46 protein-coding genes, 1 tRNA gene and 1 pseudogene (1 of these 48 running past the window's edge) are annotated in these 57671 nt (G+C 67.2%); 19 read left to right on the top strand and 29 right to left on the bottom strand.

All coding sequences use genetic code 11. From position 1 onward, the window contains the following. Window positions 1-796 carry the 5' portion of a LysR family transcriptional regulator gene (locus tag ACE3QW_RS01860; RefSeq protein ID WP_374250217.1) on the bottom strand. Its footprint begins 182 nt before the window's first position, so 796 of the gene's 978 nt are visible here — the first part of the coding sequence; the start codon lies at window positions 794-796; its stop codon lies off the left edge, out of view. A gap of 454 nt (window positions 797-1250) precedes the next feature. Here ACE3QW_RS01860 and glsA point away from each other — a divergent pair, with 454 nt between their 5' ends. The 13 genes from glsA (at window position 1251) to ACE3QW_RS01795 (ending at window position 16554) form a co-directional block, all read left to right on the top strand. Continuing rightward, the gene (gene glsA, locus ACE3QW_RS01855; RefSeq protein WP_374250215.1) at window positions 1251-2246 is read left to right on the top strand and encodes a glutaminase A; all 996 of its coding nucleotides are present in this window, start codon (window positions 1251-1253) and stop codon (window positions 2244-2246) included. A gap of 41 nt (window positions 2247-2287) precedes the next feature. Continuing rightward, window positions 2288-3943, top strand: coding sequence for an MFS transporter (locus ACE3QW_RS01850; protein WP_374250214.1), 1656 nt, complete (start codon window positions 2288-2290; stop codon window positions 3941-3943). Window positions 3944-4456: 513 nt separating this feature from the next. Then, the gene (locus ACE3QW_RS01845) at window positions 4457-5377 is read left to right on the top strand and encodes a LysR family transcriptional regulator (RefSeq protein ID WP_024279796.1); all 921 of its coding nucleotides are present in this window, start codon (window positions 4457-4459) and stop codon (window positions 5375-5377) included. Window positions 5378-5494: 117 nt separating this feature from the next. Beyond that, the gene (locus ACE3QW_RS01840; RefSeq protein ID WP_374250213.1) at window positions 5495-6301 is read left to right on the top strand and encodes a carbon-nitrogen hydrolase family protein; all 807 of its coding nucleotides are present in this window, start codon (window positions 5495-5497) and stop codon (window positions 6299-6301) included. A gap of 14 nt (window positions 6302-6315) precedes the next feature. Continuing rightward, window positions 6316-6984 carry an RraA family protein gene (locus ACE3QW_RS01835; protein WP_374250212.1) on the top strand — a complete coding sequence of 223 codons (669 nt, stop codon included), beginning with the start codon at window positions 6316-6318 and terminating at the stop codon, window positions 6982-6984. 77 nt (window positions 6985-7061) lie between these two features. Further along, window positions 7062-8108, top strand: coding sequence for an ABC transporter substrate-binding protein (locus tag ACE3QW_RS01830; protein WP_024279799.1), 1047 nt, complete (start codon window positions 7062-7064; stop codon window positions 8106-8108). Window positions 8109-8116: 8 nt separating this feature from the next. Beyond that, on the top strand, window positions 8117-9211 hold the full coding sequence (locus ACE3QW_RS01825; protein ID WP_374250211.1) for an ABC transporter ATP-binding protein: 1095 nt from the start codon (window positions 8117-8119) through the stop codon (window positions 9209-9211). Further along, entirely contained in the window at window positions 9208-10083 is an 876-nt protein-coding gene (locus ACE3QW_RS01820; protein WP_374250210.1) for an ABC transporter permease, read from the top strand. The genes ACE3QW_RS01825 and ACE3QW_RS01820 overlap by 4 nt, the downstream gene beginning before the upstream one ends. A gap of 11 nt (window positions 10084-10094) precedes the next feature. Then, window positions 10095-10889 carry an ABC transporter permease gene (locus ACE3QW_RS01815; protein WP_024279802.1) on the top strand — a complete coding sequence of 265 codons (795 nt, stop codon included), beginning with the start codon at window positions 10095-10097 and terminating at the stop codon, window positions 10887-10889. A gap of 99 nt (window positions 10890-10988) precedes the next feature. After that, on the top strand, window positions 10989-11732 hold the full coding sequence (locus tag ACE3QW_RS01810; RefSeq protein WP_374250209.1) for an aldolase/citrate lyase family protein: 744 nt from the start codon (window positions 10989-10991) through the stop codon (window positions 11730-11732). 32 nt (window positions 11733-11764) lie between these two features. Further along, the gene (locus ACE3QW_RS01805; protein ID WP_374250208.1) at window positions 11765-13810 is read left to right on the top strand and encodes a hydantoinase/oxoprolinase family protein; all 2046 of its coding nucleotides are present in this window, start codon (window positions 11765-11767) and stop codon (window positions 13808-13810) included. Window positions 13811-13831: 21 nt separating this feature from the next. Continuing rightward, a complete protein-coding gene (locus ACE3QW_RS01800; RefSeq protein ID WP_374250207.1) occupies window positions 13832-15526 on the top strand; it encodes a hydantoinase B/oxoprolinase family protein in 1695 nt (564 codons plus the stop codon). Continuing rightward, a complete protein-coding gene (locus tag ACE3QW_RS01795; RefSeq protein WP_374250206.1) occupies window positions 15523-16554 on the top strand; it encodes an Ldh family oxidoreductase in 1032 nt (343 codons plus the stop codon). The genes ACE3QW_RS01800 and ACE3QW_RS01795 overlap by 4 nt, the downstream gene beginning before the upstream one ends. 59 nt (window positions 16555-16613) lie before the next feature. On the opposite strand, the gene bktB is transcribed toward ACE3QW_RS01795, so the two are convergent. The 5 genes from bktB to ACE3QW_RS01770 form a co-directional block, all read right to left on the bottom strand. Next, window positions 16614-17798: a beta-ketothiolase BktB gene (gene bktB, locus ACE3QW_RS01790; RefSeq protein ID WP_374250205.1), complete on the bottom strand. Its 1185-nt coding sequence runs from the start codon at window positions 17796-17798 to the stop codon at window positions 16614-16616. 136 nt (window positions 17799-17934) lie between these two features. After that, complete coding sequence (locus ACE3QW_RS01785; RefSeq protein ID WP_374250204.1) at window positions 17935-19647, bottom strand: thiamine pyrophosphate-binding protein; 1713 nt, start codon at window positions 19645-19647, stop codon at window positions 17935-17937. A gap of 64 nt (window positions 19648-19711) precedes the next feature. Next, complete coding sequence (locus ACE3QW_RS01780; protein WP_374250203.1) at window positions 19712-21274, bottom strand: AMP-binding protein; 1563 nt, start codon at window positions 21272-21274, stop codon at window positions 19712-19714. Window positions 21275-21311: 37 nt separating this feature from the next. After that, window positions 21312-23171 (bottom strand): TRAP transporter large permease subunit, encoded by a 1860-nt coding sequence (locus tag ACE3QW_RS01775; RefSeq protein ID WP_374250253.1) that lies wholly within the window; start codon window positions 23169-23171, stop codon window positions 21312-21314. 25 nt (window positions 23172-23196) lie between these two features. Beyond that, a complete protein-coding gene (locus ACE3QW_RS01770) occupies window positions 23197-24225 on the bottom strand; it encodes a TRAP transporter substrate-binding protein (protein WP_374250202.1) in 1029 nt (342 codons plus the stop codon). Window positions 24226-24365: 140 nt separating this feature from the next. Between ACE3QW_RS01770 and ACE3QW_RS01765 the strand changes: the two genes are divergently transcribed. Further along, a complete protein-coding gene (locus tag ACE3QW_RS01765) occupies window positions 24366-25094 on the top strand; it encodes a GntR family transcriptional regulator (RefSeq protein ID WP_029557809.1) in 729 nt (242 codons plus the stop codon). A gap of 66 nt (window positions 25095-25160) precedes the next feature. Here the strand turns inward: ACE3QW_RS01765 and ACE3QW_RS01760 are convergent, their stop codons facing one another. From ACE3QW_RS01760 to ACE3QW_RS01740, 5 genes are all read right to left on the bottom strand, one after another. Next, window positions 25161-25904: an enoyl-CoA hydratase/isomerase family protein gene (locus tag ACE3QW_RS01760; RefSeq protein WP_374250201.1), complete on the bottom strand. Its 744-nt coding sequence runs from the start codon at window positions 25902-25904 to the stop codon at window positions 25161-25163. Further along, the gene (locus ACE3QW_RS01755) at window positions 25871-27073 is read right to left on the bottom strand and encodes a CaiB/BaiF CoA transferase family protein (RefSeq protein WP_374250200.1); all 1203 of its coding nucleotides are present in this window, start codon (window positions 27071-27073) and stop codon (window positions 25871-25873) included. The genes ACE3QW_RS01760 and ACE3QW_RS01755 overlap by 34 nt, the downstream gene beginning before the upstream one ends. Continuing rightward, window positions 27070-27585, bottom strand: coding sequence for a flavin reductase family protein (locus tag ACE3QW_RS01750; RefSeq protein WP_229643154.1), 516 nt, complete (start codon window positions 27583-27585; stop codon window positions 27070-27072). The genes ACE3QW_RS01755 and ACE3QW_RS01750 overlap by 4 nt, the downstream gene beginning before the upstream one ends. A gap of 29 nt (window positions 27586-27614) precedes the next feature. Next, window positions 27615-28778, bottom strand: coding sequence for an LLM class flavin-dependent oxidoreductase (locus tag ACE3QW_RS01745; RefSeq protein ID WP_374250199.1), 1164 nt, complete (start codon window positions 28776-28778; stop codon window positions 27615-27617). A 199-nt stretch (window positions 28779-28977) separates the two neighbouring features. Then, the gene (locus ACE3QW_RS01740; protein ID WP_374250198.1) at window positions 28978-30357 is read right to left on the bottom strand and encodes an MFS transporter; all 1380 of its coding nucleotides are present in this window, start codon (window positions 30355-30357) and stop codon (window positions 28978-28980) included. Window positions 30358-30647: 290 nt separating this feature from the next. On the opposite strand from ACE3QW_RS01740, the gene ACE3QW_RS01735 reads away from it, so the two are divergent. Both ACE3QW_RS01735 and rnk read left to right on the top strand, forming a co-directional pair. Next, window positions 30648-31550, top strand: a complete 903-nt coding sequence (locus ACE3QW_RS01735; protein WP_374250197.1) for a LysR family transcriptional regulator — start codon at window positions 30648-30650, stop codon at window positions 31548-31550. 256 nt (window positions 31551-31806) lie between these two features. Continuing rightward, window positions 31807-32223: a nucleoside diphosphate kinase regulator gene (gene rnk, locus ACE3QW_RS01730; protein WP_374250196.1), complete on the top strand. Its 417-nt coding sequence runs from the start codon at window positions 31807-31809 to the stop codon at window positions 32221-32223. Between the two features lie 82 nt (window positions 32224-32305). Here the strand turns inward: rnk and ACE3QW_RS01725 are convergent, their stop codons facing one another. Then, window positions 32306-32719 carry a hypothetical protein gene (locus ACE3QW_RS01725; protein WP_038193309.1) on the bottom strand — a complete coding sequence of 138 codons (414 nt, stop codon included), beginning with the start codon at window positions 32717-32719 and terminating at the stop codon, window positions 32306-32308. 267 nt (window positions 32720-32986) lie between these two features. Here ACE3QW_RS01725 and ACE3QW_RS01720 point away from each other — a divergent pair, with 267 nt between their 5' ends. Together ACE3QW_RS01720 and ACE3QW_RS01715 are read left to right on the top strand one after the other, a co-directional pair. Beyond that, the gene (locus ACE3QW_RS01720; protein ID WP_374250194.1) at window positions 32987-34804 is read left to right on the top strand and encodes an amidohydrolase; all 1818 of its coding nucleotides are present in this window, start codon (window positions 32987-32989) and stop codon (window positions 34802-34804) included. Between the two features lie 84 nt (window positions 34805-34888). Beyond that, the gene (locus ACE3QW_RS01715; RefSeq protein ID WP_374250252.1) at window positions 34889-35191 is read left to right on the top strand and encodes a hypothetical protein; all 303 of its coding nucleotides are present in this window, start codon (window positions 34889-34891) and stop codon (window positions 35189-35191) included. Window positions 35192-35239: 48 nt separating this feature from the next. On the opposite strand, the gene ACE3QW_RS01710 is transcribed toward ACE3QW_RS01715, so the two are convergent. From ACE3QW_RS01710 to ACE3QW_RS01700, 3 genes are all read right to left on the bottom strand, one after another. Further along, a complete protein-coding gene (locus ACE3QW_RS01710) occupies window positions 35240-36394 on the bottom strand; it encodes an FUSC family protein (RefSeq protein WP_374250192.1) in 1155 nt (384 codons plus the stop codon). Continuing rightward, window positions 36391-36864, bottom strand: a complete 474-nt coding sequence (locus ACE3QW_RS01705) for a MarR family winged helix-turn-helix transcriptional regulator (protein WP_374250191.1) — start codon at window positions 36862-36864, stop codon at window positions 36391-36393. The genes ACE3QW_RS01710 and ACE3QW_RS01705 overlap by 4 nt, the downstream gene beginning before the upstream one ends. A gap of 153 nt (window positions 36865-37017) precedes the next feature. After that, window positions 37018-38040 (bottom strand): LLM class flavin-dependent oxidoreductase, encoded by a 1023-nt coding sequence (locus tag ACE3QW_RS01700; protein ID WP_374250190.1) that lies wholly within the window; start codon window positions 38038-38040, stop codon window positions 37018-37020. Between the two features lie 175 nt (window positions 38041-38215). Between ACE3QW_RS01700 and ACE3QW_RS01695 the strand changes: the two genes are divergently transcribed. Then, the gene (locus ACE3QW_RS01695; RefSeq protein ID WP_374250251.1) at window positions 38216-40249 is read left to right on the top strand and encodes a YgiQ family radical SAM protein; all 2034 of its coding nucleotides are present in this window, start codon (window positions 38216-38218) and stop codon (window positions 40247-40249) included. Window positions 40250-40255: 6 nt separating this feature from the next. On the opposite strand, the gene ACE3QW_RS01690 is transcribed toward ACE3QW_RS01695, so the two are convergent. The 14 genes and pseudogenes from ACE3QW_RS01690 to tuf all read right to left on the bottom strand — a co-directional run. Then, window positions 40256-41545 (bottom strand): RsmB/NOP family class I SAM-dependent RNA methyltransferase, encoded by a 1290-nt coding sequence (locus tag ACE3QW_RS01690; protein ID WP_374250188.1) that lies wholly within the window; start codon window positions 41543-41545, stop codon window positions 40256-40258. 109 nt (window positions 41546-41654) lie between these two features. Continuing rightward, window positions 41655-42140, bottom strand: coding sequence for a J domain-containing protein (locus tag ACE3QW_RS01685; RefSeq protein WP_374250187.1), 486 nt, complete (start codon window positions 42138-42140; stop codon window positions 41655-41657). A gap of 145 nt (window positions 42141-42285) precedes the next feature. Further along, a complete protein-coding gene (locus ACE3QW_RS01680) occupies window positions 42286-43632 on the bottom strand; it encodes an APC family permease (RefSeq protein WP_374250186.1) in 1347 nt (448 codons plus the stop codon). 173 nt (window positions 43633-43805) lie between these two features. After that, window positions 43806-47990, bottom strand: a complete 4185-nt coding sequence (gene rpoC / locus ACE3QW_RS01675; RefSeq protein ID WP_024279830.1) for a DNA-directed RNA polymerase subunit beta' — start codon at window positions 47988-47990, stop codon at window positions 43806-43808. Window positions 47991-48092: 102 nt separating this feature from the next. Next, complete coding sequence (gene rpoB / locus ACE3QW_RS01670) at window positions 48093-52169, bottom strand: DNA-directed RNA polymerase subunit beta (RefSeq protein ID WP_029557791.1); 4077 nt, start codon at window positions 52167-52169, stop codon at window positions 48093-48095. Between the two features lie 274 nt (window positions 52170-52443). Continuing rightward, window positions 52444-52818, bottom strand: a complete 375-nt coding sequence (rplL, locus tag ACE3QW_RS01665; RefSeq protein ID WP_029557790.1) for a 50S ribosomal protein L7/L12 — start codon at window positions 52816-52818, stop codon at window positions 52444-52446. A gap of 68 nt (window positions 52819-52886) precedes the next feature. Next, window positions 52887-53405, bottom strand: a complete 519-nt coding sequence (rplJ, locus tag ACE3QW_RS01660) for a 50S ribosomal protein L10 (protein WP_024279833.1) — start codon at window positions 53403-53405, stop codon at window positions 52887-52889. A 735-nt stretch (window positions 53406-54140) separates the two neighbouring features. Next, the gene (rplA, locus tag ACE3QW_RS01655; protein ID WP_024279834.1) at window positions 54141-54839 is read right to left on the bottom strand and encodes a 50S ribosomal protein L1; all 699 of its coding nucleotides are present in this window, start codon (window positions 54837-54839) and stop codon (window positions 54141-54143) included. Between the two features lie 5 nt (window positions 54840-54844). Beyond that, complete coding sequence (gene rplK, locus ACE3QW_RS01650; RefSeq protein ID WP_024279835.1) at window positions 54845-55294, bottom strand: 50S ribosomal protein L11; 450 nt, start codon at window positions 55292-55294, stop codon at window positions 54845-54847. Window positions 55295-55473: 179 nt separating this feature from the next. Beyond that, window positions 55474-56004, bottom strand: coding sequence for a transcription termination/antitermination protein NusG (gene nusG / locus ACE3QW_RS01645; protein WP_029557789.1), 531 nt, complete (start codon window positions 56002-56004; stop codon window positions 55474-55476). Between the two features lie 14 nt (window positions 56005-56018). Further along, entirely contained in the window at window positions 56019-56216 is a 198-nt protein-coding gene (gene secE / locus ACE3QW_RS01640) for a preprotein translocase subunit SecE (protein ID WP_029557788.1), read from the bottom strand. 277 nt (window positions 56217-56493) lie between these two features. Beyond that, window positions 56494-56570 (bottom strand) — tRNA-Trp (locus tag ACE3QW_RS01635). Window positions 56571-56746: 176 nt separating this feature from the next. Next, window positions 56747-57262, bottom strand: coding sequence for an AAA family ATPase (locus ACE3QW_RS01630; protein ID WP_374250250.1), 516 nt, complete (start codon window positions 57260-57262; stop codon window positions 56747-56749). A gap of 269 nt (window positions 57263-57531) precedes the next feature. Further along, window positions 57532-57671, bottom strand: a pseudogene (gene tuf / locus ACE3QW_RS01625) (elongation factor Tu); the annotation flags it as partial.

Genomic DNA, 57671 nt, shown 5'->3' with positions numbered 1-57671 from the left:
GCTCGGGCAACGTGGCCACCATGTCCGTACGCGACAAGATATCTGCTACGGAGGCATAGTGCGGCAGTGAGACCGCGATATGAGCTACGGCCGCGTCATCTTCGTCCGCCTCCATGAGCAGGCGATCGATCCACACCCTCCGCCAAACTCCGCGCTCATCGAGGAACCCGTCGGCGGACTGATCGCCTGAGCCGGTCAGTTCCACCACAACGAACGGGTAAGAGAACAACCGCTCCCGGGTCACTGCGCTTCCTTCCAGTGGATGACCGCGCCGGGCCACGAGCGCCTCCTTGTCTTTGAGCAGCGGCGACCGGTGGATGCGTTCAGGAAGCTCCGAAAACCAGCCTATTACCAAGTCGAGTCGCCCTTCGTCCAAATGCTGGACGACGTCCATGCGGCTGTAGGGAAAAATTCGGAGTTCAAGCTGGGGAGCCAGTTCCGCGATGCGCTGGACGAGGCCCGGAAGGATGATGCTGCTGCTATACTCGCTGGCGGCGACACGGAAGGTTCGCACGGCTTGGCACGGTGAAAACGGCGTCGCCGAAATCGCCTCATCGAGGCGCCCGAGACCGTCGCGAACCATGGGGGCGAGTTCGCGCGCCCGCGCCGTCGGAACCATGCCGTCATCGCCATAGATGAACAGATCGTCCCCAACCGCAAGGCGCAGGCGCGCCAGCGCATGACTGACGGCAGATGCCGTCACGCCCAGTTCCCTGCTGGCGCCGCTCACGCTGCCGGTGAGCATGATCGCATCGAAGACGCGGAACAGGTTGAGATCAACGCGCTTCAGAGACATTCGCCACCCTGTGATTGAAATTCATTGCTGCACTGAAGCAAATTCAGCGTTTACGGCCCCGCTTCACATTGGCATGGTTCGCTCGCGAGAAAAATGGCGGTAGCAGCGTGCGAGAATCGAGTGGCCGGCCCATAAATCGTGAGGCGGACGTCCTGAACATCGGCCCCGCATCAAGGTGATCCGCGATATCAGCAACGCCCCTCGCATGAAACCTCCGCTGCAACACAGTATAAATACGCCGCGATGCAATATATTCCTGAAATCATTATCATTCAAAAAAGAATGGCGGGTTGAGACTCTCTGCCTCCGGGCATAAGCTTCGGTTTGACGCTTGGCATCTGACCTGCCCGTCGTTCGCGTTTTTGCTTGTTTGAAGGAGAATGGCAGCACGCCGTCTCGGCGAGGCCCGATCAGGCTTCATCAAAACACGCCCAAGAAAAACGAGGAAACGCTCATGTTCAGAGACGACGATCTGCCTTCGCCCGCCTACATTTCCACAGGTCACCTACCTGAGGCAGACGAGGTCGAGCGCCTTGTGCGGCGGGCTCACGCGCGTTTCAAGGACAATGACGAGGGGGAGAACTCCAAGGTCTATCCGGCGCTGGAGCGGGTGCCGCGCGACCTGTTCGGCATCTGCGTCGCCGGCACCAGCGGGCGCATCTACGCCGCCGGGGACGTCGAGCACGAATTCACCATCATGAGTGTGTCGAAGCCGTTCATCTTCGCCCTCATCTGCGAACTCATCGGCCCGTCGCAGGCGCGTGCGAAGCTTGGCGCCAACGCCACCGGCCGCGCCTTCAACTCGCTCGCGGCGATCGAAGCCATGCCGGGCGGCATCACCAATCCCATGGTCAATCCGGGCGCCATCGCCGCCACAAGCCTGGTTCCCGGCGCGACCAGCGCGGAGAAGTGGGCATTCATCCACGGCGGGCTCTCGCGCTTTGCCGGCCGCGCGCTTCCTTTGAACGAAGAGGTATACGCCTCCGCGATCGCGACCAACTTCCGCAATCGCTCCATCGCCCGCATGCTTCAAAGCGTCGGCGCCATCTACAGCGATCCGGACGAGGCGACGGAGCTGTACACGCGCCAATGCTCCCTCAATGTGAGCGCGCGCGACCTCGCGGTGATGGGCGCAACGCTGGCCGACGGCGGCGTCAACCCCATTACCAAGGAGCGTGTGGTGGAGCCGGACGTCTGCCACTACGCCCTCGCCGTGATGGCGACCGCCGGCCTCTACGAGACCTCCGGCGACTGGCTCTACGAGATCGGACTTCCGGGAAAGAGCGGCATCGGAGGCGGAATTCTCACGGTCTCGCCGGGCAAGGGCGGCCTCGGCACCTTCGCGCCTCCGCTCGATGCCGCAGGCAACAGCGTGAAGGGGCAGTTGGCCGCGCGCTACCTCTCCCAGCACCTCGGCATGGATCTGTTCGTCTCGCGCCCCGAAGAGTGACGGCGCCGCGGACCAACACCAAATTTCGGAAGGAAAAGCCCATGACAGGTTCGACCCCGGCGCAATCGCTGGCGGGCCAGCCGGCCGGCCAGGACGCCAAGGAGAGCTGGGTGCCGATGATCGCCATCGCGCTCGGCCAGGTGATCATGTCTTTCAACGTCGCCTCGCTGCCTGTCGCGATGGGCGGCATGGTGAAGAGCTTCAACGTGCCGCCCACCACGATTGCCACGGGCATCGTGATGTATTCCATGCTGGTGGCCGGCTTCGTGATGCTCGGCGCCAAGCTCAATCAACGGTTCGGCGCGGTCAATGTCTTCCGTGCCACGGTGGTCCTGTTCGGCTGCGCCCAGGTGCTGATGACCTTCAGCCCCAACGCGACGGTCATGATCACCGCGCAGGGCCTGTCAGGCGCGGCGGCGGCGGCCATCGTGCCCTCGCTGGTGGCGCTGATCGCGGAAAACTATCGCGGCACCCAGCAGGCGACAGCGCTCGGCGCGCTGGGCTCGGCCCGCGCGGCGGCCGGTGTCGCCGCCTTCCTCATCGGCGGCGTTCTCGGCACGTTCATCGGCTGGCGCCCCGCGTTCGGCATCCTCATCGTTCTTTCAGCGGTGGTATTCGTCCTGAGCTTCCGTCTCAAGGCGGACCATGGCCGGCCGGAGGTGCAGATCGATCTGGTGGGCGTGGTGCTGGCGGCTGCCGCCATCGTGCTGATCTCGTTCGGCTTCAACAACCTGAACCGCTGGGGCCTCGCGGTGGCGACGCCGGCCGCGCCCTTCACCATCGCCGGTCTTTCGCCCGCGCCGGTCTTCATCGTGGTCGGCATCGTGCTCGGCCAGTTGTTCGTGCGCTGGACCCGGCGGCGGCAGGAAGCCGGGAAGACGCCGCTGCTCGCGCTGGAGGTCATCACCTCCGGCCAGGAACGCGCGGCGGTGATGGCCATGTTCGCGGTGGTGGCGCTGGAGGCGATGCTGAACTTCTCCGTGCCGCTCTACATTCAGATCGTGCAGGGGCGCTCTCCCCTCGCCACCGCCATCGCCATGATGCCGTTCAACCTCACGGTGTTCTTCTCGGCGATGCTGATCGTGCGCTTCTACGACAAGCTCACCCCGCGCCAGATCGGCCGCTACGGCTTCATGCTCTGCACGGTGGCCCTTGTCTGGCTCGCCTTCGTCGTGCGCAACGACTGGAGCGCGGTTCCGGTGCTGTTCGGCCTCGTCGTCTTCGGGATCGGCCAGGGATCGCTGGTGACGCTGGTGTTCAACGTTCTCGTCACGGCCTCGCCGAAGGAACTGGCCGGAGATGTCGGCTCGTTGCGCGGCACCACCAACAACCTTGCCGCCGCCGTCGGTACGGCCGTGGCGGGAGCGCTACTCGTCGGGCTGCTCTCCACCATCGTGCTGGGCCGCGTCGCGGCGACGCCGGAACTGACCCCCGAGGTTCAGGCCATGGTGAATCTCGACAGCATCAACTTCGTTTCAAATGATCGCCTGAGGACGACACTGGAAACCGCCGGCGCGACGCCTGAGCAGGTCACGGCCGCGGTCGTGGTGAACGCAGAATCCCGGCTGAGGGCCCTGAAGATCGGCTTGCTCCTGATGGCCGCTATAGCGCTCCTCAGCATCATTCCCGCCGGACGCCTGCCGGACTACAAGCCCGGGGAAATACCCGATCCAGACACGCCGCCGCCCGCCAAATAGGGCAGAGTCTGCCGAGGTGCGCCCTGCCTATTCAACAGCACCTCGGCAGGCCCCAGGAAAGGCGATGGCTCGTCATGGGTATCTTGGCCCAATGAGAAGAGGTGGCCTCGGTCGGCAAAGCCCCCCAGGCGCCTCCCTCGGCCTCTTGGATTTGATACCGAAACGGTCGTCGCAAAGCGCAAAGGGCAGAAGGCCCCAACCCTGTGGCAGGGTCGATGCAATCCTTTGGTCGCTTGGTTTTGGCTAGCGCGAAGGGAACTCCAATCCTCTCTCGCAGCACCGTCCTAAAGCATTGAAATTGCACGACGCAAAGGCTTGAAACGGCACAGCGCGTGCCTGTTTGTGAGCCTCCGCGTGGCCCGTGCGCGCGCACTCTCCGGCCCGCCACGACAGACATGCCAGCCGCCTTTCCGTACGGCACCCACGGTTCGCGCCCGGAAAGGCGGAGGTTGCAGTTCTGGCGGCAAGGGGCATGATCGCGCCCCTCGGTCGCGGCGGGAGCCTTCAGGGCGCATGAACATAAGGTTCCTTGAAACCTTCCTCTGGGTCGCCCGGCTGCGCAGCTTCTCCAGCGCGGCGGACCGGCTCTGCACCACGCAAGCGGCCGTCTCCAATCGCATCGCGACGCTGGAGAAAGACCTCGGCGTGCGGCTGTTCGACCGCGACCTGCGCAACGTCAGCCTCACGCCGGCCGGCGAGCGGGCGCTGGCCCAGGCGGAGACCATCGTGCGACTCGCGGCGGATCTCAGGCTCGGCGTGGGCGACCCCCAGCGGCTGCGCGGGCGGGTGGCCATCGGCACCATCGATACCGTCGTCTATGCGTGGCTGCCGCGTCTCGTGGAGCATGTGAAATCCATCTATCCCGAGGTGGACCTGGACCTCACCGTGGACAACAGCCTCACGGTGGCGCGCATGCTGCTCGAGGGCCAGGTGGACCTTGCGCTCATCGCGGGGCCGGTACTGGCACCGGGCTGCCGCAACATCGAACTGTGCAGCTACGGCTGCGTCTGGGTCGCCTCCCCGCGCCTCGCCCTGCACGGCCGCCGGCTGTTGCTGGAGGACATCGTGACCCAGCCCATCTTCGCCTTCTCGCGCGGGTCGCAACCGCACCAGAACGTGCAGAAGCTGGTGGAATCCTCCGGCCTCGACCCGCACCTCGTCCGCATCCTCAACTCCAACTCGCTGGCCACCATCACACGCCTCGTCCGCGACGGCATGGGCGTCGCGGTTCTGCCGGATGTGGTCGTCGCCGAGATGCTGGAGCGGGAGGAACTCGTTCTGCTGGAGGTGGATGCGCGCATTCCGCCGCTGAACCTGCACGCCATTTTCCGTGACGAACCCGGCAGCCCCCTGCCCGGCCTGATCGCCCACATGGCCGCCGCGATCGCCGCCGGCGACCCTCTCGATGGGCATGCTGCACTGCACACGGAATAAGCAGCCCCCGCCTATGCCGCTCTCATAAGCATTGCTTGTCACGGCGGACAATTATTTCGCGTTTGTCGGACCTTGGTGGCTCTGCTCTGCTTGCCTCACCAGCAAGGAGGCAGGTGCGTGAAGGTTTCGCTCATCCAGATGAACAGCCAGGGCGACAAGGCGGCGAACCTCAGCGCCGCCAAAGCCTTGATCGAGGACGCGGTCGCTCTCGAACGTCCCGACCTCGTGGTCCTGCCGGAATATTACGCCTGCCTCGGCGACACGCCCGAGGAGACTCAGGCCTCCGCCGAGACCTTCCCCGAGGGAGAGTCCTACCAGCTCATGTCCGGCCTTGCGCGGCGCCTGAAGGTGGCGATCCATGCCGGCAGCGTCGCCGAAAAAGACGGCAACGCCTTCTACAACACCACCCTGGTGTTCGGCCCGGACGGCAGCGAGATCGCGCGCTACCGCAAAATCCACCTGTTCGACGTGGAGATCACCGGCGGCACGGTCTACCGCGAATCCGACACGGTCAGCCGCGGTGACGAGGTCGTGACGTACAGGATCGGCGACACCACCGTCGGCTGCGCCATCTGCTACGACATCCGCTTCCCCGAACTGTTCCGCAAGCTGGCCGACAAGGGCGCCGACGTGATCGTGCTGCCCGCCGCCTTCACCCTCATGACCGGCAAGGATCATTGGGAAGTTCTGGCCCGCGCTCGCGCCATCGAGACCCAGACGTGGTTCCTCGCGGTGGGCCAGACCGGCTCCCACGCCGGCGGCAGGAAGTGGTGCTGGGGCCATTCCATGGTCATCGACCCCTGGGGCCACATCGCCGCCCAGTGCTCGGATGGGGTGGGCTTCACCTCCGCCCGCCTCGACTTTTCCTACACCGGCAAGGTGCGCGCCAACGTTCCCGTTGCCCGCCATCACGTCCTCGCCTGAGCGGAGCCTGCCCCATGTTCATCGTCAACCCCATGCCGGAGCAGATCGCGCCGGACCTCGTCGCCGAGCTTGAGAAGTGCGAGGTGGCGACCATCGGCCACGTGCTGCATTCCGGCTTCGTGGACCCCGACATCCGCGCCGTTCTGCCGGGCAAGCGGGTGGCCGGCACCGCGGTAACCCTGCGCATTCCCCATGCCGATTCCACCCTGCTGCACTATCTCACCGCCTATGTGCGCCCCGGCGACGTGGTGGTGATCGAGCGCTGCGGCGATGCGCGGCACGCCTGCTGGGGCGGCGTCATCACCAATGCCATGAAGATGGCCGGGGTGAAGGCGGGCGTCATCGACGGCCCGGCCACCGACTTCTCCGAAATCGTGCGCGTGGACATGCCCATGTGGTGCCGTGGCCCCTCGCCCATCACCACCAAGCTGCTCGGCCTCGAAGGCGCGCTGAACGTGCCGGTGAACGTGGGCGGCCAGACCGTTTCGCCCGGCGACGCCGTGCTCTGCGACGAGAGCGGCGTGGTGGTGCTGAAGCCGACCGAGGCGCCGGCGGTCGCGGCCCGCGCCATCGCCATGCAGGAGGCGGAGGTCGTCCTCCTGTCGCGCCTCGCGGCCGGCGAGAAGCTTCCCGACATCTCCGGCGCCCGCGCCATGGTGGAGGCGAAGCTCCTCTCCGCCTGAGCCCGTCCAACCGCTGATTCAACACTTCACGAGAGGCCGCCCGAGCGGCCCGGTCACCTTTCCAGAGGGACAACGAGATGAACGCAGCACACAAGTTCGGAACCCTGTGCCTCCTCGCCGCCGGCCTCATGGCGGGTCCGGCCGCGGCGGAAACCAACCTGACGGTGATGGCCTATTCCGGCCTGTTTCAGGAGCGCTACACGAAGGCGGTCATCGAGCCTTTCATGAAGGCGCATCCGGACATCAAGGTCACCTTCTTCCCCCTGCCCTCCTCCGCCGCCATGCTGGGCAATCTGCGCGCCCAGAAGGCCGCGCCGCAGGCGGACGTGGTGATCATGGACGTGTCCGTCTCCAAGGCCGGCACGGATGAAGGCCTCTTCACCAAGATCGACGAGACCAACATCCCCAACGTGAAGGATCTCTACCCCAACGCCCGCATCCCCAGCGTGGCCGGCGTGGGCGTGACCTTCGACAACCTCGTGCTGCTCTACAATGCCGAGCAGGTGAAGGAGGCCCCCAAGTCCTGGATGGAGATGGCCAAGGCGCCCTACAAGGGCAAGGTGGTGATCCCCGGCGTGCCTGATATCCAGGGCCTCGGCCTCGTGCTGATCCTCAACAAGGCCAATGGCGGCACCGACTATCTCGCCAACGTGGACAAGGGCCTCGCCGCCGTGGCCGAGATCGCGCCCAACGTGCAGACATGGGAGCCCAAGCCCGAGGTCTACGCCCCCATCATCACAGGGCAGGCGGCCCTCGGCGTCGGCTACAATGCCCGCGCCCAGGTGAACAGCGAGCAGTCCGGCGGGAAGATCAAGGCGACCATCCCGCAGGAAGGCACCATCTTCCAGATCAACACCATCAATCTGGTGGCAGGCGCCCCCGCGGCCGACGCGGCGAAGACCTTCGTGAACTACGCGCTCTCCCCCGAAGCGCAGAAGAGTTTCACCGAGACCATGTTCTACGCGCCCACCAATTCCAAGGCCGAGATCACCGGCGCCGCGCTCGACCGCACCGCCGTGAAGAACCTCGACAAGGTGATGTCAGTGGACTGGATCGCTCTCGCGCAGGTGCGCGACAAGATCGCGGAGCAGTGGCGCCGCCGCGTCCTGCCGGCGAGCCGGTGAGGGCAGCCATGATCCACGCCGAGCCCACCGAGATGACGCGCCTGGCGCAGGGACAGGGCTTCCTGTCCCTGCGGGGCCTCACCCGCCGCTATGACCATTTCACCGCGGTGGACGACCTCAATCTCGATGTGGCCAAGGGCGAACTCGTCGCCTTCCTCGGCCCGTCGGGCTGCGGCAAGACCACGTCGCTGCGTATGATCGCCGGGCTGGTCCCGGCCTCCTCCGGCCATATCGTCGTGGACGGCCGCGACCTGACCGGCGTGGCGCCCTACAAGCGGGACATGGGGCTGGTGTTCCAGTCCTATGCCCTGTTCCCGCACATGGACATCGCCCGCAACGTGGCCTTCGGGCTGGAGATGCGGAAGGTGCCGAAGGCGGAGGCGGCGCAGAGGGTAAAGGAGGCCATCGCCATGGTCCGCCTCACCGGCCGCGAGCACCATCGCCCGGCCCAGCTTTCCGGCGGCCAGCAGCAGCGCGTCGCGCTGGCCCGCGCGCTGGTGGTGCGCCCCTCCATTCTGCTGCTGGACGAGCCCCTCTCCAACCTCGACGCCAAGCTGCGCGACGAGATGCGCACCGAGATCCGCGACATCCAGAAGCGCCTCGGCATCACCGCCATCTTCGTCACCCACGACCAGATGGAAGCCCTCACCATCTGCGACAAGGTGGTGGTGATGAACCACGGCCGGCTGGAGCAGGTCGGCACGCCCCACGAGATCTACGAGCATCCCAAGACCGCCTTCGTGGCCGGCTTCGTCGGCCGCATCAATCGCCTGCCCGGCCGGGCCTCCGGCGGGCTGGCGCAGGTGGCGGGGATCACCGTTTCCGCCCCCGGCTTTGACGGCCCCGTGGATGTGATGGTGCGGCCCCACCGCATGATCCTCTCCACCGGCCCGGCGCCGGCCGACGCGGGGCTGCACCAGCTTTCCGGCACCGTGACGCGCGCCACTTTCGCCGGCGACATCCTCGAATATGAGGTGGAGGCCGCCGGCACCCTTCTGAAGACCGAGGCATCCACCCGCGGCGGCGAGGCTCTGCTCACCCCCGGCACGCCCGTCACCCTGTCCTGGCGCCCCCAGGACACGTTCGTGTACCCCGCGTCATGACGAGCCTCGCCCTCTCCCACGCGGAGCCGCGACGGCTCGGCCCCCTCGGCACGGCCAGCGCCCTGCTGCTGCCCATCGCCGTGGTGAATGCCATCGGCTTCCTGTGGCCGGTGGTGAATTTGCTGAAGATGTCGTTCCGCGAGGCGCAGGCCTCCGGCGCACTCGGCACGGGCTACAATCTGGACACCTGGACCAACGCCCTCACCGACAGCTTCACCCTGGAGCTCATCACCAACAGCGTGGGCGTCAGCCTCCTCATCACGGTGCTGACGCTGATCGCCTCCTACCCCATCGCGCTCTACCTGCACCGCTCCACCGGCACGTGGCGCACGGTGCTGATGGTGCTGGTGGTGGCGCCGCTCCTCACCTCCGCCGTGGTGCGCACCTATGGCTGGATCGCCATCCTCTCCGATCGGGGACTGGTGGCCAACGCGCTGATGGCCCTCGGCATGGCGGAGCCGCCGCGCCTGATGTTCAACCTCACCGGCGTCGTCATCGGCCTCACCGAGATCTTGATGCCCTACATGATCCTCGCGCTGCTCTCCGGCTTCGGCCGGCTCGATCCGCGGCTGGAGGAGGCGGCCCTGACGCTGGGCGCTTCGCCGCTCAAGACCTTCTGGCGGGTGGTGCTGCCGCTCACGGCGCCGGGCATGGCGCTGGGCGGGCTCCTGTGCTTCGTGCTCGCCATCTCCTCCTTCGTCACGCCGAAGCTGCTCGGCGGCGGGCGCGTGTTCCTGCTCGCCACCGAGATCTACGACCAGGCCATCGTGACCCTCAACTGGCCGCTCGCCGCCGCGCTGTCCATGATCGTGCTCGTGGTGTTCGGCATTTCCCTCACGCTCTACGCCCGCGCCCTGCGGCGCATCGCCTGAGGAGGAGAGACATGGACGAACGCCCCGTCTCCCCGGCCCTGAAGATCGCCGCCGGACTGATGTTCCTGTTCCTGCTGGCGCCGCTGCTGGTGGTGCTTCCCATCTCCTTCAGCGGCGACGACTTCATGGCCTTCCCGCCCTCCAGCTGGAGCGTGAAGTGGTATGGCGCCATCTTCGCCAATTCGGTGATGATGAACGCCTTCTGGATCAGCCTTGCGCTGGCCTTCGTGGTCACCGTGCTGTCGCTCGGCATCGGCCTGCCGGCGGCCTATGCGCTGGTGCGCCTCAAGCCGCCAGGCGCGGAAGCCCTCGCCAACCTGTTTTCGGCGCCACTCCTCCTGCCCACCATCGTGCTCGGCCTCGCCTTGCTGCTGGTGTTCGCGCCCATGGGCCTCATCGGCTCCTTCCAGGGTCTGGTGGCCGCCCATCTGATCGTCACGCTGCCCTATGCGGTGCGGGTGCTCTCGACGGCGCTGGCCAACCTGCCGCTCACGGTGGAGGAGGCGGCCGGAATGCTCGGCGCGCGGCCGCTCACCGTGTTCTTCCGCGTCACCCTGCCCATGATGCGCTCGGGGCTCGTCTCCACCACGGCCCTGTGCTTCCTCGTCTCCTTCGACGAGGTGGTGCTCTCCCTGTTCATGACCGGCCCGCGCCTACAGACGCTGCCGGTGGCCATGTACAACCACGTGGATCAGCAGGCGGACCCCATGGCGGCCGCCATCTCGGTGCTGCTCGTGGTGCTGACCCTCGCTGTCGTGCTGGTCGTGGACCGCACCGCCGGCCTCACCCGGACCTTCGTGAAATGACCTCGGCCGGCGGCTGACGCCGGCCCCTCCCCACCGCTTTGCCGCCGACCCGCCTTGCGCGGGAACGGGAGAGCCTTGCCTGACGCCTGGAGCCCTGACGTGACCTCTTCCCTCGCCTCCTTCGCCTTCTGGCTCACCGCCCCGGTCTTCCCGCACATCGAGATCGCGCGGGACGCCGGCTTCACCGCCGTGGTGCTCGATATCGAGCACGGCACCTTCAACCTCGACGACCTCGACCGGGTGATCCCCTTCTGCCGGGCGCTGGGCATCAAGGTCTACGCCAAGGTGCTCGGCCCGCTCACCGAGCCGATCCAGCAGGCGCTCGATTTCGGCGCCGATGCTGTCATCATTCCCCACATCGCCGGCGTGGACCACGCGCGGCAGGTGACGGCATCGGCCAAGTATCCCCCGCTCGGGGTGCGCTCCTACGCCGGTGGCCGCACGGTGATGTACGGCCCCGCCTCGCCCACCTACGCCTCGGACGAGAACGCCCGGGTCAAGTGCTGGCCGATGATCGAGAGCCGGGAATCCCTCGCCGACGTGGAGGCCATCGCGGCCCTGCCGACGGTGGACGGCCTGTTCGCCGGCCCCACCGACCTCGCCATGGCGGCCGGCAACGAGCGCTACACCTTCTCCGACGCCGACAAGGCCGACATCGCCCGCATCGCCGCTGCCGCGAAGGCGGCCGGCAAGCCCTGGGTCATGCCGTGCTGGACCCAGCCGGAGCGCGCCTTCGCCAAGGCGCACGACGTCTCCATCACCGTGGTGGGCGCCCAGTTCTACATGGTGCGCGCCGCCTTCGCGTCCCTGGTGGATGGCCTTTCCGCCGAAGGCCTCATCTGACCCACCCTTTCATCCAGACATCGAGTGACCCCATGAGCACCCCCTCCATCCGCATCGCCGTGGACATCGGCGGCACCTTCACCGACATCGAGATCCTCGACGGGCGCACCGGCGAGATCCATCAGATGAAGACGCCGAGCACCCCGTCCGATCCGTCCATCGGCCTGCTCACCGGTATCAAGCAGGCGAGCCAGCGCTTCGGCTTCTCGCTGGATGAGGTGCAATACCTGCTGCACGGCACCACCATCGCCACCAATGCGGTGCTGGAGCGCAAGCTGCCCCTCGGTGCGGTGGTGACAACCGCCGGCTTCGAGGACGTGATGCAGATCGGCCGCCATGGCCGCACCGATGTCTACGCCATCACCGCCTCGCCCCAGCCAGCGCTGGTGAAGCGGCGCTTCTGCTACGGCCTCAAGGAACGCATCGGCGCCGACGGGCGCATCATCACCGCCCTCGACGCGGCCGAGGTGCGGGCGCTGGCGGGCCAGCTGAAGCAGGCCGGCGTGAAGTCGGTGGCCGTCTGCTTCCTCAACGCCTACGCCAATCCCGCCCATGAGCAGCAGGCCGGCACCATCCTGCGCGACCTCCTGCCCGGCATCGAGATCTCGCTCTCCTCCGACATCTCTCCCGAGCTGCGCGAATACGAGCGCATGTCCACCACCACGCTCAACGCGCTGCTGGTGCCGGTGGTGAAGACCTACACCGACCGCCTCGCCGGCAAGCTGAAGGAAGAGGTGCCGCAGACGCAGGTCTATCTGGTCCAGTCCAACGGCGGCGTGGCGGGTCTTGCCAAGGCCGGACGCGAGCCGGCCCGGCTGCTGCTGTCCGGCCCCTCCGGCGGCGCAGCGGCGGCCAAGCGCCTGTCGGTGGCGCTCGACGAACCGAACCTCGTCGCAGTGGACATGGGCGGCACCAGCTTCGACGTGTCCGTGGTGCACGAGGGCAATGTCTCCATGGTCAACGAGGGCGAGGTGGACGGGCTGCCCGTGCGCCTGCCCATGATCGAGATGCGCACCATCGGCGCCGGCGGCGGCTCCATCGCCTGGGTGGATGACGGCGGACGCCTGCGCATCGGCCCCCACAGCGCGGGCGCCGAGCCCGGCCCCGCCTGCTACGGGCGCGGCGGGAAGCGCCTCACCGTCACCGATGCCAACCTGCTGCTCGGACGTCTCGACGGATCGAGCTTCATGGGCGGTGGCATGGGCCTTGATCGCGCAGCGGCCGCGCGGGCGGCGGACGAGGTGTCCGGCAAGCTGAAGCTCTCGGCCGAGGAGACGGCGGCGGGCGTCATCGCCGTCACCAATTCCAGCCTCGCCACCGCCATCCGCCTGTCCCTGTTCGAGAAGGGCATGGACCCGGAGGATTTTGCCCTCCTCTCCTTCGGCGGCGCCGGTGGCGTGCATGCCTGCGAGGTGGCCGAGGAGCTGGGCATGAACAAGGTGATCTTCCCCGCCCACGCCTCCACGCTTTCGGCGTGGGGCATCCTGTGGTCGGACATCACCCACGACCTCTCCTCCACGCAGATCGGGCTGCTGGCGGACCTCGGCGACAGCCTCGCCCAGCGTGCCGTCCAGCTGGCGCAGGATGGCGACCGGCTGCTGGCGGAAGATGGCGTCGCGGCCGAAAATCGCGGCTTCGAATGGGCGCTGGACCTGCGCTACCAGGGCCAGGCCTTCGACCTGCGCGTGCCGCTGGAGGAGGCCGATTTTTCGGCCGACGGCATCGCCCGCGCCACGGCTGCCTTCCACGCGCTGCACCGCCAGCGCTTCTCCTATGACGAGCCCACCGTTCCGGTGGAGGTGGTGGCGCTGCGGCTCTCCGCCATCGGCCGCCTCGCCAAGCCCACGCCGGCTCCGGCGGTGGCGGGCGTCGCCGCCGCGGACAAGTCCCGTTCCGTCTATGGCCGGGGCGGCTTCGTGGACACCCGCGTGGTGGCCCGCGAGGCGGTGACCGCCGAGGGCATCACCGGCCCCGCCGTGGTGGAGGAGGTCTACACCGCCACCTATTTGCCCGCCGGCTGGACCATCCGCTCCCATGCCACCGGCGCGCTCGTGGCCGAGCGCACCCAGCGCCACTGACACCTTGAGGACACTGAAATCATGACAACCATCGATCCCGTCCGCCTCGAGGTGATCCGCAATGCGCTGGTCGCCGCCTCCGAGGAAATGAGCCTCACCATCTGGCGCACCAGCCGCTCCACCGTGGTGCGTGAAATCCTCGACTTCTCCACCGCCGTGTTCGATGCCGAGGGCCGCAACATCGCCCAGTCGGCCCGCATCCCGGTGCATCTCAATTCCATGTCCGACTGCCTGAAGACCGTGCTGGAGAAGTTCATTCCGCTCGAAAGCTGGAATGAGGGCGACGTCATCGTCACCAACGACCCCTATGCCGGGGGCCAGCATCTGCCGGATATCCAGACGTTCCGCCCGGTGTTCGTGGACGGCAAGCGCGTCGCCATCGTGGGCACGCTCTGCCACCATGTGGACGTGGGCGGCGGCGCGGCCGGCTCCTACTACGCGGCGGCCACCGAGATCTTTCACGAAGGCATCCGCATTCCCCCGCTGCGCCTCGTGGAGAAGGGCACGCTCAACACCGGCGTGTTCGAGATGCTGCTCTACAACGTGCGCCAGGCGGAAGAGACCCGCGGCGACCTCAACGCCCAGATCGCGGCGCTGGGTATCGGCGCCAAGGCGGTGGCGCGCATCGCCCGCAAGTATGGCGCCGAGACGCTGTCCGCCGCCATGTCGGCCATTCTCGACGGCTCCGAGCGCATGATGCGCGCGGCCATCGCCGCGCTGCCGGACGGTACCGCCTCCTTTGTCGAGACGGTGGACGATGACGGCCAGTCGGAGGAGCCCATCCGCCTTGAGGTGACCATCACCAAGGCGGGCGATGCCATCACCCTCGACTTCGCCGGCTCCAGCCCGCAGGTACGCGGCCCGGTGAACAACACCCCGGCCATGACCTGCTCGGCGGTCTATTACGCGCTGCTCGCCGCCCTCGGCTCGGACATCCCCGCCAATTCCGGCTGCTATCGGCCGGTGAGCGTCGCCCTGCCCGAAGGCAGCGTGGTGAATGCGCAGTTCCCCGCCCCCGTGGCCGGGCGCATGGTGGTGAACCACCGCATCGCCACCGCCGTGTTCGGGGCCCTCGCCCAGATCGCGCCGGAGCGCATTCCGGCGGCGTACTACGCCATCTCCTACGTCTATGCGGTCTCGCTGGTGCGTCCGGACGCCAAGCGGCAGGTCTATTTCGACATCGAGGTGGGCGGCTGGGGCGGCCATGCGGGCGGAGACGGCGCGAGCGCATTGTCCTGCGGCCTCCACAACAACACCAACGCGCCCATCGAGATGGTGGAGGCGAAATATCCCGTGGTCTTTACCCGCTACGGCCTTCTGCCGGACAGCGGCGGCGCGGGCGAGAACCGCGGCGGGCTCGGCCTCGTGCGCGAATTCCGGCTCGAAGCGCCGCAGGGCTCCCTCTCCACCAATTTCGAGCGCTTCCGCTTCCCGCCCTACGGCATCAAGGGCGGAAAGCCCGGCTCCCTCTCCTCCACCACCGTGACGCGGGCGGACGGCTCCGCCGTGAGCCTCAATTCCAAGGTTTCGGGCATTCCGCTTCAGGCCGGGGACACGGTGACCATAAAGACCTCCGGCGGCGGCGGCTTCGGCAACCCGGCGGATCGCGATCCGGCACGCATCGCCGAAGACATCGCCGAGGGCCTCGTGACGGAGGACGCCGCCCGCACCCTCTATGGCTATGCCCGCGCGGCGGAAAAGGGAGAGGCGGCGTGAGCGCTGCGTCTTCCATGCCCATGGCCTGCCTCAGCCTCAAGGAGGTGGAGGACCTGACCTTCCGGGCGCTGACCGCTTGTGGTGTCAGCCCGGCCAATGCCCTCTCGGTCACCGCCTCGGTGGTGGCCGCCGAGGCCGAGGGCGTCCACAGCCACGGCCTCGCCCGCCTGCCCACCTACTGCGCCCATGCCAAGGTCGGCAAGATCGACGGCAAGGCCATGCCGGAACTGACCCGCCCCCGGCCGGGCCTTGTCCGCGTGGACGCAAGGGACGGCTTCGCCCATCCCGCCATCGACCTCGGCCTGCCGGCCCTGTTCGAGGCGGCCAAGGCGCAGGGTATCGCCGCGTTGGCCGTGACCAATTCCTACAATTGCGGCGTGGTGGGCTACCATGTGGAGCGCATCGCCAAAGCCGGCCTGATGGCGCTCGGCTTCGTGAATGCGCCGGCCTCCATCGCCCCGGTGGGCGGAACGAAGCCGGTGTTCGGTACCAATCCGGTCGCCTTCGCGGTGCCCCGCAGCGGCGAAGATCCGCTGGTGCTGGACCAGTCGTCCAGCGTCATCGCCAAGAGCGAAATCGTTGTGCATCAGCAGCGGGGCCAGAAGATTCCGCTGGGCTGGGCGCTGGACCGGAACGGCAATCCCACGGACGACCCCGCTACCGCTTTGGACGGCGGCACCATGGTTCCCTCCGGCGGTCACAAGGGGGCGGGGCTGGCGCTGATCGTGGAGCTGTTCGCGGCCTGGATCACGGGGGCGAACCTCTCCATCGACGCCTCCTCCTTCGCCGACAATGCGGGCGGCTCGCCGCGCACCGGGCAGTTCTTCATCGCCGTGGACCCCGGCCCGCTGGCCGGCCCCGATGCAGCGGCGCGGCTGGCGCACCTGTTCGCGGCCATCGTGGAGCAGGAGGGCGCACGGCTGCCGGGCTCGCGCCGCGCCGCCGCCCGGCGCCAGACGGCAGATGCCGGGGTGCGCATTCCGGCAATCTTGAAGGACCGGCTCGACACCATCGCGGCCGGCGCCTGAGGGAAGAGCAGATGGGCGCGGCATTGCCCCGCCCACCCGCTCAAGGTGCCGAGGATGCCTCAGGCCGCCTCGACGACCATGGCGATGCCCTGCCCGCCTCCGATGCACATGGTGACAAGCCCGTACTTGCCGCCGATGCGCTTGAGCTCATGGAGGATCTTGACGGTCAGGATGGCCCCGGTCGCCCCAACGGGATGGCCGAGGGCGATCGCCCCGCCATTGGGGTTGACCTTGGCCGGATCGAAACCGAGCGCCGCTCCGACCGCACAGGACTGAGCGGCGAAGGCCTCATTGGATTCGATCACGTCGAGGTCGGCGACACCAATGCCCGCGCGTGCGAGCGCAGTGCGCACGGCCGGCACCGGGCCCATCCCCATCTCGGCGGGATCGACGCCCGCGAGCCCCCAGGAGACGAGGCGCGCCAGCGGCGTCAGACCACGCTTGGCGACCGCCTCCCGCGAGGCGAGGACGACCGCGCCCGCCCCGTCGTTGATGCCGGACGAATTGCCGGCGGTGACGGTTCCTCCCTTGGCGAAGACCGGGCGCAGCCGCGTGAAATCCTCGAGGCTCGCCTCCCGCCGGACATGCTCGTCGGTGTCGAAAACGACGGTGCCCTTCCGGCCGGAGAGCTCGAAGGGGGCGATCTGTTCCTTGAAGTAGCCCGCCGAGATGGCGTGCGCCGCCCGCCGGTGGCTTTCGAGCGCGGCGGCGTCCTGCGCCTCCCGGCTGACATCGTAGCGCTGCGACACGGTTTCGGCGGTCACGCCCATGTGGCCGTGGCCGAACGGATCGGTCAGCACGCCCACCATCATGTCCGCCGCCTGCGCATTGCCCATGCGCTGACCCCAGCGCGCGCCCGGCAGCAGATAGCCGGCACGGCTCATGCTCTCGGCACCACCCGCGAGCGCCGTCTCCGCATCGCCAAGCATGATCGCATGGGCGGCGGTGAGGATCGCCTGGAGGCCGGAGCCGCACAGGCGGTTCACCGTGAGCGCCGGCGCCTCCTTCGGCACGCCCGCCTCCATTGCCACCACGCGGGAGATGTACATGTCGCGCGGCTCGCCATGGATGACGTTGCCCACCACGGTCTGGCCGATCTCCTCGGCCGCAAGGCCGGACCGGGATATGGCGGCGCGGGCCGCATGCGCGCCGAGCGTCGTTGCCGCCACGTCCTTCAGACTTCCCCCGAAATCACCGATGGCCGTACGCGCTGCTGAAACGAAAAAGACTTCGGCGCCACTCATGGGAACGTCCTTCGGTGTGCGGTCATTCGATGCGGAATCCAAATATCAGCGAATTGGAAGTCGACCTACTCTTACGTCAGAGCGCCGTATTGACGGCGGCGCCGCTCTGCGGTGAGCGGCGAGAGCGGCGCTGGCTTCATCCCTGCCGCCACGCCCGCTCGGCCTCGTCCCAGGCCGCGAGGGGCTGGAGATCGGGCACCCAGGCGAGGCCCGATTTGCCATCGGAGGACACCGCGTCCGACGTCACGACCACATCCAGCAATGCCGGCCGGTTGGCCAGCGCGCGGGCGATGGCGGGAGCGAGGTCCTCCTCGCGCTCCACGCGCTCGCCATGCATGCCGAAGGCCCGCGCCATCATGGCGTGGTCGGAATGCTGGAGGCGCGTGCCCACCACCTTGCCGTGGGTCTCCTCCTGATCATGGACCTCGATCTGCCATGCCCCGTTGTTGGCGACGACGATGAGCACCGGCGCCTTGTGGCGGACCGCGGTGTCGATCTCGATGGCATTGAAGCCGAAGGCGCCGTCGCCGGTCGCCACCAGCACCGGCTTGTCGGGATATTCGAGGCTGGCGGCAATGCCGTAGGGCACCCCCACGCCGATGCAGCCGAACGGCCCGGGATCGAGCATGGCATCGGCGCTGAGGCCAACGCGCCCGAAGGCGAGGAAATCGCCGCCGTCATTGATCACCACCGCGTCGCGGCCGACCGCGTCCTGCAAGGCAGCGAGCAGGCGATTGGGGTGGAGCCGGCCGTCGGCGCCGGCGGGGGCGGCGGCCATGGACTGGCGCAGCTTCGCCGCGCGAGACCGATGCCCGTCACGCAGCTTGCCCGCCCAGGCCGGATCGATGGCGGACGCGCGATTGCCGGCGGCCTCGACCAGCGCACCGAGCGTGGCCGCCACGTCCGCGACGATCTCCACAGCCCCGCGCCGGTTGTCGCGGACCTCGGCGGCGGCATCGCTGATGCGCACGAACTGCGCGGCGCCGAACACGGCGGGCGACCCGAAGCCGAGCTGGAAGTCGAGCTTGCGTCCCACTGTCAGCACCACGTCGGCGTCGCCCATGGCTGCGCCGCGCATGGCGCCGATGACGGCAGGGTGGTCATCCGGGATCACGCCCCGGCTCTCGCCGGTGTCGAGATAGACCGCGCCGAGCCGGTCGAGAAATGCGGAAAGCTCGGGCCCCGCCTGCCGCGCGCCGCGACCGGAAATGACGAGCACGCGTCGTGCGCTCCACAGGAGATCCACCGCCGCGGCGATACGGTCCGGGTCAGGCAGCGCGCGCACCCGCGGCTTGGCGGTCATGTGCTCCGCCATCCGGAGCGCCTCGGGGACCGAAGCGCGCAGGGTGTCCACCGGGAAGTCGATGAAGGCGGGACCAGGCACGCCGCCTTCGCCGAGCGCACACGAGATCGCCTCGTCCAGCTCGGCGAGCGCCAGCGAAGGCTCACGCACGGTTCGGGCATAGCGGGTGATGGGGCGCAGCAGCTGGCTCTGGTCCATGTCCTGAAGGCCGCCGCGGTTCTCCTGCGGGCGGGGCGAGGCACCGGACAGGATCAGGACCGGTGCCCGCGAGACATTGGCATTGGCGATGCCGGTGATGGCATTGGTCACGCCCGGGCCGGCCGTCACCAGGGCAACGCCCAGGTCGCCCGTCAGCTCGGCATGCGCCTGCGCCATATGTACCGCCCCGCGCTCGTCGCGTACATCGATGATGGCGATGCCTTCGGCGTCGAGACGCATCCACAGCGGCATGATGTGACCGCCGCACAGGGCAAACACGCGCTTCACGCCGCGTTGCTTCAACACCTTGGCCACCATGGCGGCGACGCTGTCGGCAGAGACCTTCATGGACGTTCTCCCTGGCGCCTGCGCGGGCGCGCGGCGCTGTTCTGATGCGGCGAACCTTGGAGGATCAGACCTTCTCGCGGGCGAAGCGGGTCTTCAGCTCGCGGTAGAGCACCTTGCCGGTGGCGTTGCGCGGGATGTCCTCATGGCGGACGAAATCGAAGGAGCGCGGGCGCTTGTAGCCGGCGAGTCCATCCTTCACCCATTCCGCGAGCGCCGCTTCGGAGAGCGAGGCGCCGTTCTCGGTGACGATGACGGCGTGGACGCGCTCGCCCCATTTGCCGTCCGGCACGCCGATGACCGCCACGTCGCGCACCTGCGGATGGGAGGCGAGCACCTGCTCCACCTCGGAGGGATAGACGTTCTCCCCGCCGGAGATGATCATGTTGCTCTTGCGGTCGACGAGATGGATGTATCCGTCCGCATCCCGCCGGGCCATGTCACCCACCGAGCAATAGTCGCCGCGGAAGGCCTCACGGGTCTTTTCCGGCAGCCGCCAGTAGCCATCGAAGGTGTAGGGCGTACGCGAGAAGAGTTCGCCCACGCTGCCGTCCGGCACCTCGTTTCCGTCCTCGTCCAGGAGGCGGATCGGCGCCGAGCCAATGCATTCGCGCCCCACCGAGCCGAGCTTGGAGAACTGCTCGTGGGGATGCAGGAAAGTCACCCAGCCGGTCTCTGTCGCGCCGTAGAGCTCGAACAGGCCGGAATTGGGGAACATCTCCATCACTGCGCGCTTGGTGTCCGGCCGTGCGGGGGCGGAGGACACCATGAGCTTGGTCACCGAGCCGAGGTCGTAGCGCGCCCGCTCGGCACCGGACAGGCCGAGCATCAGCACGTAATGGGTGGGCACCAGCGAGGTGAAGCTCGCGCCGCTTTCCGCCAAAGTGCGCACGCAATGCTCGGGATCGAAGTTGGCCCGCGAGTAGATGTTGATGGTGCCGCCGCAATAGGCGAAGGCGCCGAAGAAGTAGAGCGAATTGGCGTGGCACATGGGCATCACCAGCAAGGCCCCGTCCTTGCGGTGGATACCCAGCTCGATCTCGGTGGTGAGCGCGAGCAGCGCGCTGCCGCGATGGCTGCGGATGGCCCCCTTCGGGTTGCCGGTGGTGCCGGACGTGTACATGAGCGTCCAGGGATCGTGCTCCAGCACCACCTGCCCAGGTTCGCGCGCCGAGGCTGCGGCGAGCAGCGCCTCGTAATCGCGAAAGCCCGCGGGCGCCGGCCCGGAACCGAAATGGATGATGCGGTCGTCGCCGATGGGCAGGTCCGCGCGCACCTCTTCCACCACGCCCGCCAGCGCATCCTGCACGATAAGGGCGGCGACCTCGGCATTCTCGGCGATGAAGCGCACTTCCCGTCCGGTGAGGCGGAAGTTGATGGGCACCGCCACCAGGCCGGCCTTGGCGGTGGCGGCGTAGATTTCCACCCACTCGATGCAATTGTAGGCGAGCACCGCGACACGGTCGCCCTTGACGAGGCCAAGCCCGAGCAGGGCGTTGGCGAGGCGGCAGGCCCGCGCGTTCCACAGAGCGAAGCTCATCTCCCGCTCCAGGTCGCGGGCACCGATCCGCTCGGGAGACAGGCGCGCGTGGGCGGCGAGCATCTGCCCGAAATTCAGCACGTCAGTCATGATGCGATCTCCGAATGCGGCGCTCGGGGCCGCGCAATCAACGGATGAAGCCGGTCGAAATCCACGGCACGGCGGCAACGATGAGCGTGCCGATGAAGAGCGCCGCGATGTAGCCGATCATGGGCCGCATGCCCTCGTCCGGCCGGATGCGGCTGATGGCGGAGGCCGCGTAGTAGCCGACCCCGAACGGAGGGGCGAAGAGGCCGATGCCCATGGCGAGGATCACCACCATGGAATAGTGCACCTCGTTCACCCCGACCTGCCGGGCGATGGGAAACAGGAGCGGCCCGAAGAGCACGATGGCCGGGATGCCTTCCAGCAGGCTGCCGAGCACGATGAAGGCAACGAGAGACACCAGCATGAACCCCACGGCGCCGCCCGGCAGGCTCGTCATCATGTGCGCCAGCGCAGCGGAGAAGCCGGACTGGGTGAGCGCCCAGGCCATGCCCGTGGCAGCGCCGATGATGAGGAGGATCGCCCCCGAAAGTGCCGCCGTATCCACCAGCATGGGATAGAGCCGCCGCCAGTCGAACCGGCGATAGATGAGGAGCCCGGCCAGCACCGCATAGGCGATGCCGATGGTGGACACCTCGGTGGCGGTGGCCACACCCTCGATCACCGCGGCCCGGATGATAAACGGCAGCGCGATGGCCGGCAGCGCCACCACGAGCGCTTTCGCGATCTCGCCGAAGCTGGCCCGGCGCACGCCGGAGAGGTCGTCCTTGCGGCTGCGCAGCCACACCACGCAGCACAGCAGCGCGCCCACCACCAAAGCCGGCATGAGGCCGCCCGCGAAGAGCGCGGCGATGGACACGCCGGTGACGGAGCCGATGGTGATCAGCACAAGGGAGGGCGGAATGGTCTCTGTCTGCGCACCGGTGGCGGCGAGCAGGGCGAGCAGCTCGCCGCGATCCGCCCCGCGCTTCTCCATCTCGGGCAGCAGCACCGGGGCGATGGCGGCCATGTCCGCGGCCTTGGAGCCGGAGATGCCGGAGACGAGATACATCGCCCCGACCAGCACATATTGCAGGCCGCCGCGCACATGGCCGAGCAGGCTGGCAAGAAAGGCCAGCATGGCCCGCGCCATCCCGGTCATCTCGATGAGCACGCCGAGGAAGACGAACAGCGGCACCGAGAGCAGGACGAAGTGGCTCATGCCCTCGTCCATCCGTCCGATCACCACCGAGTGCGGCAGGCGGGTGGTGAGCGCGATGTAGCCGAAGGTGGCCGTGGCGAAGGCGAACGCGATGGGAATGCCGGCCAGAACCATCGCCCCCACCAGCCCCACGAAGAAGATGAGCAGGTTGAGATTGCCGAGCCCGGTGAAGGACGGGCGCAGGGCGGCGAAGACCGCCGCCGCCACCACCACGAGCGCCACGGCGGCGAGCGTCACCCGCCAATCCGTCCGTTCGATGAGGCGCAGCACCGCGAGAACGAGCATGAGCGCGAAGCCCACCGGCAGCGCCGCCACGCGCCAGCCGGCGGATATGTCGAGGGCGGGGGTCGAGACGATGATCTCGTCCACCGCGAACTCGTAGGCCGCGCCGAGGGCGAGCGAGAGGAAGAGCAGCGGAACCGCGATGGCCAGCGCATCGAAGAAGCCGCGGTACGGCTGGCTGAGGCCGCCCACGAAGGCGCTCATCCTCATGTGCTCGCCGCGCTCGAACGCGACCACGGCCCCGAGCATGGCGAGCCACAGGAACAGGATGCTCGCCAGCTCATCCGACCAGATCAGCGGCGCGTGGAACACGTAGCGCGCCAGCACGCCAGCGAACAGCACGAGAATTTCGGCCACCACGAGAACCGCAACTGCGGCTCCCGTGACGTGGCGAATAACGGCGCCGATGCGCGCCGGAAGTCCGGCCGCCGCAATGGCCGGTGCGGGGGCGATGCCCATCTCGAGCTGCACGTCGGCCTCCCGTTCAACCGACGGGGCCGGCGAACTTCTGCAGCAGGTTCCAGGCGTCGTCGCCGAACTTCGCGCGGGCGTCCTTGTAGAAGGACGTCTTGGCCAGCGCCTGCTGGAAGACTTCGGCATTGGTGGTGTTGAAGACGAGGCCCTTGGCCTCGAGATCGGCCTGCAGGGTCTGGTTGGCCTTCACGATATCGGCCCGCTGCTTGATGGCGGCGGCATTGAAGTGCTTGGCCATCACCTGCTTCAGGTCATCCGGCACGCTCTTCCAGACCTTGCCGCTGGCGAGCAGCCAGAAGCCGTCCCAGGCATGGTTGGTGAGCGAGCAATACTTCTGCACTTCGAAGAATTTGGCGGTGTAGATGAGCGCCAGCGGGTTTTCCTGCCCATCGGCGATCTTCGTCTGGAGCGCGGAATAGGCTTCGGCCAGCGGGATCGACACCGGCGATGCGCCAAAGGCCGAGAACATGGAAACCCACAGCGGAACAAGCGGCACGCGGATCTTGAAGCCGGCGAGGTCGCCCGGCTCCCGGATCGGCCGGGTGGAGCTGGTGATCTGGCGGAAGCCGTTGTCCCACACCTTGTCGAAGCCGACGAGGTTGGCCTTCACGAGGTTGGACCGGATGAGGTCGCCCACCGCCCCGTCCATGGCCGCCCACACCTTGTCATAGCTGGTGAAGGCGAAGCCGACACCGGTGAGAGCCGTGATGGGCAGGATGGTGGAGAGCACCGTGCCCGGCATGGTCGCGAGCTCAAGGGCGCCGGAGCGCAGCTGGCTCATCATGTCCGGATCGCTGCCCAGCTGATTGTTGGGGAACAGCGAGATGTCGAGCGCGCCATCAGTCTCTGCCGAGATGGCGGCGATGGCCTCGCGCAGGCGCACGTTCACGGAATGGCTGTCCGGCAGGTCGTTGCCGAACTTCAGCTTCAGCGGCTCGGACTTGGCGAACACGGCGGGCGCCGCGAGCGAAACACCGCCCGCGGCAGCGCCGCAAGCGGCGGTGAACTGAAGGAACGAGCGTCGATTGAAGGTGGTCATCTGGCGTTTCTCCCAGGGCAGCGTGCCGGACTGAATGTCCAGTCTGAATTCGAATTCAGAATACGAATTCAAAAATCAAATGCAAGCCCTATCCAGAATCCGTCCGTAAGGGGTATATTCGTTGCGTGAAGAGGGGACCGATGCGCGCGCTTGCCAGCCAGCCCAGCCTTGTCGACCAGGTGGTTGAGGCCATCACCGCGGAGATTGTCCGCGGTGATCTTCCGTCCAACTCACGCCTGATCCAGGACGAGTTGGCGCGCGCCTATGGCGTGTCGCGCCAGCCGGTCCAGCAGGCGCTGCTTCTGTTGCGCAGTCGTGGACTGGTGAAGGAGGCGGAAGGCAGGGGCCTGATCGTCGCGCCGCTCGACGTGGACTTCATCCGCAACCTCTACCAGATCCGCGCGGCCATCGAAGGGCTTGCGGCCAACCTCGCCGCGCGCAACGGCAGCGCGCGGGCGAAGGCGGAAGGCGGGCGCTATATCGAGCTGGGGCTGGAGGCTGTGAAGAGCGGCTCGCTCGACAGGCAGATCGAGGCGGACGTCGCCTTCCATGCCTTTCTCGGCGACATCTCCGGAAATCCGCTCCTCAACGAGACGACGGTGCCGCATTGGCCCGCACTCCGCCGCGTGATGGGCGAAGTTCTGAGAGAAGACGTGGGAATGCCCAGCAACATCTGGGATGAGCACTCCGCGATCATGGCCGCGGTCGTCGCGGGCGACGGGGAGACGGCCGAGCGGCTCGGCCGCGAACACATCCTGCGCGCGGCGGACGTCTTCGTCGCGCGGCTGAAAGCCCAGCAGAAGCTGCAGAGCCGCGCCTCGACCAGCCGTCGCATCCGGCTCAGTCCGCGCGCGGTGGCGGCGGACTGAGCCGTCCCCGCAAGGAAGATCCAGCGTCAGGCCTGGCCTTCGGCGCGCCCGCCGGCGCAGGTGCGCTCAGCGCGTCTTGCCCGCGAGATAGGACGCAATTCGCTCCCGCAGCCCCGGCGCAGCCAGCGAGCGGACGAGATCGGAGAGGTCGGCGTCGTCCGTGTCGTGTCCGGTCAGACTGAGGATGCGGGCGGTCGCCGGCGGCGTCAGTCCACTCTGCGCGGCGACGAGACGTTCGGCGCTCGGCAGCAGATCGTCCTCTTCGACGAGGTGCGTGAGAAGGCCAATGGCAAGGGCCTCCTCGGCACCGACAGTGGCGTCCGCCAACAGGATGGCGCGTGCGCGATCCGTGCCGACGATGGCCGCGAGCCGCCGCGTGCCCAGAGCGACGCCGAAGCGGAATCCGGGAAAGCGGAAGCGCGCCCGCCGGGTGCCGATCCGGTAGGTGCACGCCACGGCGAGATCCGCGCCCGCCCCGATGGCCGCCCCTCCGATGAGGGCGAAGGACGGCACGGATGCCCGGCTCACGGACTGCAGCAGCATTTCGAGCCGCACGAAGCGCAGCAGCAGGTCGCCTTCGCTCTGCTGCTCGAAGCCGCCGAGGTCGAAGCCGCCGCAGAACACCCGACCACCCGCCAGCGCGAACGGCCGCCCTTCCCCCGTGGCCTGTTGGACGAACGCGCCCAGGCCGGCGACCAGCGCCGGATCGAGGGCATTGGCCTGCTCGGGACGCGCCAGCGTGGCGATCCTGAGCCCCTCGGCCTCGCTGAAGCCGATCACTGCGCTGCTTTCAGGGGGCGCGCGGTCCATTCCTCGAACACCTCGTCATTGTGCTCGCCGAGCAGGGGCGGCCGCCGGCTGATCTCGAATGTGAAGTCCGACAGGCCGACAGGAAAGCCCACGGTGTCCGCCACCGCGCCGTTGGGCATGGTGATGGGCAGCACCCAGCCCCTGTCCTGCACATGCGGATCGGACAGGATTTCGGCGAAGTCGTTGATGGGCGCGCAGGGCACCCCCAGCCCATCGAACGCCGCCAGCCAGTCCGCCGCTGGCCGGGTGGCGAAGATGGGCTGGAGGATCGCCGCCAGTTCCTGCTGGTTGCGCGCCCGCAGGGATTGGGTGGCGAAACGGGGGTCGTCGGCAAGGTCCGGCCGGCCGACGATATCGCAGGTGTCGCGCCAGAGCTTGTCGTTGCCGGCGGCGATGGTGAAGGGTTTGTCCGCCGCATCGAACCCGGCATAGGGCGCATTGCGCGGGTGGGCCGAGCCGAGCCGACGGGGCGGCGTGCCGGTGCCGAAATATTCGCTCGTCTGCAGCGCGGATATGCCCAGCAGCGCCCCGAGGATGGAGCAATCCACATAGGCGCCCTGCCCTGTCTCGCGCGCCCGCATCACGGCGGCGAGCGTGACGAAGGCGGCATAGAGGCCGGTGGCGAAATCTCCCACCGGAACGCCGCACTTCACCGGCGGGCCATCCGGCTCGCCGGTCACGCTCATCACGCCGCTCATGGCCTGCACGGTGACGTCGAAAGCGCCCTTCTGGGCATAGGGGCCGGACTGGCCGTAGCCGGTGATGGAGCAATAGACCAGGCGCGGGTTGCGCGCCTGGAGCTGCTGATAGCCAAGCCCGGCCCGGATGAGCGCGCCGGGGCGGAAGTTCTCGATGAACACGTCGGCGGATTCGATCAGCGTAAGCAGCCGCTCGCGGTCCGCCGGCGACTTGATGTCGAGGGCGATGGATCGCTTGTTGCGGTTGAGCGAGGTGAAGTTGCCGCTGAACACCCCCTCCTCCGCCTCCGGTCCGTCATGGAGGGGCGGCCAGCCGCGCATGCCGTCGCCGCCATCGGGACGCTCCACCTTCACCACGTCCGCGCCGAGATCGGCGAGGAGGCTGCCGGTGAAGGGGCCGGCCGCGATCTGCGCGAATTCCAGGACGCGCACGCCGGCCAGCGGCTTTGGGGTGCTGGATGGCGCGCTCATGCCACCTTCCTCTCGGCTTCGAGGGCCGTGTAGCCGCCCCGGTGATAGAGCAGCGGCTCGCCCCCGAACACGTGGGTGCGCTGCACCTCGCCGATGACGATCATGTGGTCGCCGATGGTGCAGATTTCCGACAGCCGGCATTCCGCGGCCGCCAGCACACCACGGATGAGCGGGCTCCCGCTCTCGCCGACGATGTGCTCCACGCCCGCGAACTTGTCCTCCTGCTTGGAGGCGAAGACGCGGGAAATCTCGGACTGGCTCCGATCGAGGAAATGCACCGCGAAGTGGCCGCTTTCCTTGAGCGCCTTGAGCGTGTTCGAACGGTGATCGAGACAGACCAGATAGAGCGGCGGATCGAGCGACAGGGACGTCACCGCATTGAGCGTGAGGCCGTGCAGAGCGCCGTCGGGATGGGCGGTGGTGACCACCGCTACGCCGGTCGCGAAATGCCCGGCGAAGGCCCGCAATTCGGTGGCGGAAACGGCTGAGGGGGCAGACGTGGTTTCGGACATGGCTGTGTAGCCTCTGGAAAGAAGGAAAGTCAGGCTGCGGTAGCGAGGGGCTGGTCGAGGCGCAGGCCGGCTTCGTGCATGATCGGCAGCACCCGCTCACCGAAGAACTTCAGGTCGGGCAGGAAGTCGTAGAAGTTCACCTGCACGCCGTCGCAGCCGGCGGCCTTGAGGCGCTGGAAACCCTCCACAACCTGGGTCGGGGTGCCGACGATGTGGACGTTGCCGCCGATGGTCCATTCCTCGCGCGTCGCCGCCTTCCAGGAGGATTGGTCGCCGCCGGTGAAGGTGCGGTAGAAGTTCTCGGCTGCCACCGGATCCTGATGGCGCAGGATGGCGTCGTATTGCGCCCAGGCCTCCGCCTCCGTCTCGCGGCAGATGACATGCGGATTGATGAGCGTGCGCACATCCCGCCCCTGCGCCGCCGCCGCCTGCTTGATCCGCGCCGTGTGGGGCGGGAGCGCGGCGCATGCACGGTCGAGGTTGGCGCCCGCCGGGCTGGTGACGAAGATCAGGTCTGAGTGCTTCACCGCATAGTCGAGCCCCGCGCCGGACGACGAGGCATTGACCAGAACGCATTTTCCGCCCGCGGGCTTCGGCGCGATGAAGGCCTCCTTCATCTTCCAGAAGCGGCCATCGAGGGTGATGTTCTCATCCTCAGACCACAGGCGCTTCATCATGGTCACGAACTCATCGGCCATCACATAGCGGTGGTCATGCTCGATCTGCTCCAGACCGAACATCTCGAACTCGCTCCTCTTGTAGCCGGTGACCATGTTGAGGCCCCAGCGCCCGCCGCTCATCTCCGAGATGGTGGCGCCGAACTTGGCGAGATGCAGCGGATGCCAGCCGTAGAGGATATGCACCGTGGACACGAGCAGGATGCGACGGGTGATCGCCGCAAGACCGGCCGTCACCAGCAGCGGATCCGTCGCCATCTCGCGGAACTTCATCTCGCCGCCATAGCCGCCCTTGCCCATCCACTGCGCCAGCCCGAACACAAGGTCGAAGCCCAGTTCTTCCGCCATCACGGTGCAGCGGGCGTTGTAATCAAAAGTCCAAGACGTATCCCGCGGAGCTGTCGAGGGACTCCAGGCGCCAGACTGGATGGGCAGGAACAATCCCAGCATCAGCGGGTTGGCCTTGGCTTGTTCCAGCGGAGAGAGTACCAGCTTTTGCCCTGAAATCTTGACCATGACTTTCCTCCCGTTTCAGATCCCGCCAGATCCGGGATCAGGCCCCGCAACGAGCCCCTCCTCTTCTTGTCTGGCATCAGAATTATGGAGATTGTATTTGAACGGAAAAAGCGATTGTTTTCGATTTGCTTCGATCGCAAGTTTCGATACTTCGGCGCGGGAGTGAGCGACACGATCGCCCTCCCGCGCCGCACTCGGCCTATTCGCTCGGTGACGAGGCGGCCCGGGGCGCCATCGGGGCTGCGCCCGGATGGACGGCCGCGGTCGCTTCATCGCGCACCCAGCCGGCATTGCTGGTGTAGTCGTCGTGCGACCTGTCACGCAGGAAGAGGGTCGAGACGAAGCTGATCGCGGCGATGAAGGCGATATAGGCGCTGATCGCCGCCGACGTGCCGTAGGTATGCAGCAGGAAGGCTGCGATGATCGGCGCCGGGCCGCCCGAGGTGATGGAGGCGAGCTGGTAGCCGATCGAGGAGCCGGAATACCTCACGCTTGGCGGGAAGCTCTCGGCGATGAACGCCGCCTGCGGCGCGTACTGCATGTCGTGGATGGGCAGCGACACGAGGATGGCGAGGACGATGAGGGCAGGAACCCCGGTATCGAGCAGCCAGAAATAGGGGAAGGCGAACGCCATCATGGTGAAGGCGCCGATCAGGTACATCCGCTTGCGGCCGATGCGATCCGACAGGTAGCCGAAGAACGGGGTGGTGAAGAGCGAAAGTGTCGCCGCCACCAGCACGCAGTTGAACAGGAACGACTTCTGCAGGCCGAGCTGCGAGGTCCCGTACGACAGGAGGAACGTCGTGAAGATCACGAACGGCGCCTGCTGTCCCGTCCGCATCAGGCAGGTGAGAAGGATTTCCTTCCAGAACCCGCGCACCGCCTCGATCACCGGAGCCTGGGCAATCTCCTTCTTCTCCTGCATGCGCTGGAACACCGGTGTTTCAAGAACCCCGAGCCGGATGTAGAGGCCGACCACGATCAGAAGGGCGCTGACCAGGAAGGGAATGCGCCAGCCGATGGTTTCAAACCACTCGGTGGTTCCGAACTGCAGGGTCAGTGTCAGCATGCCCACGGCGAGGAGCATCCCCAGCGGCGAACCGAACTGCGGCCAACTGGCCGCGAGCCCCCGGCTCTTGTTGAACTTGGACCACTCGGTCGCGACTGCGATTGCACCGCCCCACTCGCCGCCGACGCCGATGCCCTGCAGGACGCGCAGAACCGTAAGGGCGACCGCACCCCAGATGCCGATGTGCTCATAGGTCGGCACCAGGCCGATGAAGACGGTGCTGATGCCCATGAGCATGAGCGTCGCCACCAATGTGCCCTTGCGGCCGATGCGATCCCCGAAATGGCCGAAGATGATGGCGCCCACGGGCCGCGCGACGAAGCCCAGGAAGAAGGTCGAGAACGCCAGCAGCGTCGCGGCGTAAGGGTCCTGCGACGGGAAGTAGAGCTTGCCGAAGACGACCGCGGCGACGAGGCCGTACAGATAGAAATCGTACCACTCGATCATGGTGCCGACGGTCGAAGCCAGCACAGCGCGTTTCGCATGGCGTGACAGATCGGCGTCGCTCATGGGCGACGTCTGCGGGTTCGGGGCCATTTATTCCTCCCAGACGCTTCCGTGACGGAGCGCATTTTTTCTGCTTGTCCCGCCCGGACGCGCGCTGCGAGCCCGCCGGGCGATCCGGCATGTGCGGCCGGGCCTGGCGGACTCTTGCAGACGGCTTCGCCTGCACGGGGCTGTGTTTCGGCAAGGAGTCTCCCCCCGGCCGATATCAGCGTACCCATGTGGGTTAAGCGCAAAAAGCGATTGTTTTCGATTGAGATGCGACGGAATAATCGATCTGCGGGAGGAAAACAAAAATGAATTTCCGGCAATTACAAACCTTTCTGGAGATCATCCGCCTCGGAAGCTTCGCAGCTGCAGCAAACAATCTGAATGCAACGCAATCGACCGTCTCGGCCCGCATCCAGGAACTTGAGGGCGAGCTCGGCGTCGCCCTGTTCGACCGCAGCCAGAGGAAGATCGCGGTCACCTCGAAAGGGCGTGAGCTCATCAGCTACGCCGAGCGTGCCCTGGAGCTGCACGACGAGATCCTCCACAACATCACCCCGCGCCAGATGCTCTCAGGCATCGTGCGGGTCGGTGTCGCGGAACTGGTGGCGATGACCTGGCTTCCCGCGTTCGTCGCCACCGTGCACGCGCGCTACCCCCACATCTCGCTGGAACTGGACATTTCCCTCACCGCGCCGCTGCGCGCACGCATGCTGGCCGGAGACCTGGATGTGGTCCTGCTGCCGGGCGAGATCGCAGACCCTGCGCTGGTGGTCCATCCGCTTGGCCTGGTGACGTTCCGGTGGATGGCCGGCGCCGGCATGGATCTGCCGGACCATGTTCTGTCTGCCCAGGACCTGACACGCCTGAGGGTCCTGTCCCTCGGCGAGAACTCAGTGCACTACAGCACGATCCTGTCGCTGCTGGGCAGCGGCGGCTCAGCTCAGCGCCCCGATCTGTGCAACAGCATGACGGTGATCGCCACGCTCATGATCGCCAATACCGGCATCAGCGTGCTGCCGCCCGCCTGCTACGGAGACGACATCGCCGCCGGTCGGCTGCGCGTGCTGCGGACGACGTGTGATCCCGCCCCGGTTCCCTTCGTGGCGGCGTACCGGAAGCGGCGCCTGTCCGGCCTCCACGATCTGATCGCCGCCACGGCGGCCGAGGTCAGCACCTTCGCGACAGCCGAGGACTGCGCTTCCGCCTGACTTGACATAACGTAAGGTCAGAGGCCTCATGGACTCATGAGCGGTTTGCGATACCACCACTGCCGTCCCTGCCCCATCGCAGGACAGTAGCCCCGCGTCCGGCGTTTGCGCCCCGGATGCCGGGGTGACGCGACGTCGTGCCCGTATCGCGCGCGGCGACCAGCGATAGCGCAGACAAGCCCCCAATCCCGTCCTGAACCGGCAGCCGCTGCACCGACAGCGGCGCCGGTGCGCGCCTGTGTGAAAGTCCATTCCCATGACCATGAAGTCCCGCCGCGAACGCCTGCCGGCGCTCGTCCTCAACCGCGCCGATCACGAGCGCCTCACCAGCCTTGCCACCGCTGCCCTCGACAGGATTCCCGATGTGGCGGAGGAGTTGCTTTCCGAGCTGGATCGGGCGCGGCTGGTGTCACCGGACCGCGCTCCGCCAAACTCGGTGCAAATGGGCACCACCGTCACCTACCGGTCGGCGGACAGCACGCGCACGGTCCGGCTCGTCTATCCCGAAGAGGCGGATATCGCGGACGGCAAGGTGTCCGTCATGACGCCCATCGGCGCCGCGCTGATCGGCCTGTCGGAAAACCAGTCCATTTCCTGGACTGCCCGGGACGGACGGCGCCACAAGCTGGAAATCGTCGCCGTCGTGCCCGCCACGGCACAGGTTCCGGGCTGATCTTCCCGAGCCGCCGGCAACCGGCCGGGTGATACGGTGGCTCCGGCACGGCGCCGGCTCGCTCCAGCACCGCGCCGTCGCGTCACGCGTTCACGTCGAACGCCGGCACCAGCCGCAGCGCGGCGCTTGCGCCGCCGCGCGGGGGCGAGCCGCCCCTCGTCCTCCACCGCCCTTTCCGCCACGGCGGAAAGAAGGGCCGCTGGCGCCGCTCCATGGCGGTCCAGCCGTCGGGCTGGTCGAGCACCGACGGTTCGGCGGGAAGCGCCGCCAGGGCCGCGAGAATGTCGTCGACGGGAACGACCGCACCGCTGTCGAGGCGCCGCAAGGCCGGCGCATTCTCGACCGCATGGCGATCCGACGCCCAGGACGACAGCAGCTCCCGCTTCTCCTCGGCACTCATGGACGGGTGGTCGAGCACCTGGTCCGGATGGACCAGAGCAGCCTTTGATTGAAGGGACGGCGGCGCCTGCGGCCGCTCGCCTCGCGTGGTTCTCATAGCCACATCCTCCTTCGAGCAACATGGGTACAAGCACCTCGCACGCAGGGTGCGATGCCTCTGCCGGCCACGGGCCGGCAGACTTGATTTGGGTGCGCCCGCGCGCGCGTCAAGACACCGGTCCTGCTCTGCCGGGAGCCGTCTCAATTCACGAAAAGAAGTCGTTTTTACCGTCACGAGATCGCGTTACCCTATGGAAGGCGAGTGATTTGCAGACGCTCCATGCCCGCGCAAATCAGCATTTCGCCGCGTATGGGAGGGGACGGCATGTGCATCGCGTGTGAATGGGCACCCTATTTCGAGGCGTTCGGCCGGGCGAGTGGCCTGAACCGCCGGTCGGTCCTCGGAGCCGGCATGGCGATGACGGCGGCGGCAGCCATGGCGCCCGTCTTCCGCGCGACCGAGGTGAAGGCACAGGATGCCCGCGCCGCCACCAGCGGCCCGGCCGATTTCGTGTTCCACAACGGGCTGGTCTACACCGTCTCCTCTGCCCAGCCCTGGGCGAAGGCGGTCGCGGTGCGCGGCAAGACCATCATCCATGTGGGCGACGAGGCCGGTGCCATGGCACTCGCCGGCCCGAAGACGCAGGTGATCGACCTCAAGGGCCGGCTGCTCATGCCGGGCTTCGTGGAGGGGCACACCCATCCCCTGCTCGGCGCCTTCCTCTCCTCCGGCATCGACCTTCAGCTGCCGACCATGAAGGACGCCCTCGCCGCCATCGAGCAATATGCCAAGGAGAACCCCACCGGCCCCATTCGCGGCTTCGGCTGGCGGGTGGACATGTTCCCGCCGGAAGGTCCGACCCGCGCCGACCTTGACCGCATCCTGCCCGACCGCCCGGCCTTCTTCTTCGCCATCGACGGCCACAGCCTGTGGGTGAATTCCAAGGCGCTGGAGATGGCCGGCGTGACCCGCGATACGCCGGACCCCATCCCGCGCTTCAGCTATTACGCCCGTGACGAGAAGGGCGAGCCCACCGGCTATGTCCTCGAAGTCAACGCCGTGCTCGCCCTCGTCAACGCGGTGGAGCCGATCACCGCCGCCAACCTGGGCAAGCTGCTGGATGGTTGGCTGCCCAAGGCCGCAGCGGCCGGCATCACCACGCTGTTCGACGCCGGCGTGCCGCCCATCGGCTCGGATCAGGCCGCCGTCATCAACATTTATGTGGACGCGGAGAAGCGCGATGCCCTGCCGTTCCGGGTGTCGGCCTCCTATTCGGTGAAGAGCCCGCCCATCGACAACGTGGTCGAACAATTCAGGGACGTCCGCGGCCGGGTGTCGAGCGAGCTGGTGCACGTGGACGTCGTGAAGATCATCGGCGACGGCTCGCAGGGCGGGTACACCGCGTGGCTGATCGAGCCCTATGCGGACATGCCCAATTCCATCGGCGCCTCGCCCTTCACCGAGGCCCAGTGGCACCAGCTCGTCGGGGCGGTGGACGCGGCCGGCTACGACGTCCACGTCCATGCCTGCGGCGAGCGTACGGCCCGCGTGGCGCTGGATGCCATGGAGAAGGCCATCGCCACCAATCCCAAGCGCGACCGCCGCAATGCCATCGCCCATCTCGTCTATGTGGAGGACAGCGACACCCCGCGCTTCGCCAAGATGAACGTGACGGCGCAGTTCTCCGCCAACTGGTCGTCGGCTGATCCGGACACGACGATCAACATGCTGGCCCGCTACGGGCAGCCCCGCGCCAGCAAGATGTACCGCACCAAGACCATCCTCCGGGAGGGCGGCCGTGTGTCGCTCGGCACCGACTGGCCGGCGGCGGGCTATTTCTCCACCTACAAACCGCTCGATTCCATCGAGGTGGGCGTGACCCGCCAGTTGATCGGAAAGCCGGACGCCGCCGTGCTCGCGCCGGCCGACGAGCGGCTGACGGTGGCCGAGGCGATCCACGCCAACACGATGGGCGCCGCCTACCAGCTCCGCATGGACGACAGGATCGGATCGCTGGAGGTGGACAAGTTCGCCGACCTCATCGTGCTCGACCGCAACATCCTCGAGGGCGATCCCCGCGACATCCACAAGGCCAAGGTCGAGCTGACCATGATGAATGGTAAGATCCGCCACAAGGCCTGAGTGCGCGCGATCCGGGCGGCGGGATGCCCGCCGCCCCAAGGACCAAGAACGGTGGATCTCATGAAACGGCTTTTGGGATTGCTGATGCTCCTCGCGGCGCTGGGCGGCGTTTCCGCCCAGGCTCAGCCGGTGCCCGAAATCTGCTCCAAGAAGCGATCCTGCTTCATGACCTTCGACGGGCCAGAGCGCGGCTTCTGCCAGGCCTATGTCGAGGGAAAATCATGCTTCATATCGTTCAACGACGCTTCCGATCGCGGCTGGTGCCAGCACCTGCGCGAGGGCAAGTCGTGCTTCATGGCGCTTGATGGTGATGCCCGGCGCGCCTGCGAGGCCGGTCGTATCCCGCGCGAGCACCGCCACTGGATGCGGCTCTGCAGCGGCTGGTAGGCCGGCGCGACGGGTGAAGCGCGCAAACGCTTCACCCATTCCCGAGCCCTAGCGGCTCCGGCGATCCGCGCGCGCCGCATGGTGGTGGGCGAGATAGATCCGGTCGTCCACCGTCGAGCAGACCACCGCCAGCACGATGCCGATGATGGCGCCGACCAGCGTGTCGAACACCCGTTCCGGCGCCATGGCGGTCCCCGCGGCGCCGGGGGCCGCGAGGTAGCTCATCAGCAGGGCCATGGGCGTGACCAGGATCTGCCCGAGGGCGTAGTTCGCGCCGATGATCATCTCGGTGGCGAACTGAAGGAAAATGAGCAGAGCGACCACGCTCCACACCGATGGCTCCTGCGAGAGGATGAGCCAGACAAGCCCCGCACCCACCACGGTCCCGGACATGCGCTGCATGGCGCGGCTCATGCTGATGTGCAGGTGCGTCCCCTGCATCACCGCGACCGTGCCCATGGCCGCCCAGCCGGGATGCGCCGCGCCGGCGGCATAGGCGGCAAACGCCGCGATCGCAGAGCCGAGGGTGATGCGCGCCGCCGCGACGAGGCGGTGGTCCAGGGGCCGAACCGGCTCCACCGGAAAGGGGGCCTCGGGCGTTTCCTGCTGGCGGAAGGTTTCCGTTCCCACGCAGATCAGCCACGTCAGTCCCGCCGCCAGCGCCGTCGCGGTCGCGCGCTCGACCACCTCCTGCCAGGACGACACATGGCCCATGGCGGCGCCGGCGGCGAACACGAAGATGAGCGCGCCCGGCGGGCCATACTGCCCGGTGTTGGCGACGAAGAAGAACAGGCCGCAGGCGAGCGCCAACAGGGCCAGCTGGAGGAGATAGGGCACGCCCAGCCAGGCCGCTGTCGACATGGCGAGCACAGCGAAGGTCAGCCACATGGCGCAGATGAGGACGATGCGGCCACGCCCCGCCTGCGGAGCGAAGCGGCCGAACAGGGCCGCGAGCGTTCCCAGCGAGGCGAAGCCCACAAGGTGCGGCCAGGGCGAGACGAGGGCCAGAGGCAGTGCGATCGCCGCCGCGAGAGACGCCTGCAGGCCGGCCAGCACGGCGTTGCGCTGCCACGGCTGGGCTGCGAGGGCCCAGCTCTCGCGGATCTGGTGCGGCTTGAGCAGATGGCGCGCGGCGTCGAGGCGACGGGTCGCGAGGGTAGCTGAATCGGCAGATGCCGCGTGCGGCGGTTCGGACAGGCTCATGGGGCGGTCTTTTCCCGGCGCGGGACCTGAAGGTTTTGCAACCGCTGCTCGATCCGCTCGAAATGCGCGAGCATGGTCGCGACATCGGCGTCCGAAAGGTCCGCCAGCATCTCCGCCTCCCCCTTGGACAGCTCGCGCCGGATCTCGGCGACCCGCGCCCTGCCCGCTTCGGTGAGGTGGACCAGCCGGGCGCGTCCATCGGAGGCGTCAACCCGCCGTTCCACGAGCCCCTGCCGGCTCAGGATGTCGAGCAGGCGCACGAGGCTCGACCCGTCGATGCCCACCAGCGCGGCGAGTTCCTTCTGGGTGATGCCGCCTCCGGACTCCTGAAGATGGACCAGCGGCACCCATGTGGCGTCCGACAGTCCCGCCTCGGCGAGACGGGCGTCCAGCGCCCGCCGCCAGCGACGGGCAAGCAGCGCGAAGCGCACGCCGAAGCGGGCGCGGGGAGAGGCGGGATCGAGCGTCATGGGGGCATGAAAAGCAGAATATAATTTGCATTGCAATGCAAATTATATGGGTATTCCGCCATCCGGTTTGTCGTCCCCGCCGCGGAAGGCCTCTTCAGCGCATCCGGCGGGGAGCTTCGGGGGCGCTCCCCGGAGGCAGCGCCCCTCTTGCTCTCAGCGCCAGCCCATGGCCGGCGCGACGTGGGTCAGGATGGCCTCGATGACGTGGGCGTTGTAGTCGACGCCCAGCTGGTTCGGCACGGTGAGGAGCAGCGTGTCCGCCTCGGCGATGGCTTCGTCCTCGGCGAGCTGCTTGATGAGCGCGTCCGGCTCGGCGGCGTAGCTGCGGCCGAAGATGGCGCGGGTCTTCTCATCGATGAAGCCGATGGAATCCTCCTCCTTGCCGCCCCCACCGAAATAGGCGCAGTCGCGGTCGTCCACGAGGGCGAAGATGGAGCGGCTCACGGAGACGCGGGGCGTCCGGGTGTGGCCGGCCTCGGCCCAGGCGGCGCGATAGGCGCGGATCTGCGCGGCCTGCTGCACATGGAAGGGCTCGCCCGTCTCGTCATCCTTCAGGGTGGAGCTTTGGAGATTCAGCCCGAGCTTGGCCGCCCACACGGCGGTGGCGTTGGAGCTGGCGCCCCACCAGATGCGCTCGCGCAGGCCCTCGGAGTGCGGCTCCAGCCGCAGCATGCCGGGCGGGTTGGGGAACATGGGCCGGGGATTGGGCTGGGCGAAGCCCTCGCCCTTCAGCACCTCCAGGAACACCTCGGCGTGACGGCGGGCCATGTCGGCGGCGGTCTGGCCTTCCGGCGGGCCGTAGCCGAAATAGCGCCAGCCATCGATCACCTGCTCCGGTGATCCCCGGCTGATGCCAAGCTGAAGCCGTCCGCCGGCAATGAGATCGGCCGCGCCGGCATCCTCCGCCATATAGAGCGGGTTCTCGTAGCGCATGTCGATGACGGCGGTGCCGATCTCGATGCGCTTGGTGCGTGCGCCAACGGCCGCCAGAAGCGAGAACGGAGACGCAAGCTGGCGGGCAAAGTGGTGGACGCGGAAATAGGCGCCATCCGCGCCCAGCTCCTCCGCCGCCACGGCAAGGTCGATGGATTGCAGCAGCGCATCCGCCGCCGAGCGGGTCTGCGACTGGGACGAGGGCGTCCAGTGGCCGAACGAGAGAAAGCCGATCTTCTTCAAGGCAGACACTTCTGGGCTGTGAAAATCTGGCGCCAACCTAGCCCGCTCCGCCGGCCCGCGCATCTTTCGTGTCCGCAAGCTGGCTTTGCACGAGAACCGGCTGCACGAGGAGATGTGTTCCCGTATGGGCACCGGATCGGTTGAATTTGCGGCCTTTGATCCCTATTCGTCACCCATGGACACACAGGTCTGCCCCACGACGCCTTTGCCTTTCCTGCCCTGGCCCGCCCCGGCCAGCCGGCCGGCCCCCTTCCTGCCCATGAGCCGCGCCGAGATGGCGGCGCTCGGATGGGATCAGTGCGACGTCGTTCTGGTCACGGGCGATGCCTATGTGGACCACCCGAGCTTCGGCATGGCCATCATCGGCCGGCTCCTGGAGGCGCAGGGCTTTCGCGTCGGCATCATCTCCCAGCCGGACTGGCAGTCGGCGGAGCCGTTCAAGGCGCTGGGCAAGCCGCGCCTGTTCTTCGGCGTCACCGGCGGCAACATGGATTCCATGGTCAACCGCTACACGGCGGACCGAAGGCTGCGGCATGACGATGCCTACACGCCCGACGGTGCCGGCGGCCGGCGGCCGGACCGCTCCACCATCGTCTACACGCAGCGCTGCCGCGAGGCGTACAAGGACGTGCCGATCATTCTCGGCGGCATCGAGGCTTCGCTGCGCCGGATCGCCCATTTTGACTACTGGTCCGACAAGGTGCGCCGCTCCATCCTGGCCGACGCCAAGGCGGACCTCCTCCTCTACGGCAACGCCGAGCGCGCCGTGGTGGAGGTGGCGAACCGCATCGCCGCCGGCGAGGCGCCGCGCGACATCGACGACGTGCGCGGCGTCGCCTTGTTCCGCAAGGTGCCCGAGCACTACACCGAACTTCACGCCGACGATCTCGACGCCTCGGACGAAGGCGCCGCCCGCCGCCCCGGCGACGTGGTCATCCGCCTGCCGTCCTGCGAGCAGGTGGAACAGGACAAGGAGGCCTATGCCCGCGCCTCCCGCGTGCTGCACCGGGAAAGCAACCCCGGCAACGCCCGCCCGCTGGTGCAGCGCCACGGCGACCGCGATCTGTGGCTGAACCCGCCGCCCATTCCCCTCACGACCGAGGAGATGGACGCGGTCTACGATCTGCCCTACGCCCGCGCGCCGCATCCCTCCTATGGCGAAGCGAAGATCCCGGCCTGGGACATGATCCGCTTCTCGGTGACGATCATGCGGGGCTGCTTCGGCGGCTGCACCTTCTGCTCCATCACCGAGCATGAGGGGCGCATCATCCAGAACCGCTCGGAAGGCTCGATCCTGCGCGAAATCGAGCTGATCCGCGACAAGACGCCGGGCTTCACCGGCGTCATCTCCGACATCGGCGGCCCCACCGCCAACATGTACCGGATGGCCTGCAAGGACCCGAAGATCGAGGCGGCCTGCCGGCGCCCCTCCTGCGTCTTCCCGGACATCTGCCCCAACCTCAACACCTCCCACGACGACCTCATCCGCCTCTATCGCAAGGTGCGCGAGGTGGAGGGGGTGAAGAAGGTGATGGTCGCCTCCGGCGTGCGCTACGACCTTGCCGTGAAGAGCCCCGAATATATCCAGGAGCTGGTCACCCACCATGTCGGCGGCTACCTGAAGATCGCCCCGGAGCACACCGAGCGCGGCCCGCTCGACAAGATGATGAAGCCGGGCATCGGCACCTATGACCGCTTCAAGGAGATGTTCGACGCCGCGGTGAAGCGGGCAGGAAAGAAATACTACCTGATCCCCTATTTCATCGCCGCGCATCCGGGCACGACCGACGAGGACATGATGAACCTCGCGCTCTGGCTCAAGAAGAACCGCTATCGCGCCGATCAGGTGCAGACCTTCCTGCCCTCCCCCATGGCCACCGCCACCGCCATGTACCACACCGGCGTCAACCCGCTGCGCGCCGTACGGCGCGGCGGCAGCGAGCGGGTGACGGCCGTCACAGGGCTGCGCCAGCGCCGGCTGCACAAGGCCTTCCTGCGCTACCACGATCCGGACAACTGGCCGCTGCTGCGCGAGGCGCTGAAAGCCATGGGCCGCGCCGATCTCATCGGCCCGCGACCGGACCAGCTCGTGCCGGCGCACCAGCCGCCGGGCACCGGCAAGGCCGCCGGCACGCGCCGCCCCGTGCGCCCGGCTCCCGCCGGGGCGCAGCGCTTCACCACCAAGGGCGTGCCGCTGCGCAAGACGTGAGGCGACCTACTCGGGGGCTGCGTCCGTCTCGGTCGCAGCCGCCTCGCGCTGAAGCACGGCGGCGAAGAAGCCGTCCGTGTCGTGGCGCGCGGCGGTCAGCGCCAGATAGTCGGGATGCGCCGAGCCGGTGATCCCAGGCGCCACCTCGCTCAAGGGAACGACGTGGAACGCCGGGTGCGCCGCGAGGAAGGCGGCCACCTGATCTTCGTTCTCCTCGGCCAGCAGCGAGCAGGTGGCATAGACCAGCCGCCCGCCCGGCTTCACCAGCCGCGCCGCGCTGGCGAGGATGCGGGCCTGAAGCGGCAGCAGCGCCTCAAGCCCCGGCCCCAGCACGCGCCAGCGGGCATCGGGATTGCGCCGCCAGGTGCCGGTGCCGCTGCAGGGCGCATCCACCAGCACCCGGTCGAAGCCGCCCTTGTGGCGCTTCACCCAGCGGTCTGTCTCGCTGGCCAGCGGTCGCGTCTCGATATTGTGCAGGCCGGCCCGGCGGAACCGCTCGGCGGCGCGCTTCAGGCGGCCGTCCAGCACGTCGCAGGCGATGACGTGGCCCTTGTTCTTCATCTGCGCGGCAATGGCCAGCGTCTTGCCGCCGGCGCCAGCGCAGAAATCCACCACCCGGTCGCCGGGCTTGGCATCCACCACGACGGCAACCATCTGGGAGCCCTCGTCCTGGATCTCCACCTCGCCCGTCTTCAGCATGGGCAGGCGGTTGAGCGCCGGGCGCTCGCTGACGCGGATGCCATAGGGAGACAAGGGCGAAAGCTCGGCCGGCAGGCCAAGGGCGCGCAGGGCTGACAGCATCTCCGCGCGGTCGGCCTTGATGGGATTGACGCGCAGGTCGAGCGGGGCCGGTGTGAGCATGGCCGCCATTTCGGACGCGAAGGCATCGCCGAACCGGCGGTGCAGCCCGTCCGCCGCCCAGTCGGGGCATTCGTAGCGTACATCGTCCGGCATGGTGGGATGATCGACGCGCGCGCCCTGCAGCTTGATGAGCAGCGCCCGCTCCTGATCGGTGAGGGGCGCCGGGGCGAACTTGGCGCCGGAGAACAGGGCCTGCACCTGATCCCGCGTCTTACCGCCGCCGAGCATCAGCCAGGCCAGCAGCCGGTTGCGGGGCGTATCCGGGCGGCCGTGCCGCTTCAGCCACCAGCCGAGCCGGGCGTGGTGGCGCAGCAGGGCATAGAGCAGCACGGAAATCTGGCCGCGATGCGCCGTCGGGATGTCGCGCCGGGCGCGGAAGAAGTCGGAGACGACGGCATCGGCCGGACGCGCGACGGCGTCGACCTCCTCGGTCAAATCGAGGGTTTCTTGCAGAATGGCGGCGAAGGTCACTGAGACACGATCAGGCTGGAAACGGGGCCGCACCATAGGCGATGGCGCCAGCCTTGGCCATCATGGCTGCCCCTCACGCATCCGCCAGCATCTCCAGCAGGGCGTCGCGGGCCTCGGCGATGCGACGGTAATCGGCATCGCTGCCGCCGGCATCGGGATGGGCGGTCTTGGCGCGGCGGCGGAAGGCGGCGTTGATCTCGGCGGCATCCAGCCGGCCGTCGGGGGGCAGGCCGAGGGCTTCGCGGTGGGGGCTGTCGTCTTCCCCGTCGAACATGGCCATGAGCGCGCGGCGCGCCTTCTGCGCCGCCACGCGCAGCTCCACCTGATCCTCCTGCCAGCGGCGGCGGGACATGACGAAGCAGGCGCCGAAGGCGATGCGGCCCGTCTGCTCCAGTTCGTCCAGGCTGAACGGGCCGACGATACCGTAGGGCGCATCAAGCCACGCCTGCCGTCCGCCCGCGTCGTCCTCGACACGGCCGATGCTGACCATGTCGAGCACGCCCAGCGAGCCGTTCCAGACGACCCATTGCTCCGCCCCGGAGAAACCTGTGTCGGTCATGCGACGCGCCCTGTGCCTGCTCGCGCATGTGTCTGACACGAGCCGATCCCGGGACACGCATCCGCCGCCCGTTCCTGTCGGAAAGGCGCCGCCGTTTGCACATCCCAAGGGCGGCCATGCAGGACTGAAGCCAGATCGGGGGACCTTAAGGCTCGGCGTCCCGGACACCGGGGCGCAGCGTCGCCAGCGCGGCGCCGAGCGCGATCCAGGCGCCGACCAAATAGGGCCAGAGGTTCCCGGGGAAGGCCGGCACGGGATAGATCGAATTGTAGAGCGGCCAGAGCATCGCCAGCGTTCCGAGCAAACCCAGCGCCAGCCACACCAGGCTCTTCGCCTTCACCGCATGGGTGACAGCGGCCAGCGTGACGCCGAGATAGGCTACGATCAGCGCCAGCACACCGATGGTGCCCACATTGTCGTAATAGTCCGCCGGCCCAATGAAGGGCGCCCAGGCGAGGAGGCCGGCGAGCATCAGCAGCCCCACCACCAGCACGGACACCGACGGCGTGCCGTGGACCGGATGCACCCGCGCCGCCGCCTCCGACAGGCCGGCGCGGCCGAGCACGAACAGCATGCGCCCGGCGGCGGAGAGCGTGCCGAGCACGGCGGAGATCGCGGACACCGCGGCGGCGATATCCAGCGCGGTGGCCATGCGCACGGTGCCGTATTTCAGCGCCAGCGTGTTCAGCGGAGCATCGTCGGCGGCGAGCGCCTTCATGTTGTCGACCCCGAACCCGACAACCTGGATGTAGGAGGCGAAGACGAAGAACAGGCCGGCGAGCACCACCGAGCCGAGCAGCGCGACGGGAATGGCGCGGCCGGGCTGGCCCGTCTCCTCGGCCAGCGTCGCCGCCGCCTCGAAGCCGGCGAAGGAGAGCACGGCGAACACCACGGCATAGCCCACCCCCCACCAGCCCATGGCCGGGTCCGGCCGGAACGGCGCGGCCGTGAGGCCGCTACTGGCGCTGACGGCGGTGAGGATCTTCACGCCGAGATAGACGATGACGCAGATGGAGCCGAGTTCCAGCAGCAGCATGAGCCGAGCGGCGACCGCCATGTCGCGGTAGGCGAAGAGCGTGCCGATGATGAGCGCCAGCACCCCCAGCACCAGCCACCAGCCCCCGATATGGATTCCGTGGTCGGCAAAGGCGGCGCGCAGGAAGTCGCCCACCAGCGCCGCGCTGCCCGATCCGCCGGCGATGTAGAGCAGCAGCATGCACCAGCCGGCGATGAAGCCGGCGCGCGGGCCGAAGGTCTGGCCGATATAGGAATAAGCCGAGCCGGCGCGCGTCGTCTTCCGGGCGAAGAAGACGAAGGAGAAGCCGACGATGGCCACCAGCAGGGTACCCACGGCGAACCCCAGGGGCGCGGCGATCCCGGCGGCGCCCACCGCCAGCGTCACGTTGAGCGCCATGGACATGGTCGGCGCCATGACCGAGACCGAAAGCCCCACTGCCTCGACCGGCCCGAGGTTACGCTTCAGCTTGACCATGATCCGCGCCCCGATTGCCCCAGAACTTCGCGGGCAGTGTCAGCTCGGTACCATTGTCGGAGCAATGCCGGAGATCGGCCCGATCTGCTCCGCTTCAGCCGGCGGAACCCGGCAAACGAAAAGGCCGCCCCGAGGGGCGGCCTTTCCAATGGGTGCGGGCGCGCGGCCCGGGATCACTCCGCCGCGTCGGCGGGGCCTTCCACGAGGGACTGGCCTTCGCCCTGCTCGTCGCGGGTCGCGACGATGAGGTCGTCGCGGTTGGTCGCGATGGTGCGCAGGCGAGACATCTGGGCGCCCGTGCCGGCCGGGATCAGGCGGCCGACGATGACGTTCTCCTTGAGGCCTTCCAGCGGGTCTATCTTTCCGTTGACCGCCGCTTCCGTGAGGACGCGGGTGGTCTCCTGGAAGGAGGCCGCCGAGAAGAAGGAGCGCGTCTGCAACGACGCCTTGGTGATGCCCAGGAGCACGGGATGGCCGGTGGCGGGCTTCTTGCCCTCCTCGGCGGCCTTCTCGTTCGCCTCGAGGAACTCGAGCCGGTCGACCTGCTCGTTGTCGAGGAAGTCGGTCTCGCCCGAGTCGTCGATCTCCACCTTCTGGAGCATGTTCCGGACAATCACCTCGATGTGCTTGTCGTTGATGTGCACGCCCTGGAGCCGGTAGACCTCCTGGATCTCGTTCACGAGGAAGGCCGCAAGCTCTTCCACGCCCTTGATCGCTAGGATGTCGTGCGGCGCCGGGTTGCCGTCGACGATGAAGTCGCCCTTCTCCACCACGTCGCCGTCCTGGAGATGGATGTGCTTGCCCTTCGGGATCAGGTACTCGACCGGATCCCCGCCGTCGGTCGGCTCGATGGAGAGCCGGCGCTTGTTCTTGTAGTCACGGCCGAACCGGATGGAGCCCGAGATCTCCGCGATGATGGCCGCGTCCTTCGGACGACGCGCCTCGAACAGCTCCGCCACGCGCGGCAGACCGCCCGTGATGTCGCGCGTCTTGGCGCTTTCCATGGGCACGCGGGCCACCGCGTCGCCGGCCTTGAGGGTCTGGTTGGGGTCCACCGAGATGATGGCCTCCACCGGCAGCGCGTAGCGGGCGTCGCCGCCGCGCGGCAGCTTGATGATCTTGCCGTCCTTGCCCTTGATCAGGATGGCGGGGCGCAGCTCCGGTCCACGGCCGGACCGCGAATCCGTCACCACGCGCTTGGCGATGCCGGTCGACTCGTCGACCTGCTCGTTCATCGAGGAGCCTTCCATCAGGTCCTCGAAGGCCACCGTGCCGTCCACCTCGGAGAGGATGGGGCGGGTGTAGGGATCCCACTCGGCAATGCGCTGGCCGCGCTTGATGGTGTCGCCCTCGTCCACCTTGAGGCGGGCGCCGTACTGCACGCGGTTGACCGCGCGCTCGGTGCCGTCATGGTCGACGATGACCACCGCCAGGTTGCGGGCCATCACCACCAGGTCGCCATCCGAATTCCGCGCCACGTTGCGATTGCGGATGCGGACGGTGCCCTCGAAGTTGCTTTCCACGAAGGACGAGTCGGCGAGGGTCGCCGCGCCGCCGATGTGGAAGGTGCGCATGGTGAGCTGGGTGCCCGGCTCGCCGATGGACTGGGCGGCGATGACGCCCACCGCTTCACCCATGTTGACGGGCGTGCCGCGGGCGAGGTCGCGCCCGTAGCAGGTGCCGCACACGCCGTTGCGGGTCTCGCAGGTCAGCACCGACCGGATCTTGATTTCCTGGATGCCCGACTTGTTGATCCGCTCGACGTGCGGCTCCTCGATCATCTGGCCCTTGGGCACGATGACGTCGCCGGTCGCCGGCTCCACGATGTCTTCCGCCGCGGTGCGGCCGAGGACGCGCGAGGCGAGCGAGGCCACGATCTGGCCCGCGTCGATGATGGCGCGCATGTGGATTCCCTTCTCCGAGCCGCAATCGCGCTCGGTGATGATGGAATCCTGCGCCACGTCGACGAGACGACGGGTGAGGTAGCCCGAGTTCGCCGTCTTCAGAGCGGTGTCGGCAAGGCCCTTACGCGCGCCGTGGGTGGAGTTGAAGTACTCCATCACGGTCAGGCCTTCCTTGAAGTTCGAGATGATCGGGCTCTCGATGATCTCGCCCGACGGCTTGGCCATGAGGCCACGCATGCCGGCAAGCTGCTTCATCTGAGCGGGCGACCCACGCGCTCCGGAGTGGCTCATCATGTAGATCGAGTTGATCTGCTTCTCGCGGCCGGTCTTCGGGTCCTTCTTGACCGAAGAGATTTCCTTCATCATCTCCTCGGCGACGCGATCGGAGCACTTGCCCCAGGCGTCAACGACCTTGTTGTACTTCTCGCCCTGGGTGATCAGGCCGTCGTTGTACTGCTGCTCGTATTCCTTGGTGAGGGCGCGGGTCTCCTCGACCAGCTCCCACTTCTTCTTCGGCACCACCATGTCGTCCTTGCCGAACGAGATGCCGGCGCGGAACGCGTTGTAGAAGCCGAGCGCCATGATGCGGTCGCAGAAGATCACGCTCTCCTTCTGACCGCAGTGCCGGTACACGGCATCGATCATGTTGGAGATTTCCTTCTTCGTCATCAGCTTGTTGACGACGTCGTAGGAGAGCTTCGGGTCCTTCGGCAGCAGCTCGCCGATCTTCATGCGGCCGGGGGTGGTCTCATAGATCTTGGAATACTGCTTGCCGTCCGGGCCGATGCCGATGTAGCGGCCCTTGATCTTGGTGGCGAGGGTGATCGCCTTGGCGTTCAGGGCGTGGTCGATCTCCGCCATGTTGGCGAACATCATGCCCTCGCCGGGCTCCTTCTCCTTCATGATGGAGAGGTAGTAGAGGCCCAGAACGATGTCCTGCGACGGCACGATGATGGGCTGGCCGTTCGCCGGGTGCAGGATGTTGTTGGTGGACATCATCAGCACGCGCGCTTCCAGCTGGGCTTCCAGCGAGAGCGGGACGTGCACGGCCATCTGGTCGCCGTCGAAGTCGGCGTTGAACGCCGAGCAGACGAGCGGGTGCAGCTGGATGGCCTTGCCCTCGATGAGCACCGGCTCGAACGCCTGGATGCCGAGGCGGTGGAGCGTCGGCGCGCGGTTCAGCATCACCGGGTGCTCGCGGATCACCTCGTCGAGGATGTCCCAAACCTCGGGACGCTCCTTCTCCACCAGCTTCTTCGCCTGCTTGACGGTCGCCGAATGGCCCTTCGCGTCGAGGCGCGAATAGATGAAGGGCTTGAACAGCTCCAGCGCCATCTTCTTCGGCAGGCCGCACTGGTGCAGTTTCAGCTCCGGACCCACCACGATGACCGAGCGGCCGGAATAGTCCACGCGCTTGCCGAGCAGGTTCTGGCGGAACCGGCCCTGCTTGCCCTTCAGCATGTCAGCGAGCGACTTCAGCGGACGCTTGTTGGCGCCGGTGATGACGCGGCCGCGGCGGCCGTTGTCGAACAGCGCGTCAACCGCCTCCTGAAGCATGCGCTTCTCGTTGCGGATGATGATGTCCGGCGCGCGCAGCTCGATCAGCCGCTTCAGGCGGTTGTTGCGGTTGATGACGCGGCGGTACAGGTCGTTCAGGTCGGAGGTCGCGAACCGGCCGCCGTCCAGAGGGACGAGCGGGCGCAGGTCCGGCGGGATCACCGGCACGTGGGTGAGGATCATCCACTCCGGCTTGTTGCCGGAGAGCTGGAAGGCCTCGACGATCTTCAGGCGCTTGGCGAGCTTCTTGGGCTTCAGCTCGGTGGTCGCCTCGGCGATCTCCTGGCGCAGGTCCGCGGCGATCTTCTCGAGGTCCATGGAGCGCAGCAGCTCACGGATCGCCTCGGCGCCGATCATGGCGGTGAAGCTCGAATCGCCGAACTCGTCCTGGGCGCGCAGGTAGTCGTCCTCGGAGAGGAGCTGACGGTACTTGAGCTTGGTAATGCCCGGCTCGATGACGACGAAATACTCGAAATACAGGATGCGCTCGAGGTCCTTCAGCGTCATGTCGAGCAGCAGGCCGATGCGGCTCGGTAGCGACTTCAGGAACCAGATGTGCGCCACCGGCGCGGCGAGCTCGATGTGGCCCATGCGCTCGCGCCGCACGCGCGACAGGGTGACCTCGACGCCGCACTTCTCGCAGATGATGCCCTTGTACTTCATCCGCTTGTACTTGCCGCACAAGCACTCGTAGTCCTTGATCGGACCGAAGATGCGCGCGCAGAACAGGCCGTCACGCTCGGGCTTGAACGTGCGATAATTGATGGTTTCCGGCTTCTTGATCTCGCCGTAGGACCAAGACTTGATCTTCTCCGGGCTCGCGATCGAGATGCGGATCTGATTGAAGCTCGGGGCCGGAACGGTCGGATTGAAGACGTTCAGGATTTCCTGATTCATGAGCTGGCTCCCAAACGAAGTGGGCCTTTAACTTGAGGCCCGGCCGGCAGAAGCGCCGGTCGGGCAATCCGCTTTGCGCGGGGTGACGGGCTCAGACGCCCGTCAGGTGTTCTCGAGATCGACGTTGAGGCCGAGCGAGCGCATTTCCTTCACGAGCACGTTGAAGCTCTCGGGAATGCCGCTCTCGAACGTGTCCTCGCCGCGCACGATGGCCTCGTAGACCTTGGTGCGGCCGGCCACGTCGTCCGACTTCACGGTGAGCATCTCCTGCAGCGTGTAGGCGGCGCCGTAGGCTTCAAGCGCCCACACCTCCATTTCGCCGAAGCGCTGGCCGCCGAACTGCGCCTTGCCGCCCAGCGGCTGCTGGGTGACGAGCGAGTAGGGACCGATCGACCGGGCGTGGATCTTGTCGTCGACCAGGTGATGCAGCTTCAGCATGTAGATGTAGCCGACCGTCACCTTACGATCGAACGGCTCGCCGGTGCGCCCGTCGAACAGCGTGGACTGGCCCGAACGGTCGAGACCCGCCCGCTCCAGCTCCTGCTCGATGTCCGCCTCGTGGGCGCCGTCAAAGACCGGGGTGGCCATCGGCACGCCCTTGCGCAGGTTCTCGCCAAGCTCGGGCAGCTCGCTGTCCTTGATCTGCTCGATCTCTTCCTTGCCGTAGATGATCTCGAGCCGGTCACGCAGGGGCTTCAGGTCCTGCTTGGCGTAATAGGCTTCCGCCGCGGCGGCCACCTGCCGGCCGAGGCCAGCGCAGGCCCAGCCGAGATGCGTCTCGAGGATCTGCCCGACGTTCATGCGCGAAGGCACGCCCAGCGGGTTCAGCACGATGTCGACGTTGGTGCCGTCCTCGAGGAACGGCATGTCCTCCACGGGCACGATGCGCGAGACCACGCCCTTGTTGCCGTGGCGGCCGGCCATCTTGTCGCCGGGCTGGATCTTGCGCTTCACCGCGACGAAGACCTTGACCATCTTCATCACGCCGGGGGGCAGCTCGTCGCCGCGCTGCAGCTTCTCGACCTTGTCGAGGAAGCGCTGCTCGAGCCGCTTCTTCGAGTCGTCGTACTGGGCGCGGATTGCCTCCAGCTCGGCCATGATGGCGTCGTCGGCGACGGCGAACAGCCACCACTGCGAGCGGGGATACTCGCCGAGGGTCTCGCGGGTGACGGCGGTCTCCTTCTTGAAGCCCTTCGGCCCCGCGATGGCGACCTTGCCGTCCAGGATCTCGGTCAGACGGCCGTAGACGTTGCGATCGAGGATCGCCTGCTCGTCGTCACGGTCCTTGGCGAGACGCTCGATCTCCTCGCGCTCGATGGCCAGCGCGCGCTCGTCCTTGTCGACGCCGTGGCGGTTGAACACGCGCACCTCGACGATGGTGCCCGTGGTGCCGGGCGGCAGGCGCAGCGAGGTGTCGCGCACGTCGGCGGCCTTCTCGCCGAAGATAGCGCGGAGGAGCTTCTCCTCCGGCGTCATCGGGCTTTCGCCCTTCGGCGTGATCTTGCCGACGAGGATGTCGCCCGCGCGGACTTCGGCACCGATATAGACGATGCCGGCCTCGTCGAGATTCTTCAGCGCCTCTTCCGAGACGTTGGGAATGTCGCGGGTGATTTCCTCAGGCCCGAGCTTGGTGTCGCGGGCCATGCACTCGAATTCCTCGATGTGGATCGAGGTGAACACGTCTTCCTTGACGATGTTCTCCGAGAGGAGGATCGAGTCCTCGAAGTTGTAGCCGTTCCACGGCATGAAGGCGACGAGCACGTTGCGGCCGAGCGCGAGCTCGCCCAGCTCCGTGGACGGGCCATCGGCGATGATGTCGCCCTTGCGCACCTGATCGCCCACGCGGACCAGCGGACGCTGGTTGATGCAGGTGGACTGGTTGGAACGCTGGAACTTCATCAGCCGGTAGATGTCGACGCCCGACTTGGAGGGGTCGGCCTCTTCCGTGGCCCGGATGACGATACGGGTGGCGTCCACCTGATCGATCACGCCGGTGCGGCGGGCGGCAATGGCGGCGCCGGAGTCACGCGCAACCACGGCCTCCATGCCGGTGCCGACCAGCGGCGCCTGCGAGCGCACCAGCGGAACCGCCTGGCGCTGCATGTTGGAGCCCATGAGCGCGCGGTTGGCGTCGTCGTTCTCAAGGAACGGGATGAGCGCCGCGGCCACCGAAACGAGCTGCTTCGGCGACACGTCCATGAAGTCCACGCGGTCGGGGCTCACGAGCAGCACGTCGCCCGCATGGCGGCAGACGATGAGGTCTTCCTCGAAGCGGCCGTCCTTGTCGAGCGGGATGTTGGCCTGCGCGACGTAGTACTTCCCCTCCTCCATGGCGGAGAGATAGACCACCTCGTCGGTGACCTTCGATTCCACCACGCGGCGGTAGGGCGCCTCGATGAAGCCGTACTTGTTCACGCGGGCGAAGGTCGCCAGCGAGTTGATGAGGCCGATGTTCGGGCCTTCCGGCGTCTCAATCGGGCAGATGCGGCCGTAGTGCGTCGGGTGCACGTCGCGCACCTCGAAGCCGGCGCGCTCGCGGGTCAGACCGCCCGGGCCGAGGGCCGAGAGACGCCGCTTGTGCGTGATCTCGGAGAGCGGGTTGGTCTGGTCCATAAACTGCGACAGCTGCGAGGAGCCGAAGAACTCGCGCACCGCGGCCGCCACCGGCTTGGCGTTGATGAGGTCCTGCGGCATCACGGTGTCGATGTCGACGGACGACATGCGCTCCTTGATGGCGCGCTCCATGCGCAGCAGGCCGACGCGGTACTGGTTCTCCATGAGCTCGCCGACCGAGCGGACACGGCGGTTGCCCAGGTGGTCGATGTCGTCGATCTCACCCTTGCCGTCGCGCAGCTCCACCAGCGTCTTGATGACGGAGAGGATGTCGTCGCGGCGCAGCACCCGCACGGTGTCGGGGCAGTCGAGATCGAGGCGCATGTTCATCTTCACGCGGCCGACCGCGGAGAGGTCGTAGCGCTCGGGATCGAAGAACAGCGAGTGGAACATGGCCTGCGCCGAATCGAGCGTCGGCGGCTCGCCCGGGCGCATCACGCGGTAGATGTCGAAGAGCGCGTCCTCGCGGGTCACGTTCTTATCAGCCGCCAGCGTGTTGCGGATGTAGGCGCCGGTGTTGACGTGGTCGATGTCGAGGATCGGAATCTCGTTGTAGCCGGCTTCCTCGAGCAGCTTCAGCGTCTTCTCGGTGATCTCGTCACCGGCCTCGGCGTGGATCTCGCCGGACGCGAGGTCCACGAGGTCCTCGGCGATGTACTGGCCGACCATCTCCTCGTCGGAGATGCGCAGGGCCTTGAGACCCTTCTCGGCGAGCTGGCGGGCGGCGCGGACGGTCAGCTTCTTGCCGGCCTCGAGCACGACCTCGCCGGTGTCGGCGTCGATCAGGTCGGCGACGGCCTTGTAGCCCTTCATCCGCTTGGGATCGAACGGCATGCGCCAGCCGCCCTTCGCGCGCTCGTAGGGCACCTTCTCGTAGAAGGTCGAGAGGATTTCCTCGTTGTCGAGGCCCAGCGCGTACAGCAGGCTCGTCACCGGAATCTTGCGGCGACGGTCGATGCGCGCATAGACGATGTCCTTGGCGTCGAACTCGATGTCGAGCCAGGACCCGCGATAGGGAATGATGCGCGCCGCGAACAGGAGCTTGCCCGAGGAGTGGGTCTTGCCCTTGTCATGGTCGAAGAAGACGCCCGGCGAACGGTGCATCTGGGAGACGATGACGCGCTCGGTCCCGTTGACGATGAACGTGCCGTTCATCGTCATCAGCGGGATGTCGCCGGTGTAGACGTCCTGCTCCTTGATGTCCTTCACGGACTTGGCGCCGGTGTCCGGGTCCACATCGAACACGATGAGGCGGAGCGTCACCTTGAGCGGGGCAGCGAACGTCATGCCGCGCTGGCGGCACTCGTCCACGTCATACTTCGGCGGCTCGAACTCGTAGCGCACGAACTCCAGCATGGCCGCGCCGGAGAAGTCGGAGATGGGGAATACCGACTTGAACACCGCCTGCAGGCCGTCGTCGTCGCGTCCGCCCTTGGGCTCCTCGATCTGGAGGAACTGGTCGTAAGACGCCTTCTGAACCTCGATGAGGTTCGGCATCTCGGCCACTTCCTTGATCTTGCCGAAGAACTTGCGGATCCGCTTACGACCGGTGAACGTTTGCGCCATCTCGATCCTCGTCCGTCCTGGTCTCTCGGGCCGGCCCCTGTCCTCCCGAAGGAGGCGGGCTCGCCGCGCCGGCACCGGAACCTCTGTCAGCCATCGTGCCTTCAAGGGTTGGGGGCGAAACGCCATCCCCTTTCAGCACCATGACGGCTCTCCCGGCAGCCCCCGAACCTCGTCCGGATCGGCTGCCGGGAGAACCGTCTCTCTCCCTGTCCGGCCTTCCGGCCGGCTATGGAACGGGTCCCGGCACGAGGCCGGGACCCGAAACGTCAAAGGCTCACTTGAGCTCGACCTTGGCGCCAGCCTTCTCGAGCTGGGCCTTGAGCTTCTCGGCCTCGTCCTTGGCCACGCCTTCCTTGACGGGCTTCGGAGCGCCTTCCACCAGATCCTTGGCTTCCTTGAGGCCGAGGCCGGTGATGGCGCGCACTTCCTTGATGACTTCGATCTTCTTGTCGCCGGCGGCGGCAAGCATCACGGTGAACTCGGTCTGCTCTTCCACCGCGGCGGCGGCAGCGCCGGCCGGGGCAGCGGCCACGGCCACGGCGGCGGCGGCGGAAACGCCCCACTTCTCCTCGAGGAGCTTCGCCAGCTCGGCGGCCTCGAGCACGGTGAGGGAGGACAGCTCGTCGACGAGCTTGGTCAGGTCAGCCATGGGATATTCCTTAAGATAGGTTCGGATTTTGGAATTGCGAGATCAGGCCGCCAATGGCGGCCGCGGCCTCACGCTGCTTCGTCCTGCTTGGCATAGGCCCCGAACACGCGGGCGAGCTTGGCCGCCGGTGCCGTGGTGAGCTGCGCGATCTTGGTCGCCGGGGCCTGAATGAGGCCGACGAGCTTGGCACGCAGTTCGTCCAGGGACGGGAGTGTGGCAAGCGCCTTCACACCGTCCACGTTAAGGGCCGTCTTGCCCATCGCGCCGCCGAGGATAACGAACTTGTCGTTGGCCTTGGCGAACTCGACGGCAACCTTCGGCGCCGCCACCGGATCATCCGAATAGGCGATCACGGTGGGTCCCTTCAGCAGGGACGCCACATGGGCGACGTCGGAGCCTTCCAGAGCGATTTTAGCGAGGCGGTTCTTGGCCACCTTCACGGTCGCACCCTCGGCCTTCATCTGTCGACGGAGCTTCGACATCTGGGCCACGGTGAGGCCGGAATAGTGGGCGACCACGACGACGGACGTGCTCTTGAACACATCCGTGAGCGTCGTGACGAGCTCTTGTTTTTCCGCTCGATCCACGTCTGGCTCTCTTTAAGCCTTGGCAGCACCATCCACCTCCCGAAGGAGGCATCCGGTCCCGCCGGTTGCGCCTTGCCGCGTCCTGCGGCCAACCTGTCTGACGACATGGAAGGCCGCGATCCGCGACGCTCACATGCCCTGTCCCCTATTGCCCGGGCACGGAAAACCGTGTCGCGAAGCGCAAGGCGCTGGTTCCGAACCGATCTTCATCTCCGCCGGCGCAGGCCGTTCGGAGGGCAAATTCCGGTCTTCCCCGTCTATGCTGGCTCCCCATTAACCGCCCGTTAGGGCGGATGTCGGGAATTAAGCCTTGATCCTCGGCCCGATTGAGCGAACATCCCTTGTGGGGCGCATCTCCATCAGGCCTCCATCGAGGCACCGGCAGTCTCGGACAGGACTTTGCCTGCTGGTTCGCCCGAAGGCTCCAAGGAGCCACCCGAACGCCTGACAGACGACAAGGCCGGGCGGGCGAACCCTCCCAGCCCTTCCACCCGGTCAAGGGCGAAAGCCACAATACCTGATCCGGGCGGCACGCCACCCGGAAACAGCCCATATAAAGGCTGGCGCCAGCCTTGTCACGTCCCGATCATCGTCCTTGCGCACTTTTTGCATACGGCAGCCGCCGGCCTGCCATGCGCCAGCGGAAGGGCCGCTCGGACCTCGCCAAAACGTGACATTCAAACGAAAAGGCCGGACCCACCGGCCCGGCCTTTCCAGAAGCTTGATCTCGACCGATCAGGCGGTGAGCACGGTGGAGGGCTCCACCTTGATGCCCGGGCCCATGGTGGAGGAAACCGCCACGCGCTGCAGGTAGGTGCCCTTGGCGCCGGCCGGCTTGGCCTTCACCACCGCGTCCACGAAGGCGCGGATGTTCTCGGCCAGCTTGTCGGCCGGGAAGGAAGCCTTGCCGATGCCGCCGTGGATGATGCCGGCCTTCTCGACGCGGAACTCCACCGCGCCGCCCTTGGCGGCGGCGACGGCGCCCTTCACGTCCATGGTCACGGTGCCGACCTTCGGGTTCGGCATCAGGCCGCGCGGGCCAAGCACCTTGCCGAGACGGCCGACGAGCGGCATCAGGTCCGGGGTCGCGATGCAGCGATCGAACTCGATGGTGCCGCCCTGGATGGTCTCCAGGAGATCCTCGGCGCCCACGATGTCCGCGCCCGCCGCCTTGGCCTCGTCGGCCTTGGCGCCACGGGCGAACACCGCCACGCGCACGGTACGGCCGGAGCCGTTCGGCAGGTTGCACACGCCGCGAACCATCTGGTCGGCATGGCGGGGATCGACGCCCAGGTTCAGCGCGACCTCGATGGTCTCGTCGAACTTGGCGGTGGTGCGCTCCTTGAGGAGCTTGAGGGCGTCGTCGAGGCCGTACAGCTTGTTACGGTCGATGCCCTCGTTGATGGCGCGGATGCGCTTGCCTTCCTTCGCCATGGCGCTCACCCCTGAACCTGCAGGCCCATGGAACGGGCCGAACCTTCGATCATCTGGACGGCGGCCTCAACGGTGTCGCAGTTCAGATCCTTCATCTTCTTCTCGGCGATCTCCGCGAGCTGGGCGCGCGTGACCTTGCCGACGAAGGTGCCCTTGCCGGGCGTCTTCGAGCCCGAGCCGGGCTTCTTCTTCGTCTCGAGGCCGGCGGCCTTCTTGAGGAAGTAGGAGACCGGGGGGGTCTTCAGCTCGAAGGTGAAGGAGCGGTCCTGATAGGCCGTGATCACCACCGGGATCGGCATGCCCTTTTCGAGCTGCGCGGTCTGGGCGTTGAACGCCTTGCAGAATTCCATGATGTTCAGGCCGCGCTGACCGAGCGCGGGACCAATCGGCGGGGCCGGATTGGCGCTGCCGGCAGGCACCTGCAGCTTGACGTAACCGGTAATTTTCTTCGCCATTTCAACAACTCCCAAAAATCGCCGCCGTCCGGTGAGGGAGCGGCGGGCGGGATTGCGTGGTGCGGATCAAAAGGGCGCTTGGCGAGACGCCCCCTCCCCTCCCACGCCGGCACACTGCCCTTTAAGCAATGCGCCAGACTTCGGACCATTGCCCCCGAGGAGGCGACGGCCCGCTCCGGTCAGACCTTCTCGACCTGACCGAATTCGAGTTCCACCGGCGTCGCGCGGCCGAAGATGGACACCGCCACCTTCAGGCGCGAGCGGCTGTCGTCGACCTCTTCCACGATGCCGTTGAAGGACGCGAACGGGCCGTCCGACACCTTCACCGTCTCGCCGACCTCGTAGGAGATCGACGGCTTCGGACGCTCGATGCCCTCCTGCACCTGCTGCAGGATGCGCATGGCCTCCGATTCGGAGATCGGCATGGGCTTGTTGTCGGCGCCCAGGAAGCCAGTGACCTTCGGCGTGTTCTTGATGAGATGGAAGGCCTCGTCGGTGAGGTCCATCTTCACCAGCACGTAGCCGGGGAAAAACTTGCGCTCGGTGTCCACCTTCCGGCCACGGCGCACCTCGACCACCTTCTCGGTGGGCACGAGGATCTGCTCGAACAGATCGGTCAGGCCGCGCTGGTCAGCCTGCTCGCGGATCGAGTCGGCCACCTTCTTCTCGAAGTTGGAATATGCGTGAACGATGTACCAGCGCTTCGCCATGTGGGCCTCCCGCCTCAGTGCCCGAGGGTCAGCAGCGTGGAGACGCCGAACCGGATGATCTGGTCGGAGACGAGGAAGAAGATGGACGCCAGGAAGACCATCACGAACACCATGGCGGTGGTGATCAGCGTCTCGCGGCGGGTGGGCCAGGTGACCTTGGCCGTTTCCGCGCGGACCTGCTGATAGAACTCCATCGGGCCGTTCTTCGCCATGGCGTCTCGCCGTCCGTTCCTGTTGCCGCCCGTTCCCGCGCCGCCGGTTGCCACGCACCGGACCTTCCGATGACGCGAATGCGGCACATGCCGCTCAAATCTTCTTCCCGCCGGCTTCGGCTCTCGCGAGACGCTGCTGCGGGCTTGCCTTCGGCGGGGCCGGATCGTGCCCTCATATGGGCTGTCCGAAACGCGCCTTCAAGCCGTGCCATTCCGGCGTCGTCGTCTCGCCTGACCTGCCGTCCTGCGGTTGCCCAAGTTCCGGGCTGGCCGAAGATGGCAGGAGTGGAGGGACTCGAACCCCCAACCCCCGGTTTTGGAGACCGGTGCTCTAACCAGTTGAGCTACACTCCTAAGGCCCGCGCCCCGAAGCCTGGCAGAATCAGCTTTTCAGCGATCAGCTTGCCTCGAGGGTAGACTCCGCCGCGCCGGGAAGTGACCCAGCGCATCGGCCGGCTGTGTTTAGTGGGATGCCGCGCGGCTGTAAAGGGGGACCGGGGGGCGATCAGGCCTGTCCACCGCAAAGGCGGCTAGAGATGATGGAGGACGAAGGCCGCTCGTCCCATAACGTCGGTCCGTGGCAGTTCCACCGTTTCGTAGCCGAGGCCGCGATAGGTGTCGACCATGACCGCATGGGTGCGCACGGCTTCGTCCCAATCCTGCCGGCGCTCGGCATCGTTTGCGTAGATCTCGCGCCATGGCGGGGCGACGAACACGCGGGGATCGTATCTGAACACCGCGCAAGCCCGGCTGATGTGCTGGGGAATCGGCAGGCCACATAGCGAAAGGTATCCAGCCACGTCTGGAATGCCGCGATCTAAGAAGACCGGGCCGACCCGCCCTGCCTGCTCTTCGTAGGATCGCAGGTCCCAGGCGAGCATCGCCTCCGCGAACGCCGCCCGGTCCCGCCACGGGAGGGCTGGGCCATCAATGGCCATCTGCTGGCGGATGACAGCCCGGCCCGCCTCCGGCGCGATGGCGTGCCCGGCGGTCGCAAGAGCATCCAACAGGGTGCTCTTGCCCGAACCCGGACCACCCGTGAGCACGATCAAGCGTGTAGAGCCGCGTGCCATGGCCGCCTGCCTCTGCATTATCGATTTTGGGGATGCACCCGGACGCGCGGCGTGAAGCCGCGTCAAAAGGGGAGCCCAAGCAGGATGCCCGGCGCGAACTGGGAGCGCAAGCCACCGGGACAGTGGGAGACAGCATGTGTCTGCGGGGTGCGCGGGGTTAGGGATGGGCCAAAAGAAAAAGGCGGCGCCCGAAGGCGCCGCCCTGTTCCGTCACGCTGCGGACGCAAGGTCCGAAAGCGCTATCACTCGATGATGGCAGCGACGACGCCGGCGCCGACGGTGCGGCCGCCTTCACGGATGGCGAAGCGCAGCTTCTCCTCCATGGCGATCGGAACGATCAGGTGCACGTCCATCGACACGTTGTCGCCCGGCATCACCATCT

Source organism: Xanthobacter sp., assembly GCF_041911315.1.
GTDB lineage: Bacteria > Pseudomonadota > Alphaproteobacteria > Rhizobiales > Xanthobacteraceae > Xanthobacter > Xanthobacter aminoxidans.
The sequence above is the reverse complement of the archived record's forward strand: the minus strand, read 5'-3'. Positions and strand labels throughout refer to the sequence as shown.

Coding starts and splice junctions, on each gene's coding strand:
- glsA (WP_374250215.1), top strand. CDS start 1,251: ATGTTCAGAGACGACGATCTGCCTTCGCCCGCCTACATTTCCACAGGT.
- ACE3QW_RS01850 (WP_374250214.1), top strand. CDS start 2,288: ATGACAGGTTCGACCCCGGCGCAATCGCTGGCGGGCCAGCCGGCCGGC.
- ACE3QW_RS01845 (WP_024279796.1), top strand. CDS start 4,457: ATGAACATAAGGTTCCTTGAAACCTTCCTCTGGGTCGCCCGGCTGCGC.
- ACE3QW_RS01835 (WP_374250212.1), top strand. CDS start 6,316: ATGTTCATCGTCAACCCCATGCCGGAGCAGATCGCGCCGGACCTCGTC.
- ACE3QW_RS01830 (WP_024279799.1), top strand. CDS start 7,062: ATGAACGCAGCACACAAGTTCGGAACCCTGTGCCTCCTCGCCGCCGGC.
- ACE3QW_RS01825 (WP_374250211.1), top strand. CDS start 8,117: ATGATCCACGCCGAGCCCACCGAGATGACGCGCCTGGCGCAGGGACAG.
- ACE3QW_RS01820 (WP_374250210.1), top strand. CDS start 9,208: ATGACGAGCCTCGCCCTCTCCCACGCGGAGCCGCGACGGCTCGGCCCC.
- ACE3QW_RS01815 (WP_024279802.1), top strand. CDS start 10,095: ATGGACGAACGCCCCGTCTCCCCGGCCCTGAAGATCGCCGCCGGACTG.
- ACE3QW_RS01805 (WP_374250208.1), top strand. CDS start 11,765: ATGAGCACCCCCTCCATCCGCATCGCCGTGGACATCGGCGGCACCTTC.
- ACE3QW_RS01800 (WP_374250207.1), top strand. CDS start 13,832: ATGACAACCATCGATCCCGTCCGCCTCGAGGTGATCCGCAATGCGCTG.
- bktB (WP_374250205.1), bottom strand. CDS start 17,798: ATGAGTGGCGCCGAAGTCTTTTTCGTTTCAGCAGCGCGTACGGCCATC.
- ACE3QW_RS01785 (WP_374250204.1), bottom strand. CDS start 19,647: ATGAAGGTCTCTGCCGACAGCGTCGCCGCCATGGTGGCCAAGGTGTTG.
- ACE3QW_RS01780 (WP_374250203.1), bottom strand. CDS start 21,274: ATGACTGACGTGCTGAATTTCGGGCAGATGCTCGCCGCCCACGCGCGC.
- ACE3QW_RS01775 (WP_374250253.1), bottom strand. CDS start 23,171: ATGGGCATCGCCCCCGCACCGGCCATTGCGGCGGCCGGACTTCCGGCG.
- ACE3QW_RS01770 (WP_374250202.1), bottom strand. CDS start 24,225: ATGACCACCTTCAATCGACGCTCGTTCCTTCAGTTCACCGCCGCTTGC.
- ACE3QW_RS01765 (WP_029557809.1), top strand. CDS start 24,366: ATGCGCGCGCTTGCCAGCCAGCCCAGCCTTGTCGACCAGGTGGTTGAG.
- ACE3QW_RS01760 (WP_374250201.1), bottom strand. CDS start 25,904: ATGGACCGCGCGCCCCCTGAAAGCAGCGCAGTGATCGGCTTCAGCGAG.
- ACE3QW_RS01755 (WP_374250200.1), bottom strand. CDS start 27,073: ATGAGCGCGCCATCCAGCACCCCAAAGCCGCTGGCCGGCGTGCGCGTC.
- ACE3QW_RS01750 (WP_229643154.1), bottom strand. CDS start 27,585: ATGTCCGAAACCACGTCTGCCCCCTCAGCCGTTTCCGCCACCGAATTG.
- ACE3QW_RS01745 (WP_374250199.1), bottom strand. CDS start 28,778: ATGGTCAAGATTTCAGGGCAAAAGCTGGTACTCTCTCCGCTGGAACAA.
- ACE3QW_RS01740 (WP_374250198.1), bottom strand. CDS start 30,357: ATGAGCGACGCCGATCTGTCACGCCATGCGAAACGCGCTGTGCTGGCT.
- ACE3QW_RS01735 (WP_374250197.1), top strand. CDS start 30,648: ATGAATTTCCGGCAATTACAAACCTTTCTGGAGATCATCCGCCTCGGA.
- rnk (WP_374250196.1), top strand. CDS start 31,807: ATGACCATGAAGTCCCGCCGCGAACGCCTGCCGGCGCTCGTCCTCAAC.
- ACE3QW_RS01725 (WP_038193309.1), bottom strand. CDS start 32,719: ATGAGAACCACGCGAGGCGAGCGGCCGCAGGCGCCGCCGTCCCTTCAA.
- ACE3QW_RS01720 (WP_374250194.1), top strand. CDS start 32,987: ATGTGCATCGCGTGTGAATGGGCACCCTATTTCGAGGCGTTCGGCCGG.
- ACE3QW_RS01715 (WP_374250252.1), top strand. CDS start 34,889: ATGCTCCTCGCGGCGCTGGGCGGCGTTTCCGCCCAGGCTCAGCCGGTG.
- ACE3QW_RS01710 (WP_374250192.1), bottom strand. CDS start 36,394: ATGAGCCTGTCCGAACCGCCGCACGCGGCATCTGCCGATTCAGCTACC.
- ACE3QW_RS01705 (WP_374250191.1), bottom strand. CDS start 36,864: ATGACGCTCGATCCCGCCTCTCCCCGCGCCCGCTTCGGCGTGCGCTTC.
- ACE3QW_RS01695 (WP_374250251.1), top strand. CDS start 38,216: ATGGACACACAGGTCTGCCCCACGACGCCTTTGCCTTTCCTGCCCTGG.
- ACE3QW_RS01685 (WP_374250187.1), bottom strand. CDS start 42,140: ATGACCGACACAGGTTTCTCCGGGGCGGAGCAATGGGTCGTCTGGAAC.
- ACE3QW_RS01680 (WP_374250186.1), bottom strand. CDS start 43,632: ATGGTCAAGCTGAAGCGTAACCTCGGGCCGGTCGAGGCAGTGGGGCTT.
- rpoC (WP_024279830.1), bottom strand. CDS start 47,990: ATGAATCAGGAAATCCTGAACGTCTTCAATCCGACCGTTCCGGCCCCG.
- rpoB (WP_029557791.1), bottom strand. CDS start 52,169: ATGGCGCAAACGTTCACCGGTCGTAAGCGGATCCGCAAGTTCTTCGGC.
- rplL (WP_029557790.1), bottom strand. CDS start 52,818: ATGGCTGACCTGACCAAGCTCGTCGACGAGCTGTCCTCCCTCACCGTG.
- rplA (WP_024279834.1), bottom strand. CDS start 54,839: ATGGCGAAGGAAGGCAAGCGCATCCGCGCCATCAACGAGGGCATCGAC.
- rplK (WP_024279835.1), bottom strand. CDS start 55,294: ATGGCGAAGAAAATTACCGGTTACGTCAAGCTGCAGGTGCCTGCCGGC.
- nusG (WP_029557789.1), bottom strand. CDS start 56,004: ATGGCGAAGCGCTGGTACATCGTTCACGCATATTCCAACTTCGAGAAG.
- secE (WP_029557788.1), bottom strand. CDS start 56,216: ATGGCGAAGAACGGCCCGATGGAGTTCTATCAGCAGGTCCGCGCGGAA.